50 protein-coding genes and 2 tRNA genes are annotated in these 57671 nt (G+C 49.7%); 18 read left to right on the plus strand and 34 right to left on the minus strand.

What is annotated here, in order from left to right; all coding sequences use genetic code 11:
* Nucleotides 1-47: 47 nt before the first annotated feature.
* From H6G50_RS04500 to H6G50_RS04525, 6 genes are all read right to left on the minus strand, one after another.
* A complete protein-coding gene (locus H6G50_RS04500) occupies nucleotides 48-173 on the minus strand; it encodes an element excision factor XisI family protein (protein WP_242032710.1) in 126 nt (41 codons plus the stop codon).
* Nucleotides 174-444: 271 nt separating this feature from the next.
* A complete protein-coding gene (locus tag H6G50_RS04505; protein ID WP_190713708.1) occupies nucleotides 445-1029 on the minus strand; it encodes a Uma2 family endonuclease in 585 nt (194 codons plus the stop codon).
* 244 nt (nucleotides 1030-1273) lie between these two features.
* Entirely contained in the window at nucleotides 1274-2176 is a 903-nt protein-coding gene (locus tag H6G50_RS04510) for an inositol monophosphatase family protein (protein ID WP_190713709.1), read from the minus strand.
* Between the two features lie 27 nt (nucleotides 2177-2203).
* Nucleotides 2204-3682 (minus strand): glycogen synthase GlgA, encoded by a 1479-nt coding sequence (glgA, locus tag H6G50_RS04515; RefSeq protein WP_190713710.1) that lies wholly within the window; start codon nucleotides 3680-3682, stop codon nucleotides 2204-2206.
* Between the two features lie 172 nt (nucleotides 3683-3854).
* Nucleotides 3855-4676, minus strand: a complete 822-nt coding sequence (locus H6G50_RS04520; protein ID WP_190713712.1) for a carbonic anhydrase — start codon at nucleotides 4674-4676, stop codon at nucleotides 3855-3857.
* Between the two features lie 304 nt (nucleotides 4677-4980).
* Nucleotides 4981-6696, minus strand: a complete 1716-nt coding sequence (locus tag H6G50_RS04525) for an alpha/beta hydrolase (RefSeq protein WP_190713714.1) — start codon at nucleotides 6694-6696, stop codon at nucleotides 4981-4983.
* Nucleotides 6697-6861: 165 nt separating this feature from the next.
* Here H6G50_RS04525 and H6G50_RS04530 point away from each other — a divergent pair, with 165 nt between their 5' ends.
* On the plus strand, nucleotides 6862-7635 hold the full coding sequence (locus H6G50_RS04530; RefSeq protein WP_190713716.1) for an ABC transporter permease: 774 nt from the start codon (nucleotides 6862-6864) through the stop codon (nucleotides 7633-7635).
* A 250-nt stretch (nucleotides 7636-7885) separates the two neighbouring features.
* Nucleotides 7886-8293 (plus strand): ADP-ribosylation/crystallin J1, encoded by a 408-nt coding sequence (locus H6G50_RS04535; RefSeq protein ID WP_190713718.1) that lies wholly within the window; start codon nucleotides 7886-7888, stop codon nucleotides 8291-8293.
* Between the two features lie 4 nt (nucleotides 8294-8297).
* Here H6G50_RS04535 and H6G50_RS04540 read toward each other — a convergent pair whose 3' ends face one another.
* Complete coding sequence (locus H6G50_RS04540; protein WP_242032711.1) at nucleotides 8298-8756, minus strand: MgtC/SapB family protein; 459 nt, start codon at nucleotides 8754-8756, stop codon at nucleotides 8298-8300.
* Nucleotides 8757-9092: 336 nt separating this feature from the next.
* Here H6G50_RS04540 and H6G50_RS04545 point away from each other — a divergent pair, with 336 nt between their 5' ends.
* Nucleotides 9093-10043, plus strand: coding sequence for a LysR family transcriptional regulator (locus tag H6G50_RS04545; protein WP_190713719.1), 951 nt, complete (start codon nucleotides 9093-9095; stop codon nucleotides 10041-10043).
* Here the strand turns inward: H6G50_RS04545 and pyrE are convergent.
* Nucleotides 10013-10609: an orotate phosphoribosyltransferase gene (gene pyrE, locus H6G50_RS04550; RefSeq protein WP_190713722.1), complete on the minus strand. Its 597-nt coding sequence runs from the start codon at nucleotides 10607-10609 to the stop codon at nucleotides 10013-10015. The two genes, H6G50_RS04545 and pyrE, sit on opposite strands and share 31 nt — an antisense overlap.
* 85 nt (nucleotides 10610-10694) lie before the next feature.
* On the opposite strand from pyrE, the gene H6G50_RS04555 reads away from it, so the two are divergent.
* The gene (locus tag H6G50_RS04555) at nucleotides 10695-11129 is read left to right on the plus strand and encodes a hypothetical protein (RefSeq protein WP_190713725.1); all 435 of its coding nucleotides are present in this window, start codon (nucleotides 10695-10697) and stop codon (nucleotides 11127-11129) included.
* 271 nt (nucleotides 11130-11400) lie between these two features.
* Entirely contained in the window at nucleotides 11401-11769 is a 369-nt protein-coding gene (locus H6G50_RS04560) for a hypothetical protein (protein WP_190713727.1), read from the plus strand.
* 394 nt (nucleotides 11770-12163) lie between these two features.
* On the opposite strand, the gene H6G50_RS04565 is transcribed toward H6G50_RS04560, so the two are convergent.
* Nucleotides 12164-12236, minus strand: a tRNA-Ile gene (locus H6G50_RS04565).
* Nucleotides 12237-12333: 97 nt separating this feature from the next.
* On the opposite strand from H6G50_RS04565, the gene H6G50_RS04570 reads away from it, so the two are divergent.
* Nucleotides 12334-13041, plus strand: a complete 708-nt coding sequence (locus H6G50_RS04570) for a hypothetical protein (protein ID WP_190713728.1) — start codon at nucleotides 12334-12336, stop codon at nucleotides 13039-13041.
* Nucleotides 13042-14532, plus strand: a complete 1491-nt coding sequence (locus tag H6G50_RS04575) for a hemolysin family protein (RefSeq protein WP_190713730.1) — start codon at nucleotides 13042-13044, stop codon at nucleotides 14530-14532.
* Between the two features lie 53 nt (nucleotides 14533-14585).
* On the opposite strand, the gene H6G50_RS04580 is transcribed toward H6G50_RS04575, so the two are convergent.
* The 7 genes from H6G50_RS04580 to H6G50_RS24035 all read right to left on the minus strand — a co-directional run bounded on the left by H6G50_RS04580 (nucleotide 14586) and on the right by H6G50_RS24035 (nucleotide 23796).
* Complete coding sequence (locus tag H6G50_RS04580) at nucleotides 14586-14966, minus strand: hypothetical protein (RefSeq protein WP_190713731.1); 381 nt, start codon at nucleotides 14964-14966, stop codon at nucleotides 14586-14588.
* A gap of 27 nt (nucleotides 14967-14993) precedes the next feature.
* On the minus strand, nucleotides 14994-15467 hold the full coding sequence (aroQ, locus tag H6G50_RS04585) for a type II 3-dehydroquinate dehydratase (RefSeq protein WP_190713733.1): 474 nt from the start codon (nucleotides 15465-15467) through the stop codon (nucleotides 14994-14996).
* 15 nt (nucleotides 15468-15482) lie between these two features.
* Nucleotides 15483-15626, minus strand: a complete 144-nt coding sequence (locus H6G50_RS04590) for a hypothetical protein (RefSeq protein ID WP_190713735.1) — start codon at nucleotides 15624-15626, stop codon at nucleotides 15483-15485.
* 262 nt (nucleotides 15627-15888) lie between these two features.
* Nucleotides 15889-17136, minus strand: coding sequence for a competence/damage-inducible protein A (locus H6G50_RS04595; RefSeq protein WP_190713737.1), 1248 nt, complete (start codon nucleotides 17134-17136; stop codon nucleotides 15889-15891).
* 82 nt (nucleotides 17137-17218) lie between these two features.
* Nucleotides 17219-18280 (minus strand): MraY family glycosyltransferase, encoded by a 1062-nt coding sequence (locus H6G50_RS04600; RefSeq protein ID WP_190713740.1) that lies wholly within the window; start codon nucleotides 18278-18280, stop codon nucleotides 17219-17221.
* Nucleotides 18281-18463: 183 nt separating this feature from the next.
* Complete coding sequence (locus H6G50_RS04605; protein WP_190713742.1) at nucleotides 18464-19003, minus strand: outer membrane beta-barrel protein; 540 nt, start codon at nucleotides 19001-19003, stop codon at nucleotides 18464-18466.
* Nucleotides 19004-19398: 395 nt separating this feature from the next.
* On the minus strand, nucleotides 19399-23796 hold the full coding sequence (locus H6G50_RS24035) for a GAF domain-containing protein (protein ID WP_190713744.1): 4398 nt from the start codon (nucleotides 23794-23796) through the stop codon (nucleotides 19399-19401).
* Between the two features lie 228 nt (nucleotides 23797-24024).
* Between H6G50_RS24035 and H6G50_RS04615 the strand changes: the two genes are divergently transcribed.
* The gene (locus H6G50_RS04615) at nucleotides 24025-25137 is read left to right on the plus strand and encodes an EAL domain-containing protein (RefSeq protein WP_190713746.1); all 1113 of its coding nucleotides are present in this window, start codon (nucleotides 24025-24027) and stop codon (nucleotides 25135-25137) included.
* A gap of 138 nt (nucleotides 25138-25275) precedes the next feature.
* Here H6G50_RS04615 and H6G50_RS04620 read toward each other — a convergent pair whose 3' ends face one another.
* From H6G50_RS04620 to H6G50_RS04640, 5 genes are all read right to left on the minus strand, one after another.
* The gene (locus H6G50_RS04620; protein ID WP_190713748.1) at nucleotides 25276-27717 is read right to left on the minus strand and encodes a response regulator; all 2442 of its coding nucleotides are present in this window, start codon (nucleotides 27715-27717) and stop codon (nucleotides 25276-25278) included.
* Nucleotides 27718-27955: 238 nt separating this feature from the next.
* Nucleotides 27956-29899, minus strand: coding sequence for a response regulator (locus H6G50_RS04625; RefSeq protein WP_190713750.1), 1944 nt, complete (start codon nucleotides 29897-29899; stop codon nucleotides 27956-27958).
* Nucleotides 29892-30293 (minus strand): response regulator, encoded by a 402-nt coding sequence (locus tag H6G50_RS04630; protein ID WP_190713751.1) that lies wholly within the window; start codon nucleotides 30291-30293, stop codon nucleotides 29892-29894. Before H6G50_RS04630 ends, H6G50_RS04625 begins: the two co-directional genes overlap by 8 nt.
* A gap of 72 nt (nucleotides 30294-30365) precedes the next feature.
* Complete coding sequence (locus H6G50_RS04635; protein ID WP_190713753.1) at nucleotides 30366-31838, minus strand: response regulator; 1473 nt, start codon at nucleotides 31836-31838, stop codon at nucleotides 30366-30368.
* Between the two features lie 60 nt (nucleotides 31839-31898).
* A complete protein-coding gene (locus tag H6G50_RS04640) occupies nucleotides 31899-34733 on the minus strand; it encodes a response regulator (protein ID WP_199302705.1) in 2835 nt (944 codons plus the stop codon).
* A 148-nt stretch (nucleotides 34734-34881) separates the two neighbouring features.
* Between H6G50_RS04640 and H6G50_RS24365 the strand changes: the two genes are divergently transcribed.
* On the plus strand, nucleotides 34882-35004 hold the full coding sequence (locus H6G50_RS24365) for a hypothetical protein (RefSeq protein WP_277882661.1): 123 nt from the start codon (nucleotides 34882-34884) through the stop codon (nucleotides 35002-35004).
* Nucleotides 35005-35183: 179 nt separating this feature from the next.
* On the opposite strand, the gene H6G50_RS04645 is transcribed toward H6G50_RS24365, so the two are convergent.
* On the minus strand, nucleotides 35184-36008 hold the full coding sequence (locus tag H6G50_RS04645) for a fatty acid desaturase (RefSeq protein ID WP_190713756.1): 825 nt from the start codon (nucleotides 36006-36008) through the stop codon (nucleotides 35184-35186).
* Nucleotides 36009-36157: 149 nt separating this feature from the next.
* Here H6G50_RS04645 and H6G50_RS04650 point away from each other — a divergent pair, with 149 nt between their 5' ends.
* Both H6G50_RS04650 and H6G50_RS04655 read left to right on the plus strand, forming a co-directional pair.
* Nucleotides 36158-37387, plus strand: a complete 1230-nt coding sequence (locus tag H6G50_RS04650; protein WP_190713758.1) for a TetR family transcriptional regulator — start codon at nucleotides 36158-36160, stop codon at nucleotides 37385-37387.
* A gap of 266 nt (nucleotides 37388-37653) precedes the next feature.
* On the plus strand, nucleotides 37654-38733 hold the full coding sequence (locus H6G50_RS04655) for a two-component regulator propeller domain-containing protein (RefSeq protein ID WP_190713760.1): 1080 nt from the start codon (nucleotides 37654-37656) through the stop codon (nucleotides 38731-38733).
* Nucleotides 38734-38740: 7 nt separating this feature from the next.
* On the opposite strand, the gene nusB is transcribed toward H6G50_RS04655, so the two are convergent.
* The 10 genes from nusB to H6G50_RS04705 all read right to left on the minus strand — a co-directional run bounded on the left by nusB (nucleotide 38741) and on the right by H6G50_RS04705 (nucleotide 48378).
* Nucleotides 38741-39376 carry a transcription antitermination factor NusB gene (gene nusB, locus H6G50_RS04660; protein WP_190713762.1) on the minus strand — a complete coding sequence of 212 codons (636 nt, stop codon included), beginning with the start codon at nucleotides 39374-39376 and terminating at the stop codon, nucleotides 38741-38743.
* A gap of 168 nt (nucleotides 39377-39544) precedes the next feature.
* Complete coding sequence (locus tag H6G50_RS04665) at nucleotides 39545-40612, minus strand: LOG family protein (protein WP_190713763.1); 1068 nt, start codon at nucleotides 40610-40612, stop codon at nucleotides 39545-39547.
* Between the two features lie 170 nt (nucleotides 40613-40782).
* Nucleotides 40783-41100 carry a thioredoxin gene (gene trxA, locus H6G50_RS04670; RefSeq protein WP_190713764.1) on the minus strand — a complete coding sequence of 106 codons (318 nt, stop codon included), beginning with the start codon at nucleotides 41098-41100 and terminating at the stop codon, nucleotides 40783-40785.
* Nucleotides 41101-41348: 248 nt separating this feature from the next.
* Nucleotides 41349-42053 (minus strand): hypothetical protein, encoded by a 705-nt coding sequence (locus H6G50_RS04675; RefSeq protein ID WP_190713765.1) that lies wholly within the window; start codon nucleotides 42051-42053, stop codon nucleotides 41349-41351.
* 168 nt (nucleotides 42054-42221) lie between these two features.
* Nucleotides 42222-43562, minus strand: coding sequence for a TrkH family potassium uptake protein (locus H6G50_RS04680; RefSeq protein ID WP_190713766.1), 1341 nt, complete (start codon nucleotides 43560-43562; stop codon nucleotides 42222-42224).
* A gap of 307 nt (nucleotides 43563-43869) precedes the next feature.
* Nucleotides 43870-44859, minus strand: coding sequence for a 30S ribosomal protein S1 (locus H6G50_RS04685; protein WP_190713767.1), 990 nt, complete (start codon nucleotides 44857-44859; stop codon nucleotides 43870-43872).
* A gap of 199 nt (nucleotides 44860-45058) precedes the next feature.
* Complete coding sequence (gene nrdR, locus H6G50_RS04690) at nucleotides 45059-45613, minus strand: transcriptional regulator NrdR (protein ID WP_190713769.1); 555 nt, start codon at nucleotides 45611-45613, stop codon at nucleotides 45059-45061.
* Nucleotides 45614-45795: 182 nt separating this feature from the next.
* Nucleotides 45796-45894, minus strand: a complete 99-nt coding sequence (locus H6G50_RS04695) for a photosystem II reaction center protein T (RefSeq protein WP_190713771.1) — start codon at nucleotides 45892-45894, stop codon at nucleotides 45796-45798.
* A gap of 300 nt (nucleotides 45895-46194) precedes the next feature.
* Complete coding sequence (gene psbB, locus H6G50_RS04700) at nucleotides 46195-47718, minus strand: photosystem II chlorophyll-binding protein CP47 (protein ID WP_190713773.1); 1524 nt, start codon at nucleotides 47716-47718, stop codon at nucleotides 46195-46197.
* 348 nt (nucleotides 47719-48066) lie between these two features.
* On the minus strand, nucleotides 48067-48378 hold the full coding sequence (locus H6G50_RS04705; protein WP_190713775.1) for a hypothetical protein: 312 nt from the start codon (nucleotides 48376-48378) through the stop codon (nucleotides 48067-48069).
* Nucleotides 48379-48480: 102 nt separating this feature from the next.
* On the opposite strand from H6G50_RS04705, the gene H6G50_RS04710 reads away from it, so the two are divergent.
* Nucleotides 48481-49734 carry an inorganic phosphate transporter gene (locus H6G50_RS04710; protein ID WP_190713777.1) on the plus strand — a complete coding sequence of 418 codons (1254 nt, stop codon included), beginning with the start codon at nucleotides 48481-48483 and terminating at the stop codon, nucleotides 49732-49734.
* A gap of 266 nt (nucleotides 49735-50000) precedes the next feature.
* Complete coding sequence (locus H6G50_RS04715) at nucleotides 50001-51686, plus strand: DMT family transporter (RefSeq protein WP_190713778.1); 1686 nt, start codon at nucleotides 50001-50003, stop codon at nucleotides 51684-51686.
* Between the two features lie 63 nt (nucleotides 51687-51749).
* On the opposite strand, the gene H6G50_RS04720 is transcribed toward H6G50_RS04715, so the two are convergent.
* Nucleotides 51750-51836, minus strand: a tRNA-Ser gene (locus H6G50_RS04720).
* Between the two features lie 88 nt (nucleotides 51837-51924).
* Between H6G50_RS04720 and H6G50_RS04725 the strand changes: the two genes are divergently transcribed.
* The 5 genes from H6G50_RS04725 to H6G50_RS04745 all read left to right on the plus strand — a co-directional run bounded on the left by H6G50_RS04725 (nucleotide 51925) and on the right by H6G50_RS04745 (nucleotide 56088).
* Complete coding sequence (locus tag H6G50_RS04725; protein WP_190713781.1) at nucleotides 51925-52293, plus strand: 2Fe-2S iron-sulfur cluster-binding protein; 369 nt, start codon at nucleotides 51925-51927, stop codon at nucleotides 52291-52293.
* Nucleotides 52283-52864, plus strand: coding sequence for a thermonuclease family protein (locus H6G50_RS04730; protein ID WP_190714128.1), 582 nt, complete (start codon nucleotides 52283-52285; stop codon nucleotides 52862-52864). The genes H6G50_RS04725 and H6G50_RS04730 overlap by 11 nt, the downstream gene beginning before the upstream one ends.
* Entirely contained in the window at nucleotides 52861-53688 is an 828-nt protein-coding gene (locus tag H6G50_RS04735; RefSeq protein ID WP_190713783.1) for an inositol monophosphatase family protein, read from the plus strand. The genes H6G50_RS04730 and H6G50_RS04735 overlap by 4 nt, the downstream gene beginning before the upstream one ends.
* A gap of 95 nt (nucleotides 53689-53783) precedes the next feature.
* Entirely contained in the window at nucleotides 53784-54743 is a 960-nt protein-coding gene (locus H6G50_RS04740; protein ID WP_190713785.1) for a J domain-containing protein, read from the plus strand.
* A gap of 133 nt (nucleotides 54744-54876) precedes the next feature.
* Entirely contained in the window at nucleotides 54877-56088 is a 1212-nt protein-coding gene (locus H6G50_RS04745) for an ATP phosphoribosyltransferase regulatory subunit (protein WP_190713787.1), read from the plus strand.
* 381 nt (nucleotides 56089-56469) lie between these two features.
* On the opposite strand, the gene H6G50_RS04750 is transcribed toward H6G50_RS04745, so the two are convergent.
* Nucleotides 56470-57639, minus strand: coding sequence for a WYL domain-containing protein (locus tag H6G50_RS04750; RefSeq protein ID WP_199302706.1), 1170 nt, complete (start codon nucleotides 57637-57639; stop codon nucleotides 56470-56472).
* Nucleotides 57640-57671 lie beyond the last annotated feature (32 nt).

Raw genomic sequence — 57671 nt, forward strand, 5'->3', positions numbered from 1 at the left:
TGTAGCGGCGGTGAAATGAACAACCCCATTGTTCGAGAAAAGTCACTTTAGCTTGCTGCCGGTTCTCCCGTACCAAGCTCTGTATACTGCCGAACTTCCGGCTCGTGAAATGCCAAAATAATATCTTGTTTCGGAACGCCCATTTCTACCAGTCGATGGAAAGAAAGTTGCATAAATCGACTGACGCACGGCTAAATAAAGTTCGCGATCGGGTTCTATTTTTTTCAGTGCATCCCGATAGTTAAGGCATTGTCCTAAGAGACTATTTGTAAACCTTTTTTAATCAGATCTGTAGAGACGTTGTATACAACATCTCTACAGTCCAACCATAGGGTAGGTAGTCGCAGATGTAATATTCTCACCCGTTTTTTTCTAACACAGTTCTTACGACATCATGAAAGCGATCTTTTCCCATGTAAAAGTTTCCTCGCAATTTCTAAAAAATTAGACTTTACCGGCTTCTAATACTTGTGCTGCGGTGAGTTTTAAGCCTGGAAAAGTCGTAGAAGCGATCGCGTCGTTGCCCTGAAACGCCGTTTCTTCGTAGAATCCATCCACTAAAATCAAGACTGTCACTTTAGCGCGATGGGGGTCAACAATCCAGTATTCAGGGATTCCTCGTGCGGCATATTCCGATCGCTTGTAGCGGTAGTCCCGATCCTCGTTCGCTTTACCGGGAGAAACAACTTCAACCACTAAAGCTGGCGGTGGCATATCCGAAGTAATGGTTGCGCGTTTGCCATCAATCGCGGCGAAAAGTTCCTCGGTTAAAAGCATTAAATCGGGCAGTCGAACGCGGGAACGATTGCCACTGACGACAATTTCTGTATCTTTGCAACAAATCAAATAAATAGGAACGAGTTTGAGGAATTCTGAGAGGAGATAAATTGCAATCCGGTTATTTAAATTGGATTCTGGAGGTATTGGTACTAACTCTCCATCGATAAGTTCGTAGGGGGTATCCGTACCGTCGTCATAAGCGAGGTATTCTTCTAAGGTGAACCTTTTTGTTACGGTTGTGGCTGTCATCGCGATCGCCCCTTAAAACGACTGTAGACTCAATTATATCGTCCAGTCTCGTCCCTCATTTTTTGTGGACTGTAGAGACGTTGTATACAACGTCCTTGCGGTTGCTAGCGTTTCACACCCACGACAACCGCATTACATTCCCAAAATCCGGTGTTATACTTGCGCTAATTTACAAAAAGAGCAATGGGTCATTACTAACGACCCTCTAAAGTTTAAGTTTGGTAGCATCAACTTTAGGGACGACTTACGCTGACGTTGCGTCAATTTCGCTCAAAAGTTGAGTTGCGAGCGCGTATAATTCTTCATGGCAGCGCCCGTTACTCGCCATCAAACCTCCCCATTGCGACGCATCGCCGCTGTTATAAATTAAGTCTTCTCCCTCGAAGCTGGTAAATTTTCCGCCTGCTTCAGTGAGAATAAGTTCGGGGGCGGCAAAGTCCCAATCTTTGGGTGCAGTTTTACCGGAAAGGGAGATATAAACGTCGCAGTTGCCATCAACAATGGTAGAAATTTTACCGCCAACGCTGCCCATAAAATGTCGTTCTTTAAAGGGCATTCGTTCGAGCATTGTATTCAGGCGTTTGTCGCGGTGGCTGCGACTGGCTATCATTGAGAGATATTCAATTTTAGCGCGATCGCTAACCGATATCTGCTTTGGGCTGCCGTCCCGCATTTCGACATAACTCCCTTGTCCTTTGGTGGCAAAATAGAGTTTATCCGCTTCGGGAATGCCGACAATCGCAACCATCGGTCTTCCCTGATAGGCAAGGGCAATATGAAGGGCATATTCGCCCGTTTTATCGATAAAATCCCGCGTACCGTCGAGAGGATCGATAATCCAAACCCAATCTTTTTCAATCGCACCTTTTTGATAGGTTTCCTCGCTAAGATAGCCGAAATCGACTTCTTTAAAGGCAGCTTGTAACTGCTCGAGGATGTAATGGTTGGCAGCGAGATCTGCTGCGGTGACGGGGCCGTCTTTTTTATCTTTGACCTCTAGGGATGGCGAACCCGCTTCGCCCCGATAGTAGGCCCGAAGAATATCGATCGCGCCCCAACCGATTTTACGCGCGATCGCGGTAATCTCGGTTAGAGCTTCCGGTTGATTTTCGTTTAAAGATTCGATTCTCAATTGTCCATTATCCATTGTCAATTATCAATTATCAATTACCAATCATTCTTTGTGTCGAATTCGCTCGTACAACTCATCGTACTCATCGCCGGGATTCGTCCAAGAATAATCGCATTGCATCCCTTGAATCGCTAAATTTCGGAACAATTGCGGATTTTGATAATACAAATCGAAAGCCCGTCCTAATGCCGATTCTAAGGCGTAACTATCGTTTTCGTAAAAGACAAAACCATTCCGTTTCTCGACGGGGTGTTCTTGGTCGTAATCCCAGTCAAAAATCGTGTTCAACAACCCGCCAACCCCGCGCACCACAGGAACCATACCGTAGCGCAAACCAATCGTTTGCGTCAGCCCGCAAGGTTCGTAATTACTGGGAACAACAATCATATCCGCCCCGGCATAAATCAGGTGCGAAAGTTCTTCATTGAAGCCCAATTCGATATGACAATCGGGATTACTATTCAAGAACTCTTTTTCGTGGCGGAACCAACTATCAATTCCCGGTTCGGTTGCCGACCCCAACAGCACGAACTGCGCCCCCCTCTCAAGGGCGTAATACATCGCATGATGAACTAAATGTACGCCTTTTTGATGGTCGAGACGACCGATAAAAGCAACGAGGGGTTTTTCGGGGGCATCGCGTAGCAATAACCGTTCGCGCAGGGCTTTTTTGTTGAGAGACTTGCTATCGAAATCATCATAGCTGTATGGGTGAGGCACGTAGCGATCGCTCTCCGGATTCCAGACCTCATAATCAATCCCGTTGAGAATGCCGCTAAACTTGTAGTGGTGCAGCCCCAAAGTCGGTTGCAGCCCGCACCCCACCGAAGTAAAGCGCGCCTCCCACGCATGATGCGGCGAAACCGTATTGACGTGGTTGGAATAAACAATGCCGCCCTTCATGAAATTAATGGCATTGTGGTTATTATCCCGCAAGCGTTCCGGGCTGTAATAATAGGCATCGTTATTTAACCCCGTTGCCCGCAAGGTTTGTTCGCTCCATACGCCCTGATGTCCGAAATTGTGAATCGTGTAGCAAATCCGTTGATTCGCCATTCCGTGCCACTTATAAATCTCATACAGCAGCACCGGGATTAACCCCGTTTGCCAATCGTGACAGTGAATGATATCCGGGCGTTTATTGCTGGCGTGCAAAAACTCAATCGCCGCCCTGCTAAAAAAGGCGAAGCGGATTTGGTCGTCGTTCTCGCCGTAGTAACGACCGCGATTAAAGAAATTATCTTGGGAGTGGGGTTGAATGAAGAAACACAACCGTCCGTGAACCCAACCGCAGTATACCGAGCAGTGAACCGCGCTATCGTACCAAGGAACCCACAAATTTAGGTAGGCATCGTGCAACCCCCAGATATGGTCGTACCTCATGCAATCGTACATGGGCAGGATCAATTCAACGCAATGACCCCGGCTTTCCATTTCACGACTCAATCCGTAAACCACGTCGCCTAACCCGCCAGCTTTGATAACGGGGGCGCATTCCGATGCAATTTGTACGATGTACATAAATTTTTTGAGTCAAACAACAAACTGACTTTTCTTAAGCGCTTTGCTCGAGCAAATTTTGATAATTAAGGGAGCATTATCGCGCTATCGGGGTCAAATTGTAAAGAGATGTTAACTCTGTCGAGCCGCAACGCGCTTGCGGGCGAGGTTCGGGGTTAGCTCTCAGACGAATTTAGCACGAGCCTCGATAAATCCGCTCGGCTTGCTCGGCAGATAGCCACGTCCCCGCCGAAGAACCATTGTTGGGCGATCGCGACGATTCCGATGGCATGGGACAAGCAGCCGCCTTCGGTTTATAATGCTCGGGTATTGGTTCGAGGGAACTCAGTTGGGCGCGATCGCTTAATAACGCTTCTGGGTCGAGCGCTTCTAAGGGACTCGAAGGCGCAGTGTAAGCATGGCGCACTGGGTCATAGGCATAAACCGACCCAGTATTAATGTGGTAAACCCAAGCGTGCAGCGAAAGTTTGGCTTGGCGAATGCGCGAGTGAACGATGGGATAAGTCCGCAAATTTTCAATTTGAGTGAGAACGTTTTCTGCGGTGGTAATATCGAGCAGTTCGTCCCCTTCGACGGTTGAATAATTTTCCTTAATGAGGCGGCGAGTCGCTTCGCCTTGCTTTAGCCACTCGTAGACTAAAGGCATTTTTTCTTCTAACTCGTTCAACTTCAACAGACCTTTCATCGCCCCGCAGTTTGAGTGACCGCAAACAATAATCTGTTGGATGTTCAGTGCTTGCAGGGCGTATTCGAGCGCCGCCCCTTCGCCGCCGTTGGTTGCGCCATAAGGCGGAATCATATTGCCCGCATTGCGAATGACGAAAAGTTCGCCCACTTCAGCATTGACAATCAGGTTAGGATCGACGCGAGAGTCAGAGCAAGTAATGAAGAGAACCCGAGGACTTTGCCCTTGAGCGAGTTGACCGAATAGTTCTTGGTGGCTGCAAAAATAACTGGTTTGGAACTTACGCAAGCCTTTGATTAACTTTTCCATAAGACTGGGGGGTGTCTGAGAAATGCTTCGCAACATCTAATCATATCAAGTCCTGTTGCTTAACATGAGGCGATGTCAGCGGTTGGTGAAAACGGAGTACGATCTAAAATCCGGTTGAATGACCTAAGTTAAGGCTGACGGAGGGACGGCGCTTCGACTTCGCTCAGCGTAACAGGGGACTGGGTGACGGGGAGATGTTTTTAAGTAATAGGCGATTTTGCGGATATTATATGACGGGATCGAAAATCCGATAGTGTCGTGGCAAGGCTCGATATTTAGGTTTTACATCGAACTCGCATCGGTCTTATTTTCCTTCTTCTAAAGAATTGGTTCTGCCCCCCAACTTCTCGATCTCTGCTTGCACTTCTGGGGGCAATTCTCGCACGAGGCGAAACTCAAAACGTTTTGTCGAGACACTTTCGGCATATTCTGGCGTAAGGAAGATTGCTGAGTTGTCTGCTTCGTCGGTTAACTGTGCAACCATCCCCAGCGCGATCGCTTTGAGATAGTTGCGAACGTCGTAGGCGGCAAAACCGACGACTTCTCCGCCGGAATAGGGCGTTTCGGGTTGACCGGCTTGGTCGGTGGTCGTAATCGGATCCTTGACGCTGAGGTGCGTCCCGCCGAGAGCGCCTACCAACCATTTTGGGGCATTGAGATGGGTGAAGGGGATAATTTGCTCGGCTAGCGCGGGCGTGGTTTTATCGGCGGATTCCGCCCAGAGTAAGGTCGGAATTTTGATTTGCGCCAGTCCGGTGTCGCCAAACAGGAGTGAAGCGCTCGGAGAGAGGGCGATAACGGCTTTGACGCGATCGTCTCGCAGTTGGTAGCGGTTTTGGGGTAAGTCTCGAACGACGCACTGGGCAGCAATTCCTAAGTTACCGGCTAAGAGGTTTTGGTCTTGGCAGCGCTGTTTGAGGGTTTCGAGTTGCAGTTCGCCCCCAGCAATCGAAAGAGCGGTTGCACCGCCCAAGGAGTAACCGACGACTAAGACGTTTTGGGTGTTGAGTTTGCCGTTCAAGGTTTCTGAGTTTTGGTTGAGGCGCGCGAGTTCGTCGAGGACAAAACTGAGATCGCGCGGACGCTCTAAGAGTTCTTCCCCCGATAGAAGTTTGCCTTCCTGCATGAGGGAGGCGAGACGAGCGAGGTAAGCGGGATCGGTATCGAACAGGGAACCGCTGGGTTTGTTGAGAACTTGGCGCAGGTGGGCTTCGTTGCTACCGGGATGTTCGGGGACGGCGACGACGTAACCGTGGGAGGCGAGGTGTTCGGCGAGGTAGGTGAGTTCGCGTTCGACGGAGAAGAGTCCGTGGGTGAAGAGGATGAGGGGTTTGCGATCGCTGGCGGCGGCGGGAAGGTAGAGTTTGAGGGGGATATCGCGATCGCGCTTTGCGTCGTAGAGTTGCAGGTTTTGGGTAGTGACTTGCTCGGTTCCGCGCTGGGTGGGATCGAAGGGGAGGTCTAAGTCGGGGCGATTGGGCGAGCGTTGGGGAGAGATGGAGAGTAAAAAGGCCTGCGTTTGCCAAAAGGGAGCGTTGAAGATTTGGAGGGTGTTAAAGGCGAGATCGAGGTCGAGAACGAGGTCTTCTTGGGGGTAGGCTTCGAGAAAGCCGACGATGGAGAGATCGGCGTTGCGAACGGCGGAAATTAGGATTCTTTTGAAGAAGAAGTATTCGATCGCGCCGTCTTTTTCGGCAACTTTCGCGATCGCTTTTACCACTCGTTCGCCGAGATCGGTTTCTAGGAAGTCTGCCATGCGATCGGGCGAAATCGGCAATTTGGCACGTAGGGCGGCTAAGGCGCGATCGCGTTGCTGCGGCGATAACCCTCCCGCAATCCGCTCCAAACTCGGAGACAATTCCCCGCTTTGAGCTAAATCGGCAATTTCCTTGACTTTAACGACTTCTTGTGAATCTCCCCGACGCAGAACGATTTGTTCCGCCGCCCGCACGGGTGAGTTGCTCAAACTGAAGGCGGTTAATGCGCCCAGAATCCAGAGATGACGATGTTGCTTTGGCATTTGCTTTGCTTCTCCCTCAATCCACCGCGCCTTTATTGTGGCACGTCCGCGCGATCGAATCTATTAAATTAAAGCTTAAAACCTCACAAACGGGGCTTCTCCCTAGCCATTCTCGTTCTCTTCTCGATAAACTTATAAAATTCGCTCAACCCTTATTTTTTTGAGATGAAATATTGGAACGAAACTCTTGCCGTCGCTCAACGCATTCTCATCGAACTTCTGCGTCGCCGTCGCAGTTTGGTATTTTGGGGGATTTTTCCGATTTTTCTGTTGTTAATTAATGGCTATATCGTGGCGGAACGGGCTAAACTTTCTCTCGCCAATGCGATGACGATCGCGGCTCCTTCCACTTTAATTTGCGCTGCTCTATTTTTTAGCTGTTTGGGGGGAAGTGTTTCTACAGTGGTTGCAGAACGAGAGCAACAAACTCTCAAACGCTTATTTATTTCGCCGCTGAGCGGAACTTCTTATTTTTTAGGGATTTTTCTCGCTCATGCTTGCATCGGCATCGTTCAATCTTTATTAGTTTACGTGCTTTCGGCTGCTTTCGGGGCAAAGTTCAACGGCTCGATTTTTTTAGGTATCTTAATTATTTTGCTGGGCATCGCTAGTTATGTCGGCGTGGGATTTATTTTAGGCACTCAATTGGCTCGAAGAACGGAAGATGTAAATGCTTTAATTGCAGCATTTGGCGTTCCTTTATTGATTTTGGGGGGAGCATTCTTACCGACTTTTTTATTCCCCGATAAGCTGTTGAAGATTGCACGATTTAATCCGATTTATCACATGAACGAGTCGCTGGTTGGCGTTTGGACGGATGGATCGTTGATTTCCGAACTCAGCCCGCACTTTGAGTTTCTTTGCATTTTTGCAGCAGCAATGGTGGCAGGAGGATGGTTATCCTATTGGCGAATGTTGCGGGTAGAACGGCGATTGTAAGGGGATAGCTCGATCTTTAACTTTAAGGTATTGCTCTGATGAGGAGTAGAGATAGGGATTTTTTTAAAAGGGCTTGATTTTCGGCTTGATTTTGGGTATATTTATTGGATAATGGAAATCTGTGCAAAAATTTTAAAAACGAAACTATTCCCATTATCTAAATAATACCCCTAAAGAGCAAGAAAAACAAGCTTAAAATTCCCCAAAAAATATTTTTCGCGATCGCGCTTCTTCCTCATCCAACTTTTTCATGTTTCTCTACCGTCCCGTCGGCTTACACGAACTCGAATTAATTGCCCGTTCGGGGTTTACTGCCTTTCCGCCACGCTTGCCAGAACAGCCGATCTTCTACCCAGTCTTAAACTTTGAATACGCGGAAAAGATTGCGCGGGAGTGGAACACCCGAAGTAATTCTTTTGCCGGGTTTGTCCTGCAATTTGAAGTCGCGGATGATTATCTTCAAAAATTCACAGTGCAAACGGTTGGAAGCTCAATCTGTCAGGAACTCTGGATTCCCGCAGAAGAATTAAAAGAGTTTAACAGCCACATCCAGGGCAAAATTCAGATTAAAGCAGCATTCTACGGCGAACAATTCGAGGGAGAAGTAAATCCCGAAACAAATTTACCGATCGCGCTGGAAAATTGGATAAGTTCGTAAATAGTCAAATGAAACGTTCCAATTTTTTAACTAATCTTAAAACGACTAAGGATAAGACCGCTCCGATGAAAGCGAGAGACCACAAACCGCAAGCCGCAGCAACCCCAAGCGCGGCAGAAACCCAAATTGCCGTTGCAGAGGTAAGTCCGATAACTTTCAATTCTCCCTTTTGCTCCCGACTCTGGTGAAAAATTTCCCCAGCCCCTACAAACCCAATGCCAGTAGCAATACCTTGAACGACGCGAGAAAGAGCATCGGGACTGCGTTCTGCCTCCCCCGTCAAAATAGGAATGAGGGTAAAAGTCGCCGCTCCGAGACTGACTAAAATATGTGTTCTCAGTCCGCCCGCTTTGTTATCGACTTGCCGTTCCATACCCAGGGCAGCGCCCACTATCATCGCGCCGCCGAGTCGAAGAGCGACACCCAACCAGTCGTGGTGAGAAAGAGCGTAATAAGCTGACAATGTTAGGCGCGATCGCGTGACTTAAACGCCCTATTGTAGCGCATTCAAGCGCTCTCGTTGCGATCTGAGCGACCAACCGCCTAACGATAATCACCCAGCTAAGGAGAAGGAGAATGCCCGTTAATACGAGGGAACCTCGTTCCGCCTCGCTGATGTCGGCGGCGGTTGCCAGTCGGATTTAAGGATGTAGAACAACAGAGAAGGGACGAACCAAAGAACATGAGCCAATCCTGACAAAATTGACTATACTCTATGCTCATTGGTTGTCTAATAGAAATACATCTATGGTAAAATAATGGGGAAGGGAAATTTATTGGCATTAAGGAGAGATTTCGGATGCAGGCAACCCTCCATCAGTTAAAAGTATTTGAGACCGTAGCGCGCTACGGCAGCTTTACAAAGGCGGCAGAGGCGCTATATATTACGCAGCCAACCGTTTCCAGTCAAATCAAGCAATTGGCTGGAACAGTCGGGTTGCCGTTGTTCGAGCAGATTGGCAAACAGCTTTACTTAACCGAAGCCGGACAAGAACTGCTGACTACTTGTCGGGAGGTGTTCGAGCAGTTGGACAACTTCGATATGAAGGTGTCCGACTTAAAAGGCACGAAGCAAGGATGTTTGCGTTTGGGGGCGATTACGACGGCAAAATACTTTGTCCCGCGACTATTGGGGTCATTTTGCCAGCACTATCCAACGATTGATATTTCGCTGCAAGTCACCAACCATCAAAATTTGACGCAGCGGATGCTAGAAAACAAGGACGATCTTTACGTTCTCAGCCAACGGCCGCAAGATGTCGAGCTTTGGAGTCAAGCATTTTTAGAGAATCCTTTAGTGGTGGTAGCGCGATCCGACCATCCTTTGGCGGGGAAACGCAATATCGCGATCGCGCGACTCAATGGCGAACCGTTCATCATGCGCGAGTCAGGTTCTGGAACTCGCCAAGCGGTAGAGGAACTATTCGAGCAGCAGGGCGTTTCGGTGAAGGTACGATTGGAACTAGGGAGCAATGAGGCCATTAAACACGCGATCGCGGGCGGTTTGGGTATTTCTGTTCTCTCCCGACACTCTCTAATCCCCTCGATGTCTTCTGGGGAACTGACGGTGTTAGATGTCGAACATTTCCCGATCCCGCGTCAGTGGTACGTGGCCTATTTAGGAGGGAAACAGTTATCTCCCATCGCCGAAACTTTCCTGCAACATTTGCTGGTCGAAAGCGCCAAATATTCGGCAGAACAGCCCGAATTTCTACATGACTATACCGCCTTATCCCGGAAGCGCGCCTGAAGATCCGCGATCGTAAAAATCGCTTGGAATTGAATTCCTTGGGATTGATAAAATTCAGCGCCGCCCTGTTCGCGATCGACCAAAGCCAAGATGAGATCGACTTCGTAACCCGCATCTCGCAAGCGTTCCACAGCTTGCATTGCCGATCGCCCCGTCGTGACGACATCTTCTAAAACAACGACTTTCGCCCCAGCCTCCAAAGTCGGCCCTTCAATATAGGCCATCGTCCCGTGACCTTTCGCCTCTTTACGAACGATGAGGGCGGGAATCGGATGGCCTTCTAGGGCGGAAATGAGACTAACGGCAGTGACGAGGGGATCGGCACCGAGGGTGAGTCCGGCGACGGCGCGCGCGTCTTCTGGTAATAGCGAGAAGAACAAGCGCCCGATCGCTTCGGCCCCTTCCGCGCGCAAGGTGACTTGTTTGCCGTTAATGTAGTAGCTGCTGCGCCCGCCGGAGGAGAGCAGAAAATCGCCTTCGCGGTAGGCTTGGGTTACTAAAAGCTCGAGCAGGGATTGACGCAGCGCGTCTAAATGGGGGGGGGATGTTAAGGAATTTTGGTTCATTGGAAGGAAAACTTGACCGATCGCTAGGGATGGGCAAAGATTTAAGTACAATTAGAATGCCAATTTGTGGGGAGATGTCATGCTCATGCCATTCAAGAATTTAGTTGCTCTGCTGGCGATCGCGATTCCTAGTGTATTCTCTTCTGCGGCGATCGCTCAAACATATATCAACCCCGAACAGTTTGAACTGATCGACTTCGAGTCGATTCCCGATGCCTTCGACTATTCGATAACGTCGCATTCCGGCGATAGCTTTAACCGCAGTCGCCTCTATAGCCCGGTGCAAACGATGTTTGGTATGCCTTATTTCCTCGATAACGCGATCGCGCGCGATGCTGAAGACGCACATAAACTCTACCGCGAACTCTACTACCTGCAAACCATGAGCGGCCCCGTCATCCGCACCGTCGATATCGCCAATCCCTTCAATACCTCTCTCCGTCTCAATCCCAGTTTTGCAGGACCGCAGGCTCCCGTCCGGGGTAGCGAGTTTCTTTTCGAGGTTGCCCCGCCCCGCTAAAACACACGATCGCGCTTTTAGAGTATGCCATTCCTGAAGCCAGAAGTCGGACTCGATTTTAAGCCTTTCAATTGGGAATCTTCATCGATCGCCCGCTAGAGTGCCTTGCCCGTCCTGACGATGGTAAATATACCTAAAATCATGGCAAAATGAGTTCGTATTGAGCCTCAAACTGCCCCTCGAGATCGAGTATTTGCACTGATGACGCTTTCTAAAAGCATCGGATACTTTTGAATTAGGAAAGCTCAATCAACAATTATACGGGGTCATAATGGGTCAATTAACCGCTTTTCGTAACTTAGTGGGTCATTCGCTAACGGCCGCCGCACTGTCCACTTCAGTTTTGGCATTTGCTCCTAACCGCGTCTCCGCTCAAACAGAGTCTGTTACTTTTAAGTTAGTTAATAATACCGATTTGATTTTAAATGAGTTTTATGCTTCCCCGCCGAGTACGGATGAGTGGGAAGAAGATATTTTAGGAGTCGATACATTAGATTCGTCTAGCTCTGTTCCTATTACAATCAATGACGGCAGAGAGGACTGTTTGTATGACTTTAAAAGCGTCTTTGAAGACGGTCAGGTCGTCGTCAGCGAGAATGTTTATGTCTGCAATGGCGGTCAATATGAGCTAGTAAATTGATAACTTCTGGTACATAACAATTCAAGCCCAGAACATTGGATTTTCCCTTGAAAAAAGTTTTGAGAATAGGTTGCGATCGCGTTAATTCATGAAGCGATCGCTATTTTTTTTGTAGCGGGACTAAGCCCAAATCCGAGCAAAACTGGCTTTATACCAATTAAAAATTAAAAATTAAAAATTAAAAAACTTAGATATATTAGGGATTTCAGCCTCAATATCTGTCGTCCGAACTTGGAGAATTGGTATTAGAACCTGCCCGACTCGATAATATGTGGAAGTAGCGGGACTTAAATACTAATCGTCACGAGATCCCGGCGCTGCGATGGGAAAGACTTGCGATTGGGCGATTTCTCGCGATCGAACTATCTACAAGGAAGGCGGGTTCGATCGACAATCCAGGGTGCAGGAGTTGAACCTGCCTGGGGCGAATTATGAGTTCGCTGCCTAAACCGCTCGGCCAACCCTGGGCAAATCTAAAATTCAAAGTTTGCGATCGAAAATGGAACTTTCGATCTATAATATCATACTCGATCCTCGTAACTATCGAGTAGCGAACCCACCCTCATGAAATTCAACTCAACCGTAGCATTGACATTTGTTTTGCTGATTTTGATGGTCGCTGCGGGCGCAGTCAGCAGTTTGTGGGGCTATGCAATGGGGTACGAAGCCCTCAAAGGCGTAACTCAACCCGATACCAGTCCATCGCGAAAGCTGATTGGTGACAAGCAAGAAACGATGGATCGCAAAGAACTCAAAATTTTACTCAAAGAGCAAGATATTCTCAAAGACGTGAAAGCAGCGATCCGTCGCGGCAACCAAAGTATTAAGGACGGGAAGAAGCGAGACGACGAGCAGGATTCGAGCAAGGACGACAATGAAAATTCTGCCTCAAAAGACGCTGAGGACAAAGCCAACCAGAAAGCCGCTAAGCTCCCAATCGCCGATCGCCAGCAAGATGTAACGATGGAAGTCACTAGCGCTACCGAAGATGGGGGTTCTCTATTGCTCGATGTCAAACTCAAAAATGAAAGCTCCCAACCCGTGCGCTTTCTCTATAGCTTCCTAGAAGTGAAAGACGACCAAGGACGGGTCTTAAGCGCTGTTACCGATGGTTTGCCGGGAGAATTACCCCCGAAGAGCGAACAGTATTCCGGTACGGTAAAAGTACCTACTGCTCTGCTCGAAGGAGCGGAAAAAGTTTCCTTATCTCTGTCGGACTATCCCGATCGCAAATTGCAATTAAACCTTGCCGGTATACCCATTAAGGACTAAATGCTGGTTGCTGGGGATTGGGTGCTTTCTACTGTGACGTTAGAAACCGAACTGACACTTCAACACATTGCCTTCCGGTTATTGGCAGTGTTACTGTTGATTGCGATTAACGCCTTCTTTGTTACTGCCGAATTTTCAATCGTATCGGTACGGCGATCGCGGATCGCTCAATTAGTCGCCGCTGGGGATGTCCCCGCACAAACCGTTCAGTCGCTCCAGCGTAGCATCGAGCGCCTGCTTTCTACCACGCAACTCGGAATTACCCTTTCGAGTCTCGCCTTGGGCTGGATTGGCGAGAGTACGATGGCTAATTCAGTCGTCGAACTCCTCGAACGTTTGCCTCTCCCCGCCGGAATCGAACAGAAGCTTGCCCACTCTGTGGCGATTCCCGCTGCTTTCTTTCTGATTGCTTACCTTCAAATCGTCCTCGGCGAACTCTGCCCGAAATCCGTTGCTTTACTCTATTCCGAGCAACTCGCGCGTTTATTCGGCCCTCCCAGTTTAGCGATCGCGCGTATTTTTAATCCTTTCATCTGGATTCTCAATCAATCTACCCGCTGTCTATTGCGCTTGCTCGGCATTCAGTATACAGGGCAAGAATGGAACAATCGTATCACCCCGGAAGAACTGCAACTGATCGTCGCCACCGAAGGCGAATCGAGCGGACTGGAAGCCGAAGAACGAGAACTGCTCAGCAATGTGTTTGAATTTGGCGAAGTGATTGCTGCTGAAGTCATGGTTCCGCGTACTCGTTTGTGCGCGATCGAACAAAGGGCAACCTTTGAAAGTTTGCTCGAAGAAGTCGTCAGCACCGGACATTCTCGTTTTCCCGTAACGGGAGAATCCCTCGACGACATTCTCGGAATCATTGACTTCAAAGAACTCGCCGAACCCCTCGCTCGCGGTCAACTAACGCCGCAAACGCCTATTCAAGGCTGGATTAAGCCCGCTCGCTTTATCCTGGAAGTTACCCCCTTAAGCGAACTGCTGCCGTTAATGCAGCGATCGCGTTTAGAAATGGTTGTTGTGGTCGATGAATTCGGAGGCACTGCGGGATTGGTCACGCTGCACGATGTCATCGACGAGATCGTCGGGCTGGAAATGCCCCTAGAAGACTCCGAAGAAGTCGCCCTGCAAATGCTAGACGAGCGCACTTACCTCGTGAAAGCGCAGATGGATTTAGAAGAGGTCAACGAACTGTTAGATTTCGATCTACCACTCTCCGATGAGTATCAAACCCTAGGCGGTTTTTTGTTGTATCAGTTCCAAAAAATCCCTACTTTAGGCGAAACGCTCCAGTATGAAAACCTTGACTTAACCGTTGCTGCGGCAGAAGGACCGCGCCTCGACCAAATTCGCATCCATCGTCGCGAACCGGAAATCTTAACCGAAGACAGCGAAGTTTTCCTCTCGGAATTGCCGGAAAGCGATCGCGAGAAAAATGCGGTTGAATTGGGCATCGATCGCTTAGATCGACTGGAAGAATCATAGTATAAAGTCACCCGGTCAGGGCGAGGTCTTAAACCCAGTTTTTTTTGATATATTTAACCGAAACCTTTCTTTTTCTCGCTTCTCTTTGCCAATCGCTTAGCGCGCCCTAATTTTCCCTGCTCGATCGCTAATTTCCTAACTCGCTTACGCTGATAAGCTCGAATTTCTTCTGCAAGGTCGCACTCATTTGAAAATCTTAAGTGCGTAATTGAAATAGAATAGGCTCTATCATTTCCGGGATCTATCCCGCAGATAATCCCACCCATATCCCCAATATAGTGGACATTATCGATTAAAAATTCTTGACTTTTAGGATACTTTTCACCCTGATTTTCTAAATGTTCTAGCAACTCTGGGGTAGCTCGCACGGGAATAGGCAAACGAGCTTCCATTTTTTCCAGTAATGCGATTGCTTGTTCGTAATTGTCAATCATCGCCTTTTTTTATAGGCTAAGAAGATTTTATGAATTTGAGTCACTCTGCTGCAAATAATGAATAAGTGCAATCAGTCCGAGGCGATAACTTGCAGCCCCAAAACCGCTAATCTGTCCGATCGCGATTGGTGCAATATAAGAGTGATGGCGAAAATCTTCCCGCTTGTAAATATTACTGAGGTGAACTTCTACCGTCGGAATCGCCACCCCCGCTAGCGCATCTCGAATCGCAACGCTCGTATGCGTATAAGCGCCTGCATTAATCAAAATACCGCTCTCTTTCCCCCAAGCGGCATGAATCGCATCGACCAATGCACCCTCATGATTGGATTGAAAACAAGAGACATTGACCCCCAGCACTTCTCCTTCGCTACGAAGCTGGGCATTAATTTCCTCTAAAGTGATGCGGCCGTAAATATCTGGCTCTCGCAGACCTAACAGGTTTAGGTTAGGGCCGTGAAGAACCAGAATGCTGAAAGATTGCCCAGCCTCAGCGTTCATCGGTTAGGCTTCAATCTAGTTGCGTCGGGGACGCTGTGGATCGTTGACGGGTATGGGGATTAGCTCTGCTTCGGGTTCCGCCTCTGGCCCTAGTAGAGCTTCGATTAAGCGGCGGCCCCACTCTTTTAGCTTTTCCAACACCGTGTCTATGTAATCCATGCGAACAAAAGGCTCCTGTTCAGACTTACTTTTATTGTACCCAGCAATCTAATATCATCGATTGTTGAGAGTGGCACTCTTTGCAGATTCAATCGACTTGATTGTTAAAACCGCTAGCACTTTAGGGGCAAAGCATTTCAAAAGAGCAATGCTTTAATGTTTTGCCTCGAAACTCTGGATTGTTTAGTCTACCATAACACACTTTTTTATGAAGTGTTACAGATTTCAAGCTGGCATCGCACCCGATTCCACCTGCTAGAGCTTAAGCTAAAAGACGGCGGCGCAGTCTGTCTAGGGCATGACCGGTACTCAAAGAACGGATCGCCGCACGCTCTTTTTCCGTTCCAAAACGGAACTCAAAGACTTCTACTGTTTTATCGGGTGCGGCTAAGGCAATGTAAACTAATCCCACCGGTTTTTCGTCGCTACCGCCTCCGGGACCGGCTACACCGGTAATGCTTAAACCCCAGTCAGAATTGAGGCAAGCTTTGACTCCGAGGGCCATTTCCCGGGCAACGGTTTCGCTGACGGCCCCGTATTGCTGCAAACTTTCAGGGCGAACTCCGAGGGCAGAGATTTTCACATCATTGCTGTAGGAAATAATCCCACCGAGAAAATAGTCCGAACTGCCGGGGATGTCGGTTAACATTGCACCTAAAGCGCCGCCCGTACAGGATTCTGCTACGCTGAGGGTTTCGCCGCTCTCTCGCAATAAAGTTCCGACTATCGAGGCTAAAGTCTCTTCATCGCATCCAAAATAATCTTCACCGGCGATCTCTTGTAATTGTCGCGCGATCGGTTCGATGAGGGCAATGGCTGTTGCTTCCGACTCCGCTTTCGCCGAAACGCGCAATTTGACCAAACCGTAGCTGGCATAAGGGGCAACGGTGGGATTTGTCAAGTCAAAAAAGGGAGCAACTTTCGCCGCGAGCGCCGATTCGCCAATGCCCCAAAATTTCAGCGTGCGACTGTAGATGATATGTTTACCCCAACCCTGCTGTTTGAGCGCGGGAACGGCGGTTTCTTTCCACATGGGCTTCATTTCTGAGGGAACGCCGGGAAAGGTCAAAATCAGCAAATTTTCTCGCGGCTGCCAAACGATTCCGGGTGCAGTTCCCCTGGGATTGGGAAGGATGTCTGCACCGGCGGGAAGCTGGGCTTGTTTGAGGTTATTGGGAGTCATGGTTCGCCCGCGCTGGGCAAACTTTTCGCTGATATCGCGCACGATTTCCGGACGTTCTGTCAGGGGAGTCTCGAAGAAGGATGCGATCGCGTCGTGGGTTAAATCGTCGGGGGTCGGCCCCAAACCGCCAGTAAAAATCAGGATTGTGGAACGGTTGCAGGCGACTTGAATTGCTTGATGGATGCGATCGCAATTATCCCCTACCGTCGTTTGATAGTAGTGCGGAATCCCTAAATCCGCCAGTTCTCGCGCTAAATATTGGGCGTTCGTGTTTGTAATATCGCCCAAAAGGATTTCCGTTCCAACACAAATAATTTCTGCACTCATAAAAATATTAGATTGCGGGCTTTCCCCTCGCATCGCTTACCCCGATCGAAAAATGGAATTAAACAAGGTGGGGGGATTAACGTTAATTCCGTCGCACCTGCATATTGCGCCGCACTTGCCAGCCGACGTAGCACAGCAGCAGCGTTGCACCGAACGCATAAGCCTCGCCGCTAGGAATGCCAGAGAACGCCATCGCTAAACTTCCTACCCACAGCGTCAAAGCATAAATAAACAAAACTGTCAAGCGGTGAGAAATGCCCGCGTTAATTAAGCGGTGGTGTAAGTGGCGCTTATCAGCAAGGAAGGGAGAACGCCCGTTACTGAGGCGCAAAACAATCACTGAGGACATATCGACGATGGGAACCGCCAGGATGAGGTAGGGCAAAATGACAGCAGTAATCGCCGTGCTTTTAACTAAACCAATCGCCCCGACACCAGCTAGGGTAAAGCCCATAAAATAAGCCCCCCCATCGCCCATAAAAATCTCGGCCGGGTTGAAGTTGTAGCGCAGGAAGCCCAAAGCACCACCCGCAAGCGCTGCTACGATTAAGGCGGCTGCGGGTTGATCCATAAATAAACTGACGACTAGCATAACGACGGCGGCAATACCGGATACGCCAGCCGCTAAACCGTCCAACCCATCAATCCAATTAATGGCATTGGCCATGCCCACCAACCAGACAATCGTGACCAAAAGGCTTAAACTCCCATTGATATCTACAAGATTGCCAAAGGGAATAGAAAGGAAGTCAATACTAACGCCCATATTCCAAGCCCCGGCTGCAACAACGGTTTGCATGGCTAGGCGGGAGAGGGGACGAAGGTTGAAAAGATCGTCAGCTAAACCAATACAAAAAAAGCCCGTTCCTCCCAACATTACGCCGAGAATTTCGCTTTTGCGATCGGGAGTTAATCCTGTAAAAGCCCCCAAAAACCAAACCGTAAAGAGGGCTGCAATCGTTCCTACAAAAATAGACACGCCGCCAATGCGGACCATCGGTTTTTGGTGCATTTTACGCTCGTTGGGGCGATCGACGTGACCGCTTTTAAGTCCGAGGGTTTTGACGACAGGGGTGCACCAAAGAACGATGGTGGAGGCGGCAAGGAAGGCGATAAAATGATAAAGGTATTGATGGGCAGGCATTAGGCTTGTAGACCTACAGGGATTCGCACAAAGTCTACATCACTTTGCACCGTTTCGCCTACCCATCCGTACAATTTTTCGGGAATTTTAGAAATAGAGTAGGGGCATAGCAGTGCTATGCCCTCTTCACATAGCACTGCTATGCCCTAAGTTCGGATTGGATTGCCGTGCTAGTGAGTCGAATTAGTTGAAACGATAGCCAACACCGGCTTGTAAGCTAACTGCATCAGCAGGGCTATTTTCATAGGCATTAATGCCCCATTTTGCATCGCCGTAGACCATGACACCATTTAACACTTCGGCTTCGCCACCGGCCACAATCACGGGAGCGTTATCATTGCCGAGGGGAGTCGGTTTGCCGTTGGCTTCGACGAAGGAGTAACCCGCACCGACATAAACGTTGGCGTTCTTAGCAATCGGTTGGTCGTAAGAAACCATCGGGATAATCGCGCTGGTTTCGTCACTGAACAGAACTGCACCGCGAACGGAAACGGGGGCATTGGGGACGGCGACGCGACCTTGAATGTTACCGCCGAAGGTTGCTGCATCGCCGGTTTGTCCGCCGTTGGTTACGCCTGCGGCAATCCCCGCACCGACGTAACTCGCATCGGTTCCGGGTTTATCGACTTCTACTCTATAGGGCTGTGCGGAGGCGATTCCTGCCGAGAGAATGGTTGCAGAGAGAGCGGACAGCGCGATCGCGGATTTCAGAATAGCTTTCATTGTTTTCTTCCTTCACTCAGTCGTGTTTTTTCAGGTCGTTGACTTCATTTTCTATGTCGTTTATCTACCTCAAAAAGTTCCCTGGCTTTCGCTATTAATCGGCAGATTTTTGACAGCAATTCCAGTAAACATAGAGTGGATTGATTGTTATTGAGGGAGCGAAATGCCTCTCAAATCTAACTTTTTCATTGCTGACAATTCCAATGACCGACCCGCCCGACTAAAGTTTCCGTTTCCCGGCGCTAAGTGGACTGTTTTTCAACTGGCACTCATTCCACAAATTTTGAATAAGCTAAGGCGCATTTAAATTGGGTAAACTCAATCTCCCCCTCTCCCCCTCTCCCTCTCTCCTTGTCAGTCCCAGATCGCAATTTAAATGACGAACAGCTTAGGTCTTATTCATTTTCCTGGCGATTGGGCAGTCGCACAAAAAAGGTACTGCCTTCGCCGACAACGCTTTCTACCCAAATTCGACCGCCGTGCTGCTTGATAATTTCTCGACAAATAGCAAGTCCTAAACCCGTACCGCCTTTCTCTCGCGAATCGGAAGCATCGACTTGTTGGAAGCGCCCGAACACTTTTTCGAGTTTATCGGTGGGAATACCGCGTCCTTGGTCTCTAACATAAAAAAGCACCGAGTTTGGCTCGGAGATAACCCCAATCCAAATACTTTTTCCGGGGGTAGAAAACTTAATGCTATTACTGATTAAATTTGTCAGAGTTTGCAATATCTGGTCAGGATCTGCCCATAGGGGGACGGAATCGGGTTCTGCCGAACGCCGCGAAGCGGATGCTAGGAGCGCGCTGCCGTTTACTTCAAGTTGCAGCATTACACCGGCTTCGTCGGCCATCGATTGCATCGATTCGGCTGCTTGGACGATCAGGGGTACTGCATTACAATCTTGCTGCACCATCTTGACTTTTCCGGATTCCATGCGCTCGAGATCGAGAATGTCGTTGAGCAAGCGTCCGAGGCGCTCGGTATTCTTAACGGCAATATCGAGCATTCGCTGACCCTTTTCGCTGAGGGAACCCAAACGTCCGGTAGCCAGTAGTCCGAGGGAACCGCGAATCGAGGTGAGGGGGGTACGCAGTTCGTGACTGGCGATAGAGAGAAATTCGTCTTTCATCCGCTCGACGGCTTTGCGTTCGGTAATATCCATCATCGAAATTAAGTTGGCTGTTTCGCCTTCCCAATTAATCTCTACCGATCGCATCTCGACAACCACGCGGTCTCCTTGGGGGCGATAAATCGGGAGTTCGTTAGCTTCGCTATCGGGTAGCGGCATTCCCAACTCAACTCCGAGCAGTTCGGTTGCAGAACGACCAAAAATTAATTCGGCGGCCGGATTAATAAAGCGTACAAAGCCCTCACCCGTACAAACGATAACTCCGTAAGCATTGTTATTAATGACGCGGCGCAGTTGCTCTTCGCTTTCGCGCAGGGCGAGTTCGGCGCGAGTGCGTTCGGCAATTTCTTGGCTTAGCTGACGGTTGGCGGTTTGCAGTTCGGCGGTTCGTTCTTGGACTCGTTCTTCGAGGCGGTCGAGCAGTTGCGCTTGGGAGAGGGCGATCCCAATTTGGTCGGCGAGTTGTTGGAGGAGTTCGATTTCGTCGTTATGCCATTTACGCGGGCGATCGCATTGATGGACAATCAGGCAGCCCCACAAGCTCTCTTGAGTAAAAATCGGGACAATCAGTTTAGCTCTAACTTGAAAGCGCTGTAAGATCGGCTGTTCTGCTGCCGGTAATTCTGCCGAGATTACGTCATCAAAAATGACTGCTTTCCCTTCTAAAAATTTTTCTTGGTAGTCGGCGCAGAAGCAGGGAAAGAGGAGGTTAGCGGTTTGAACCGACGCTCGATTGGGGAGGGCTGCTTCTTTAACGACTTTCCCAGCTTGTTCGCTCAGGCGTTCGACAATGAAGACGCGATCGGCATTAAGCAGGGTTTGAATCTCGGAAACGGTAGTCTGAAGAATCTCTGCAATATCGAGGGAACGACGAATTTTGAAGGCGAGTTCGGAGAGGAGTTGCAAGCGTTGGTAAGCGCGTTGGAGTTGCAGTTCGGTCTGAACGCGCGCGGTGATATCGATCCCGACTGAAACCGCAGCGGTATCGTGCTGGTATTTTTGAGCGACGATCAGGTAGTTGCTTGGCGAGTCTTCGCTACCAAAGTTGATGGTTTCTGAGGTGGAGGAGGCAGAGGTTTGAAAAAAGTGTTCGATGGAGCGGGTGAAGGGAGAGTTGGGGGTGATAAACCCGATGGGTTGACCGACAAAATCTTCGGGGGAGAGATTGAGGGAGTTGGCGAGTTTGCGGTTTACGCCGAGATAGTGAAGCGATAAACCCTCGCCGTTGTCGTCTTCTCCGATTGTAATCCAAGAAATAAAGCCAGGAACGGCATCTAATACGGCTTGTAGCTGTTCTTTGGCTTCTTGGAGCGCTTGTTCGGCTTGCTTGCGTTCGGTAATGTCGTGGGCGATGCTCAAAAGCTGATAGATTTCGCCTTTGCGATCGATGAGGGGAACGTAGGTGAGAACGAAGGTTCGCCTGCCGAAGTGGGGAAGGGAAACGGTGCATTCTCCGGTTTGAGGCTTCCGGGTCGCGATCGCGCTTTCGAGTAAGGGTTGCAGAATCGAACTGACTTCGCGTGGAAAGATTTCGGCATCGGTACGACCGAGCAAATCTTCGACCGGTTTATTGAAAATCCGAATTCCTTCAGTATTCACGAACTGATAGCGTCGATCGCGATCGTAGATGGCAAAGATATCCGGAATATTATCGACGGCAGAGCGAAATCTTGCTTCCGATTTGGCGAGTTCCGATTGGGCGGTGATGCGCTCGCTAATTTCTTGGCGCAGGATTTGGTTGGCATCTCGCAGTTGGGCGGTGCGCTCGTAGACGCGATATTCGAGTTCGGAGGCTAAAGTCTGCAATTCCGATTGCACTTTGATGCGATCGCTAATATCCCGAGCGACGATTAATACTGTATTGGCTGAGAGGGGAGAGAAGCGTCCGTCCAACCAAATCTCTCGTTCCTCAATCTTCATGCAATACTCGACGTGGGTTGTCTGGTACTCGTCGAGTGTTTGCGCGATCGCTGTCAGTAAGCGATCGGCTGTCTGCTGCGGTAGCACTTCGTGCAGCGTCGTCCCTACCTTTTCCCGGAAGGGTTTGGTTGGGGATGTCGCGTTGGTCGGTGCAACCTTCAGACAGCGCCCCTGGCGATCGCGGATCAGTACCAGGTCGTCCATTGCCGCAAATAGCGCTCGCAGTTCGGCTTCCGCTTGCTTTTGTTGCATCACCGTTCCTAACTGCGTCGCCACTGAAGCGACTAATTCAGCTAAGCGCTCGTCTTCTTGGCGTGCATCAGAAGTTGAATGCTCGAAATGGAGAAACACTAGCACTGCAAGAACCCGTCCCGCCAACCCTTGTTCTGGGATGGGCGCAACCACAATTGGCACCGACAAACCGACGCTTAAGCCACAGGCAACCGCTAATTTCACGCGATCGCCCAAACCCTTTACTGACAACGTTAAATCTTGTAAATATTCGGGCTGTCCTTGTTCCCAAGCCCGTCCGGGTATGCCTTCGCCGGGAGCAAACGTTAACTGTTCGCTGTAAGAGCGGAAACGCTGGACGGCGGCATCGCTGTCTCCCCTCAGTCCGTTCGCGTACCAAGCCGGACTGCATTCTAACACCGTCCCATCAACGCTTGGAATCCAAGCTTCGCCATAGCTCCAGCCGCTAGCCTCGCAAACCTGTTGGAGCGCCCGTGCTAAAGCACTATCGAAGTCGGGGGCTTGACTGATAGCTTGAGTCACGCTTAACAGCAGTTGAGTTTCTTCTTTGGCTTTCTGGCGTTGCTGTTCGATGCGATGCCCTGCCACGAATTTCCCTAAGCTTTGGGCCATCAATTCAATAATTTCTCGTTCGTGGGAGTGAAACTCTTGCGATCGTATATTTAGGTCGGCAAAACACAGAGTTCCATAAAATTCGCCATCCACCCAAATTGGCGTTCCTAAATAAGATTCAAAGCTCAATCCCCGTTGGTAGGCGGGATGGCGGCTTAAGGTGTCGCTTTGACCGATGTGGGCGCAGGCAATCGTCTGTCGCAGGCGCGCGACTTCCCCGCAGTAAGTTTCTTGCATTGCAACTTCTGCCTTCACTTCGAGGTGTTTGATGTTGGAGCGAACTGCCTCGATCCGGTAGGTATTTTCTTGAAAACTGCTGACGATTCCCGTGGAAAATCCTAAGATTTGACAGCCCGTTTGCAAATAATCTTCGGCTAACGCTTCAAAAGTGTCATAGGTGGTGGTGTTGAGGCGATGAAGCTGCTTGAGGTTAGTGCTAAAGGTTTCGAGTTGGTCGTTTTTTAAGCGCAGTTGCTCGCGGGCGAAGCGCAGGCGCAGTTGATTTTCGACTCGGGCGAGAACTTCTTCTTTACGAAAGGGTTTGGAGATATAATCAACCCCCCCAACCCGAAAGGCTCGCACTTTATCGACGGTTTCATCAAGGGCGCTAATAAAAATGACGGGAATGTCTCGGGTGCGCTCGTCGGCTTTTAGCTGAGTACAGACTTCATAGCCGTCCATGTCCGGCATCATGATATCGAGCAGGATCAAGTCCGGAGGCATGGTTTGCGCGCCGGAAAGGGCAAGTTTACCGTTGATGGCGGGCCGCGCTTCGTGTCCCCGCTGCGTTAACATTCCGACTAATAAGCGCAGGTTAGCCGGCGTGTCGTCAACAACGAGGATACTGCCTTTGACTGAGTGATTTTCCTGATTCTCCATTCTGCACTTCTGCTGACCCTTTACCAATTGTTAAGAATTGTTGAGTTCGCTATTCGATCCCAAGTAATGTACGGTAACGATCGCGATCGCGTTTTTCTCCTCGCTCGTAAAAAAAACTCGCCATTCACGGAGTTTTCACGTTTTAACTCTAGACTAGAGCTAATTTGAGTCAACTTAACTCTAATCAATTAATCCGCCAGAGAGCAACTTTTACAGGAAATTATAGCCATGAGAGCGATCGGGGATGTAACAGGTGCAAGGAGCAAACAAAAATCTTATCGGCCTTTAGAGGGTCAACCGAGCGCTGCTACTCCTGCAACAATCAGCTACGAACTGCGAACCCCGCTTACCTCAATTCAGGGTGCTTTGGGCCTGCTTCTCAGCGGCAAGATCGATATCAACTCCGAAAAAAGTCAGCGCTTGTTGGCCATTGCAGCGAATAATGTCGATCGCTTGTTGCGCTTGCTCGCAGCGCTGGAGAAGGATAAGTGTACGGCAATGCCAGTGCTATCGGTTGCCGATCTCGAGCGCCTGCGATTGGCTGCTGATTTCTACTCGGCTTTAGAACGCAACGAATTTCAACTCTACTATCAACCCGTTGTTTGCGCGAAGGCCGGACGCATTATGGGGTTTGAAGCCCTCCTGCGCTGGTATAATCCCAGACGCGGCTTTATTTCGCCTCAAGAGTTTATACCCATTGCCGAAGAAACCCGCGCGATTGACCGTTTGGGACTTTGGGTTCTTCGCCAAGCGTGCCGCCAGTTGCGCCAATGGCAAGATGAATTTCCGGGCTATCCTCCCCTTACGGTCAGCGTCAATCTTTCTCCGGTTCAATTGTTACAACCGAATTTAAGCCAGCAGATTCAACGAGTTTGTCAGGAAACGGGTATTGCGCCGGGAAGTTTGCGCATTGAAGTAACCGAAAGCGTCTTGATTGAAAATTCAGAAGCAGCGATCGCGCGCTTGCGGGAGTTGAAAGCAACGGGCATTCAATTATACTTAGATGATTTCGGCACTGGCTACTCCTCGCTATCGAGGCTCTACGAACTCTCCATCGACGTTCTCAAAATCGATCGCTCTTTCGTGCGCGGCAAACAATGGGGTATGATTCGAGGCATCATTCACCTCGCTTCGGGGATGGGTTTGGGAGTGATTGCTGAAGGCGTTGAAACGATCGAGGAGTTAGCTCAACTGAAAGCTTTGGGTTGCAATCTTCTGCAAGGGTATCTGTTCTCGAAGCCCGTTGATGCCAAACGCGCGGGCGATTTAATTGCTAGAGGCTGCGAAGCTGTTTCTAGGGAGCGCGACTGGCTGCCCTATGCGCTTCCTGTGGCAGGGTGACAATTGACAATTGACTATTGATAACGTTTAACAACCTCGAGCCATTGAGAGGTTGATAGGTTTGCCCACCCTCGTAATTTTGCCCGTGACCGAGTAGTTGACCGACTCTATAGAAATGGGCTCCGCACCGGAAAGATATTAATGGGAAGAAAAGCCAATAATGCGATTGCGTCCTGCCTTCTTAGCTTGGTAGAGCGCAGCATCGGCGGAAAGATATAACTTTTGTAAATCGATACCGTGTTTGGGATATTCAGCTACGCCGCCGCTAAAAGTTACGCGCAAAGGTTCCTGTTCGGCGACCAAAAATATTTCGGCACGCATCGCCACCAATAAAGCATCTAAGCGCTGAATGCCTTCCGGTTGAGTCAGCCCGTACATCCCGACAATAAATTCTTCGCCCCCCCAGCGCGAGACAATATCCTCGCTTTTAAAAGTCAGGCGTAATAACTGCCCGAGGCGTTGCAAGACGCGATCGCCAGTCGCATGACCGTAGCGATCGTTAATGTTCTTAAAATGGTCTAAATCGATCGCTGCCAATGTCAGGGGTTGGTTGTAGCGGCGAGCAAGGCGCAGATAGCGGTTAAACTCTTGCTGAGAGCGATAGCGGTTAGCCACCCCCGTCAGCGTATCGGTTTCGGCAATATTGCGCAGCAACCGCGTCCGTTCGAGGCGGTTGACAATGCGCGTCACCAGTTCCGGTTCGGTAACGGGTTTCGGCACGTAATCATCCGCGCCAGCCTCGTAAATTCGCTGAATCGTGCGCGGGTCCCGCCGAGCGGTTAAGAAAATAATCGGCAGTCCTTGCCAGGTGCGATCGTTGCGAACGACCTGACAGAGTTCGATGCCGTTAATTTCCGGCATATCGACATCCAAAATCAATAAATCCGGTGCGGTTGCTTCCAGCGTTTCCCAAAACAGGCGCGGATCCGAGAGAGTATGCAGTTCGATCCCCCAAGGATCCAGAAATTGTTCGATCGCAGCCAGCAAAATCGGGTCGTCATCGGTGGCTAACACCTTCGCTTCCGGCGTGCGAGTGCGTTTCATCACATCGATCGCCGTCTCGAACACTTGAGAAGGCGAAACCGGCTTCGCCAAAAAAGCCCGCCCGCCCAAACGCGCCACAGAAACGCGATCGTCAAATCCATCGCGCCGCGTGAAGACGATAACTGGAAGATTGGGCTGATGTTCGGAAAGTTCCTCAAGCAACTCCAATCCTTCGCTGTGAGCTTCGGGGAAGGCTAAATCCAAAAGAATAGCATCGGGGCGCTGTCGCGCGATCGCGGCTCGCGCGTGCGGAATATCCGCAGCCACTTGGACTTGCACGTCCCAATGCAGGCTTTCCTGTTCGAGTTGATCGGTCAGGGAAGGATCGTCATCGACCACTAATAATAAAGGAGCGTTGGCGGTCGGCATAAGTTTAAAGGGGGCATTCGTCTGGACTGAGGGCAAAGTCCGAACCTCCAATTCCGAACTAGCTGCCTCTGGCACTTGGGGCGACTGTTCGAGTTCGTGGCGCAGTTGCGCGGCTAACGCTTTTAAGTTAGAAGCCAAGGATGTCGAAACTGGCTCCCGAACCGATAATCCCTCCAGCGCTTGTTCGATCTCTCGGGCGAGGTGAGACCCTTCGTTAAACCCGTACATTCCCAAAGAACCTGCTAATTTATGGGCTTGCTGCTCGGCCTTCGCTCTTAATTCCTCGCTTAAAGTTCCCGATTGCAGCGCTGCAATCGCTTCGTCAACGGCTGCAATTCGCTCCATAATCGGTCCTCTAAACCGCTCCCAAACTTTGCGTACTGCTGCAAGTGTCCGTTCGCGAGCCGCATCCTCTGCCCGATTAGAAGCGGCTCGTTCGCGAGTAACCTCTTCTGGCGAAGGTCTGTCTGGCTGGGCAACAGGAGTCTGTTTTTCAGGCGACGGTTTGAGACGATAGCCGATCCCGTAAACTGTTTCAATTGCCTCTTCTGCTCCTACTTGTTTCAGCTTGCGACGCAAACCCTTAATATGAGCGCGAATCGTTTCTTCGCTGGGAGGGTCGTCAAACGACCAAAGATGTTCCAGAATCGCTTGCTTGCTAAAAACGCGCCGGGGATTCCGTAAAAACAGTTCCAGCAAACTGTATTCTTTTGGGGATAGGGATAGGAGTTGCTCTTCCCACATAACTTCGTGGGCGACTGGATCTAAGCGCAGCGCGTCCCACTCGAGTACGGGCGCGCCCGAGGCGCTGCGTCGGCGTAAGAGGGCGCGCAGACGAGCAAACAATTCGCTAACGGTACAAGGCTTGACCATGTAATCGTCCGCGCCTGCATCCAACCCAGCAATTTTATCTTCGCTAGAGTCTTTAGCAGTTAGTAGAAGAATCGGGTTGTTATAGTCTTGCTTGCGCAGTCGCCGACAGAGGGCGATTCCATCCAATCGCGGCAGGCTGACATCGAGCAGAATCAAGTCGTAGGTGAAAGCTTGGGCAAAATTCCAGCCTTCTTCACCATCAACCGCGACATCAACAACATAATTTTGTGCGCTCAGAGCAGTGCTGAGAGTTTGGGCAAGTAATTCGTCATCTTCTACCAGTAAGAGTCTCATCGCGATCGCAGAACGGATTAAATTTCAATGCCCATACCCTATTTTCGATCTCCGGCGCGCAGCACGATTGAGAAGGGTTTTTAATTGAAGTCGAGCTAACCGAGTTTAGGTAGCTTATTTTGGCTCTGAGTTTCGACTGCTGCCATAACCTGTAAGTCAAACTCCATTTTAGAGGAAACGGGACGAGGAGAGAGAAGAGATTCTCTTTTCTTCTTGCTTCGCCGCGTGCCTTTACTCGTTAAGAGTAAGGAGTTTGCATTTTCCAAACGGATTGAATCAATTCTAAAAGTGTATCGAGGCGATAATCATCGACTAATAGGGTTAATGTATGAGCGAGGAGGGGATTATCGGTAGCGATAGCAGAGATTGAAGCGTTAATTTTTTCATAGTTAATTTCTAAGGCGGCTTGATGCAGTTCTGCTAGTGCTTCGAGAGAGAGTTGAGAAAGGGCTTGCTCTGTTTGTTCTTTAGACAGTTCTTCGCAGGTGGGGGGCGGTTGTTCCTCGGAGTAGAGATAGCGAACGCCGAGATATTGTTCCAGTTTCTGCCAGAGTAGATTTTCTTGGAGAGGTTTAACCAGAATATCGACGCATCCGGCGGCGAAAATTGCTTGCCGATCTTCTTCAAAGGCGCTGGCTGTCAGAGCGATGACGATCGGGGAAGCGCTGGTAGCGCGGGCGTATTCTCCAATCGTTCGGGTGGCTTGGTAGCCATCGACGGCGGGCATTCGCATATCCATGAGAATCAGATGCGGTTGCCAACTCCGCCAGAGTGCGATCGCCTCGCGACCGTTTTCTGCTTCTTTGACTTTAAATCCCAACGGTTCTAGCATCCGCACCAGCATTTTCCGATTTCCTTCTACATCTTCGGCGATGAGGATACGATAGGGGTCTGAGGGCGATGCTAAGGCAATCGGTCGCTGGCGATGGGGTTTGCTTTCTACTTCTGCCGCGCTGCACGCTTTCACGCGGATAGCAAAGCTGAAGATCGAGCCGAGTCCGACCGTGCTGCGCACGGTAATTTCTCCGCCCATAATACGAACGAACTCCCGACTGATGGGCAATCCCAAACCCGTTCCTTCCATTGATGCGTAACCCGTCCGCGTTTGGACAAATGGCTCGAAGAGTCGGTCGAGTTCTTCTGGGGCGATGCCTACCCCAGTATCTTCAACCTCAAAATGTAAAAAAATGGGTTCGTCTTCGCTTTGCGATCGCGTTTCCTGTCCGAGGGAAGCTCGTAAAATCGCTTTCCCTCGAGAAGTAAATTTGATGGCGTTTCCCAGGAGATTGATTAAGACTTGACGGAGTTTGCTTTCGTCGGTTTGGATATGTTGGGGGAGGTTGTCGGCGCGATCGAAGACCAATTGCAAATCTTTTGCTTTTGCTCGCAAATTCAGCATTTGATACAGTTCTTCGAGCAATTCGTGTAGGTTAAAACAATTTTCGTACAGCACCGTGCGACCGGCTTCAATTTTAGAAATGGAGAGAATATCGTTGATGAGTGTGAGGAGATGTTCGCCGCTGCGGTTGATGATTTCGACGTTTTCCCGCTGTTGGCTGCTTAGGGAGTTTTCGTTAGCGAGAATTTGACTGAATCCGAGAATTGCGTTGAGGGGGGTTCGCAACTCATGACTCATGTTAGCAATGAATTGACTTTTGGTTCGATTGGCAGCTTCGGCCGCTTTTTGGGCATTTTCAAGCTGGGCAGTGCGCTCGATAACTTTTTGTTCGAGGGAGGCATTTAATTGCTTTAAGGCTTCGTTTTTCTGCGCGAGTTCTTGTTCTTGTTCGTAACGCCTTAATGCCTCCGTTACAGTTAAAATTAAGTCGGTTTCATCCCAGGGTTTGGCAATATATCGATAGAGATTGGCTTGATTGACGGCATTCCCGACGACATCCGCACTCGCTCGTCCTGTTAGTAAAATTTTCAGGGTATTGGGAGAACGCTCGTGAATCTTAATAAGAATTTCATCGCCTTTCATATCGGGCATATGCGCGTCGGAAATAGCGAGCGAAATTTCGATGCCTTCGGCGGTGAGTTCCTCAAAGATTTCGAGAGCTTCTAACCCGTCGCCCGCAACTTCGATATAATATTTTTTACCGAAGTGCCGTTTGAGTTGCTCTTTTAAACTATCGAGAACAACCAGTTCGTCATCGATGCAGAGAATTGCGAATTTACTCATCGAGCATCTCCAATCCAGACAAGATCGACTCTGCTAACTCATTTTCATCCCAGGGCTTGCGAAGGCAATAATGAAGATTGGCTTGTTCTTTTGCTCGTGCAATTGCCTCTTCATCAGCTTGCCCAGTGAGCATGATTTTAATGACTTTAGGAAATTTACGGTGAACCTCGATTAAAAATTCGTCTCCTTTCATTCCTGGCATCAGCCAATCCGAAATTGCCAGCAGAATGGGTATGCCGTCATTATCGAGTTCTTCGAGAATTTCCAGGGCTTCGGCGGCGCTTTGGGCTGTTTCATAGGAATAGCGGCGACCAAATCTTCTTTTGAGTTGTTCTTTTAGGCTTTCAAGAACAACAGTGTCGTCATCAACACATAAGATTGCAGGCTTGGGCATAACGCTTAAAGTAAAAAACGCCAGTTGAATCGAAGGATGGATAGTTGCATTGGGCGAGCCAGCGGAGGAAAATTAATTCTCCGAGCGGGGCAAAGAATCAGAACTCGATGGCTCGCTCGCGAATTTGAGCGGTAGAGCAATGGTAAAGGTAGTGCATCCCGGCTGACTTTTTACCTGTATTTTACCTTCATGTTTTTCAATGATTTTCCGAACGATATCTAAACCTAAACCGCTGCCTTCTCCTAGAGGTTTAGTCGTGAAGAAAGGTTCAAAGATTTTCTGTTGAAGGTGGGGTGCGATTCCACAACCCGAGTCGGTAAATTTCACGATCGCTTCATTGCCGATGCGATCGACGGCGATGGCGATGCGCCCTTCACCGTTCATTGCATAAATAGCATTGTGCAATAAATTCGTCCAGACTTGGTTGAGTTCGTCAGGATAGACCATGATGCTCGGAAGGGGCTGGTAAGCGCGCTCCACCTCAATTTTATGCTTGAGTTGGTTGCGATACAATTCTAGGACAGTTTCAATGCCGTCTGCGACTCTAACCGATTGTTTTTCTCCGCTCGGATTTTGGTAGGCATAGGTTTTTAGCGCAAAGACGACTTTTGAGGCGCGCTCGACGGCGGAAAGAATCGTTTTGTTGCTACTCTGCAAGCGGACTAAGTTGTAAGCTAACTGCAAAATCCAGTCGGCTTCAGGCGATTGCAGTAAGGGAAGATACGGCTCGATGCGATCGCAAATTCCCATATCGAGCAAGGTATCTGCCACATCTCGAGCTTCCTCAATCCCGCTATCTTGGAGTTGTTGCGTGAGGGCGCGTCGAAGCGAGCGCGTTTCTTCGGAGGACAGGAAAACGCGAGAGTTTAAGGCTTGTTCGACTAGCTCGAAAAATTCGCGCTGTTGTCGATTTGATAGTTTTTCAAATAATGCGGGTAATTGGCTAGCAGATTCTTTTAAGGCTTTGGTACTGTTGCTTGCTGAGGCTTGAATGGCTCCGAGCGGTGTATTAATTTCATGGGCAATTCCGGCAATTAACTGTCCGAGAGACACCATTTTTTCGGATTGAACTAATTGAGCTTGAGCCATTTTTAGCGACTCTAGTGTTTCGGTTAATTCTCGGTTTTTTTGCTCGTAGCTTTGTTGAAGGAATCGTTTTTCGAGATGCGTTCTGACGCGGCTTAAAACTTCTTCGGCTTGAAAAGGTTTGGTAATATAATCTGCTGCTCCTAATTCAAAAGCTTTCACTTTATCAAAAACTTCATTCAAGGCACTGATAAAAATAATTGGGATATCTCGATATCTCTCCTCTAATCTCAACTTTTCGCAAACTTCATATCCGTTCATTTCCGGCATCATGATATCGAGCAGAATAAGGTCTGGAGGAGATATTTTTATGCCTTCAAGAGCAATTTTTCCATTTGGAGATGCTCGTATTTTATACCCTTCTTCTTTAAGAACATTTGCGAGAAGCTTTAAGTTAGCGGGCGTATCGTCAACGATTAGAATATTCACGCGCTCGTTTTTATTGTCAGTATAGTTCACAGTCTCTAACACCAAATAATTTGTCAATAAGTAGATATTACTAAGGAAACACTTTTATTTTTAAGGTTGATTTTCCTGGCGGTTGGTAATCAGGTTCAAGAGCTTCTCATACTCAAAATTATCGAGAGATTGCGCGATCGCGCGTTCTAAGGTAGGGTTGCGATCGCGCAACGCTTCGAGTAAGGGTGGGAAAAGGTCGGAGTCGCCAGCCAAAAGCGCATACTTGAAATCCTCAATCCAGGCAGTAGGAAGAGCATCTATCTCATGCGCTGTCGGTTGAGACACATCGATTTGCAAGAAGTTCGATTCATCTTTATCATAAAGATAACGCACGCCAATATGCTTATTAATCGCCGCAAAAATTTCGGACTCGCGAAATGGCTTGTGCAAAAAATCGTCGCACCCTACAGAAATCGTCACCGCGCGTTCCTCCTCCAAAACGCTTGCTGTCAAGGCAATAATCGCTGTGGCATTTCCTTTTACAGTTCGTTTAATCTGCTGAGTTGCTTCGTAACCATCCATTACCGGCATTCTCATATCCATAAAAATTAAATGAGGTTCCCAAGCATCCCAAACTTCAATCGCTTCTCGACCATTAGCTGCTTCATTCACCGCAAAACCGAGCGGCTCGAGCAACTTAACGAGTAATTGGCGATTTAAAGCTTTATCATCCACCACTAAGATGCGATAGTTCGGTTGGTTGGGGGCGAGGGCGGTAACGCGGCGCTGGGGCTGTTGGCTGGGGATATCGCTAGCACTCACAACCAATGCTTGAATCGTAAATTCAAAGATCGTATCTTGCGCCCGGTTTGCTGTTGCTGCTGGTTCGAGCGCGAGAACTTGACCTGTAGGCTGTAGGACATAACCCTGACTACTCGCGGTTATCTCTCCACCCATCATTTGCACGAATTTACGACTGATAGGCAGCCCTAATCCCGTTCCTTCTTGCGCTTGCTGCCCCGTTTCTGTCTGTATGAAGGCTTCAAACAGTTGCTCCATTTCTGCTGGCGCAATCCCCGAACCCGTATCTCGAACTGCAAAATGGAAGGTAGTTTTTGGATTTTCATCGGCGAGGGAGGGGGACGAAGGCAGAGTAGAAACGTATAGGGATACGCCGCCTTCTTGCGTAAATTTGAGCGCGTTGTTCAGCAAATTGATTAAAATCTGCCGCAGTTTCATGGAATCGGCGTACAGATAGCGGGGGAGGTCGGGAGATAGCTCAAAAATGAGTTGCAGCCCTTTCTCATTCGCTTTCAGATGGAACATTTCTTCGAGGGTCTCGAGCAATTCGTAGAGGTCAAAGTTGACTTCATTCAAGGTAGTCCGTCCGGCTTCGATTTTGGAGAGATCCAAAACTTGATTGATCAGCGCGAGGAGATGTTCGCCGCTGCGATAGACAATTTGAAGATGTTCGCGCTGTTCGGCGGCAAAATTGCCGTTACGAACCAGCAGTTGAGTGAAACCGAGAATTGCGTTGAGGGGGGTACGCAATTCATGACTCATGTTTGCAAGGAAAGAACTTTTGGCTTGATTGGCAACTTCGGCTTTTTCCTTGGCTTCGGCAAGTTGAGCCGTGCGTTCGTCAACGCGCTGTTCTAAGGTGTGAAAAGATTCTTGAAGTTGTTCGGCCATGCTGTTGAAGGATTGGGCTAATTGTCCCACTTCGTCGGCGCGATCGGCTCGCACTTTATTGTCCCATCGACCTTTAGCAATTTCTTTGGCGGCATCATTCAACCGTCGAATCGGTCGGATAATCCAGCTAGAAGTTATTAGCCCGAGTAATAAGGCGAATAGAGCGGCAGCAATACACAAAAGCAAGGTATGAGCGTTATTTTTTTCGATCTGTCCCATAAAGCTGGCTTCCGGCACGACCATAACAATCAGCCAGTCGAGACCATATTCGTCTTTCCAGGGCTGTACTCTGACGTATTGGGTTTTGCCCTGATAATCGAATTTTGAAAGGCCGGAGGTTTCAATCTCGTCGAAGTTACCGTTTTTGGCGAGCAAATACTGGGTTGCGGCGCGCAGCAGGGGATCTTCACTGTCGATTGCTTTCAGCGGGCTGGGGTTATTTTGATGAGATGGATAGAGTTTTTCATCGCGCGAGGAAGCGATGAGGATGCCGTTGCGATCGACAATAACGATTTTGTAGGTGTCTTTGAAGTCGATTTGTTGTAAGAAATCATCAAGGGTTGAGGTTGCGATACTAACGCCGATTTCGCCTATCGATTTATCACTTCTGTTTTGGAGGGGACGAAGGGCGGTTAGGGAGAGGATTCCTTCTCCTTTACTGTAACTTAGATAAATGTTGCTCCAAATTGGTTTGTTGGCGGTGATGGCTTGTCGATACCAAACTTCACTGCGAGGATTGCGCGAGTAGACAGAGGAATCGAGCTTGCTCTGACGGTCTTGGGAGTCTCGGATAAAGTTACGCTGTTGCCAGTTAGTACGAGAGGAAATTTCGCTGATGGAGAGTCGTTTGTTTTGGAGGTCTTCTTTACTGTTGTACCCCACGCCGATATATTCTCCGGTTTCGAGTCCGTAGTTAATGTAGCTGACGGTGGACTCTTTGGCGGAGTACCAAAGAAAATGTTCGATCGCATCTAAGTCTGTGGCTTCTATGAACTCGAAATTAATGAGGTTTGCGATATCATGCGCAATGTGATGCGGCTCGGTCAGATGGTTGGTGAGGTGGTCTTCGACACGCTTGCTCGATTCTTCTAGCAAGCGGTTAGCGAGACTGTTAACGGCTTGCTGGCTGTTTCTAAATGAGAGATAGCTGACTAAACCAACGGCAGTGATGATTTGAAGGACGAAGGGGATAATGAGAACGGTGCGGAGAGGAACTCGCTTGAGGATTGAAGTTGCAATGCGAGCGATCGCTGTGAGAGGCATGGGATCGTTGTGCTGTTCTTAATATTTCTACTATCACCGAGAATTTGACTTCTGACACCGCTTAATATCACCAATTTTGTAAGACGCAGGAACAGTGTTAAGTAGATTTGCGTAGATGTCCCAGTTTTAAAGGGTCGGCGCGCTTGCCTTGATTTTACTGCTGGCTCCCGGTTGTCCGAGAGATGCGATCGCGGTTCCTCATGTTTTAAGCGGCTCGGTGAACCAAGAATCCCCTCTCCGACTGGCTGGGGAGTATCAATATAAACGTTGAAGGGTTCTAGAAACGAAAAATCTCCGCACTTCTAGCGCGGAGAGTCTCAACTTGATATATCACTTCTGACTGGGGAATATAAATTTCTAAACGCACAAAAGTCTGGGTTGGTGGATGCTGCCCGCTCTGCCGAATTGGCTACTGGAAGAGCGATGCCAACTGCGGTTCTAAAAATACGTTTAAAGAACGACTTTTTTCGCTAAACCTAGGGCGCGCAAGACTTGAATCGACCACCAAGTTATGTCGATTTCCCACCATTGTTGTCCGGCTTTGGCAACGCGAGGATGGGCATGATGGTTGTTATGCCAACCTTCGCCATAAGTAAGCAGCGCTGCCCACCAGAGGTTGCGAGAACCGTCTTCAACTTCAAAGGTGCGATAGCCTCGCATATGCGTTGCGGAGTTAATCAGCCAGGTGCTATGCCAGAGAACGACGGCGCGCACGAACATTCCGTAGACGACAAAAGGCCAGCCGCCGATCGCGTAGAGTAGTATCCCTAGCGGGAGTTGCAGCCAGAAAAAGTTACGATTGAGCCAGCGATAGTAAGGATCTCGGTCTAAATCGGGCGCATATTTTTTGTAGAATTCATAGTTGAAGAATTCATCGCGCGGGTAAAGCATCCAGAGCATATGGCTCCACCAAAAACCTTTACTGGCGGCGTAGGGATCTTTTTCGGCATCTTCGGTATGGGCGTGATGCAAGCGGTGTCCGGCAACCCAAAAGATCGGTCCGCCTTGTAGGGCCATCGCGCCAATCGTCGTAATAACGTACTCTAAGGGTTTGGGAACTTGAAAGCTGCGATGGCTGAGCAATCGGTGATAGCCCAAACAGATGCCAATGCTACCGAGAAACCAGTGAAGCAAGAGCGCCACTCCTAGCGCTTTCCAGGTAAAGAAGAAGGGCGCAAGACCGAACGCTAAGAGGTGGATGGCAGCAAAAAATATCAAACTGATCCAGGAAAGCTTCAAGGGTTGGCTCTCGGACGCGATCGCGGGTGATGTCATGTTCGCTAAATGAGATATCTGTTTGTTCGCGGGCTGCCAACGATAAAGGGCTTTGAATCGTCGTTGCCCGTTTGTGCAAGTAACACTTACATTTTTTACAATAGCAGAGAAGCAAACGGCAATGCAAGTAACGCTTGCATGGGGAAATTATGCCAAATCGACAAAAATCAACCCGAATTCGCCTGATTCAGGCAGCTTTAGAATTATTTGCTTCCAAGGGAATTACAGAGACGACGACGAAGGCGGTGGCAGAGCGAGCGCAGGTGAATGAAGTCACGCTGTTTCGTCATTTTGGGAATAAGCAGGGCTTACTGTTAGCGGTGTTGGAAGAGACGGAGGCACTAGCGCGTTCGGACGAACCGGCGTACCGAGAAGCGGCTCGCGAGCGGGGCAGTTTGGCTGAGGCTTTTGAAGAGATGGCAGAGTTTCGCTTGCAGAGTTTGGAGCGCGTTCCGGAGTTGGTGCGATCGCTGATTGGGGAAGCCGGACAGTCGCCGGAGGAAACCCGGCAAGCATTAGGGCGGCGCTTGACGGAGGGGAACCGTTATGTGGCGAACTATTTCGCGAGCGTCTTGGAGCGAGTGGATTGTGCGAATACGCTGCCGTTAGAAACGCTGGCGAGTTTATTCAATACGGTGTTGTTGGGATATTTTTTAGTCGAGTCTACGAGCGAAGGACATCAATTGTGGCGGGGACGAGAGGAGGCGATCGCGAGTATCGTGCAATTATTCTTACACGGTGCGATCGCATCGCGATCGCGCCACGACTTGGAGCGGACTTCCAAACCCTCTGCCCTAACAACCGTCTCGGAATTGCCAAGCACTTTAGTCCATACCCTACTGCAACGAGCCAGAAAGCGATCGCGCAACGATTATGCTTGGATGTACGTGCTGTTTGCTGCCGGACTCTCGCCGGAAGAAATCGCCAGTTTGACGCGCTCGCACTTAATCCGCGAACCGCACCAATGCGTGTTACAAGTTAACCTCAAGCGCCCGCGCCAAGTTCCCCTCGATCGCGGAATTCTCGGCAAACGCTACGGTTCCAACGCCAACAATCCCTTAACCCAGTGGCTCAAAAGCCGCAAAGATAGCGAAACCGCTCTCTTTCTCAATGAAGCGGGACAACCGCTCTCAGCCGTTGAATTGCGTCACAAATGGCAAGTTCTCACCTCAGAATTGCTCGCTCCTGACGGTTATCCGCCGAGAATAGAACAAGCGCGACAAACTTGGTGTCTCGATATGCTCGCCAAAGGAATCGATTTAGAAGATTTGAGTATCTTAAGCGGACTTACCCTCGAGCAATTGCAACCCTATCTACGGCGGGCCAGAGAAAAAGCTGCAATTGAGCGTGCCAGTCGTTTGGGACGATCGGAAATTTGAATGATGAATTATGAATGACGAATTCCGAACGCTAAGCGATCGATTAAGCTTGAGATCGATCGCAATTCGCTAAGATTGGTGCTTGGAACTCAAAACTGCACTCTATAAATTTTCAAGTTATAGCGTTACCTGTCCAATAATGAGCAGCACTAAAAGCTGAAAGTCTTGATTGGTGGGCGCTACCCACCCTACCGAACGTCCTAACTTATGGGTAGTGCTATATATTTCATTATCAATTATCAATTGTCAATTATCAATTATTTCCCATGATTTCCCTGACAACGCGCCTCGGTTTAATCTTCTGCACTGCCCTACTGGGTTGGATTGCGCCGCAGCCCCAACTTTCCGCCCAAGAGTTACCCGAACCGGGAGAATACGCTCCTCGCTTCCCTAACGACGCACCGCCGCCGCCTAACACCCCGCTTCCCCCCGAACGCCGCCTTAACGACAACCTCGCTCCAGAAAAAGATTTCCGCGTTACCGCGCTGCAAAGAGATTATCAACAGGCGCTTTGGGTGGGTTCTTGGCTGGGACTCACGCGCATCGATCCCAACACGGGTAAGATTTTAGCCCGGGTTGCGCTGCCGAACTATACGATTGGCGCGATCGCAGAAGATAAAGTCGGGCGAATTTGGGTGGGGACTTATGAAGGAATTGTCCGCGTCGATCCTCGCAGCAATGAAGTAACGGCGCAAAATTTTGCTTTACCCTCGAATCGGATTCTGTCGTTAGCGATCGATCGCCGGGGTTATTTATGGGTGGGAACCGATCGCGGTTTATCGTTAATCAGTCCCGATGAAGGCTTGTTAATGACTACGGTGCAAGCGCTTCCCGGTATCAGCGCTAACGCTTTAACCCTTGACAAAGACGGTCAGTTATGGGTGGGAACGCTGCAAGGATTGGCGCGCATCGATACGGCGAGCGCTTACCCCATCGGGCGCATTAGCGAGGTTCCGGGCGGAGTCGTCCAAACCCTTACTGTCGCGCCGGACGGTCAATTATGGGTGGGAACGCCGAATAGTTTGCTCGTTATCGATCCCGACACGCGAGAAATTTTGCGATCGGTTACGCCGATGCGCGGTTTGAATGTCACTTCCGTGCGCTTTGCGGAAGATAAGACGGTTTGGGTGGGAACGACGAACGGACTGTGGCAGTTGCGTGCGGAAACCGGAGCGGTTCTGGGGGAAGTTCCCAATTTACCTTCGAGCGAAATCCTCTCGCTTTCCCCGGATACGGGCAATAAACTGTGGGTGGGAACAAAAGAAGGATTGGCGTGGGTGAGTTTAACTTCGGGGCGCGTTCGTCCGCATTTTGCCTTTACGCGCAGCGGACCAACCGATTTTTAAAAGGTTTTCAAGAAGCTTCTTCTTTTAAGATATTGCTGACTCGCCGCAATACGCCGTTAATAAAGCGATGTCCTTCTTCGTCGGAATATCGTTTGGCGAGTTCGACGGCTTCGTTAATGGCGACTTGTTCGGGCAGTTCAAAAAACCAGATTTCGGCAACCGCAATCGAAAGGATATCGCGATCGATGCGCGATAGGCGATCGAACTGCCAGTCTACTAATGCTTTGCCGAGGAGTTCTTCGATTTCGCCTTTGCGACGACTAATGGCACCAATGAGATCGAGCGCGTATTTCCGAACTTCTTGGCGCTCTGCAAGTTGAATGAATTCGGGCAATTCAACGGTAGTCCCCAAGCGGTTGATAGCGGTTTGCGTCAGTTCGATCGCTTCTTTCACCATTGCTTTAGCGCTTTGCAAGTCGCTGGCGCGGGTTTCGCTGGCAAGGATGCGATCGCTACTGCGTCGAACTTCGGCTGCTGCTGTTTCCAATACGTCGTTAATTTCTGTCGTCAACGTTCTAATCGCAGCGACGACGAGATCGTTCAATTGCTGGTGTTGCAATTGCTCGGAACTTCCTTTGATTTGGCTTAAACTCAGCAAAGCGAGTTCGCGGGAGATGCGGCGGGGTTGTTTGCGGGGCGGCATGGACAGTTTACAGTTATGAGTTTATTAGCAAGCGGGGTCAGTTATCAGTTATCGAATGACATCAGCTATTCATTTATTTATATATTTTATTGATATATTTATCTCTCATAACTCCTCATTCATAACTCATAACTCCTCATTCATAATTCATAACTCATAATTCATAACTCACTTCCGTTCTGGGTGTTCGGCTTCGGGGGGAACCGTTCCGAGTTGGTTGATGCGGCGAATCATTTGGGTGAGGCGAGCCGCATTTCGTTGATTGTACTCGAAGGCGAGACGCGGTAGGGCGAGCGTTTCGTCGTGCTTTTCTTGAGGGAAGGCTTGCGTTTTCTCGATTTTGCCGCGCCGCAGAATATCGCTAAATTCCTCATTTAACTGAGCGATCGCGCGATCGCTCAGTTCGTAGTTCAAACGAATAACGTACTGTTCGCCCACATAGCGACTCGAATGATAGACGCGGTAGAAGTCACCGATGATTTGACAGGCAACATCGAGATCGTGAGTAATCGCATACAAGCTGCGATCGTCTGGACTGACTAACCCTCGCTTCACTAAATGGCCGTGGATATATTCGTCCCACTCTTCCCAATAGCCCGTATCCGGTGCGGCAATTAAAACGACCGGAACCGGCCCGTAACGCCCGGTTTGGCAGAGTGTCAGCGCTTCAAACACTTCGTCAAGCGTGCCGAACCCGCCCGGAAAAACCGCGATCGCATCGCTCTCCCGCAGGAAAAACAACTTCCTCGTAAAGAAATATTTAAAATTAATCAGTTTTGGATCGTTTACGATGTGGGGATTGGCTCCTTGCTCAAAGGGCAGTTGAATATTAAGACCGAAAGACTGTTCTCGTCCCGCGCCTTGATTAGCTGCTTCCATAATGCCGCCGCCCGCCCCCGTAATCGCCATAAAGCCGTGTTGAACGACGCACCGAGCAAAAGCGGTGGCAAGTTGATACTCCGAATCGTGAGACGGCGTGCGCGCCGAGCCAAAAATCGTTACTTTGCGGATGTGGCGGTAGGAATAAAAAACTTTAAACGCACCCTCTAAATCTTCCATCGCCGCCGTCAAAATTTTCCAATCGAGGCGATCGACTTCTTCCCCCATTAAGCGGACTAAAACCGCGAGCGCCCGTTCGATTAAATTATTATGGACGTGCGCGGGCAAGCCTTGGCTCAGTTGGGCTAATTTGCTGGCAAGCGATTGAATTTCCGGTTCGGCAGGAAATGATGGCATAAAATTCTCTTTCTGACGACTGCTTCTCTACTCGTGAACCAAAGGCGCGATATTTTAAAGCGAGTTTGTATTAAGATCTATAGAAGAATTGAGCGGAGTCAACAAAAGTGCCTTGGCTCTAACAGCCAAGGCATCTGAACGTCGTTTCTTCATTGAAGAAACCGCCGAACCTATAGATATTTTTCTAACGTATTTGCCAAAGTGGTTTTAGGAACAGCCCCAACCACCATATCAACGCGCTGTCCGCCTTTAAAAATCATCAGCGTTGGAATGCTGCGAATCCCGTACTGGGTAGCTACAGTCGGGTTATCGTCCGTATTCAGTTTCACGACTTTAACGCGACCTTCATATTGCTGAGAAATTTCGTCAACAACAGGAGCGACCATCCGACAAGGACCGCACCAAGGGGCCCAAAAGTCAACTAAAACGGGTACATCGCTTTCTAGAACGTCTTCTTTAAAACTTGCATCTGTAACGCTAGCTGCCATATTTAATGAATCCTTACCTACTATTGTCCGAACTTATTGATGGAATTCTACCATAGCAAAAAGGCGCTCCCCTTTTGTAGTTAAGCTACAATCGGACATATTTAAAGTTGCTATTGCCTCAATAAGGAACCGCCCGAGCGAAGTCGGGCGGGTTGTGGTGTGAGGAGTGAACGGAAACGTTTGTCTCCGCTTCTTCTATTGTAAGGGACTCCTCTAGATTTCGCATTTTTTCTGTGAAAGGAAAGTTATTATGACCGATTGAGGATGCGACGGTCCAGCTTTTCAGCAAAATTACGCACCGCTAATGACTCTCCATCTTTAGCATAAAACACAGCAGCGACGGCTCCCACCTCGTCGCGACGGAACGGTATTAAATCGACGCGGAAGCTCTGACCTTGAAGCTTAAGTTCTAGCGTTACGCCCGTCGAGGCATTCGCGAGATTATTTTGCTCGGGCAGCACGGCTAAGTTACTGATTTCCAGGTCGCCGAGCGGAAAGGAGGCGAGCTTTTGCTGAATTGTTGCTAAAACCAGCTTTCGGACTTCAGGATTTTCAAGTTTTTTGAGGTTGGCATCGAATTCAGCTTGGGCGGTTGGAGTTTCAAGTTTGCTGGTGAACCCCATGACGATTTGAAAGTCCCTCGGGTTGACGAAAACCGCGAGGTTGTCGGGATTGAGATCTGCACCCCCCAGTTGTTGGCTAATGGCGCGCATTTGAGTGGCTAGTTGCGCGCGGAGGGCAGGCGGGAGTTCGGTAAAATTGTCAGGAACATCCTCTTCCATTAAGGTTAAGCTACTCGCCGTATTTTCACTCGCAAGCAGTTGGACTCGAGTGGCGGGCGCAACTTCCGCATGGACGGATTGCGCTAGTGACAGCGAGGAGAACAGGCTACTACTCAAAAGGCAAGCCGTTAAGAAGGAGAAAGAACGAGGGAGCAAAAGCTGTATTTTCATAACATTCGGATGAGTTGATGTGCGGAGTGAACCGAGAAGAAGGAGCAAGCGCTCGTACCTCGTCGATTGCATTTAATGACTTTATTAGAGGCGGAAGGATTTTAGCTCTACCGTCTGGGATAGTAGAAGGAATTTACTGTGCTGTGGTTCCCCCTCCTTCTTTTTGTTCTAGCCGACTAAAAGATTTTCTTCCGGATAGCGCAGCATTGTCGGACGCGGATCGCCTAAAATTGCAGACATTAGTAGCAATATGCCAACTCTGCCGACATACATTACACCTACTAAGGTCAGTTTTGCTCCAGCCGACAGCGCTGCGGTAATTCCTGTTGAGAGTCCAACCGTTCCAAAAGCAGAAACGACTTCAAAAAAGAGTTGCACGAACTCAAATTTATCTTCGGGTTCGGATAAAGATAGGGAAATTGTAGCGAGGACAATGACGACTGCCGAGCCAAAAACGACAGAAATTGCTTTTAAGATCAGCAGGTTCGGAACAGTACGACCATAAATTGTGACTTCATCTTTCCCTTGAAGGATTGAAGAAGTACAGTTGCCGATAATCCTAAATGTTGTGGTTTTAATGCCGCCGCCCGTACCGCTTGGACTCGCACCGATAAACATTAACGCGATCGTGATAAAGAGTCCGGCATAAGTCATCTTTCCGATATCAATCGTATTAAATCCCGCCGTTCTGCTGGTTACGGATTGAAACCAGGCTGCCATAATCTTGTCGAAGTTACTCAGGGGTTGGAGCGTTTCTGGGTTTTTCAATTCTGTAAAGAAAATCAGAATCGTTCCGACAATTAATAATAAGATGGTCGTACTCGTCGCAACTTTAAAGTTTAGAGAAAAAATATATTTTGCTTTCTTGCGTTTAAAAAAGGTGACTAACCAAACATAAAATTCAATAATAACCTGGTAGCCTATGCCGCCAAATATAATTAGTCCTGTAATTGTTAGGTTCACAATTACAGACGACCGATATTGAACTAAGTTATCGGACAATAAACCGAATCCGGCGTTATTCCAAGCACTAACGCTGTGAAATACGGACATCCACAATCCCTGATAAAAACCAAAATCTTTGACAAAAACGGTCATCAATAAGAAGATGCCAGTAAGTTCAAAGAGGAGGGTTGTGGCAATAACCGAGCGGATAATATTTCGACTGCCTTGAAGTAAGGGGCGATCGAAGGAATCTTGGATGGCAAGTTTATGTCTTAAGTCGAATTTACGACCGATCAGTAAAATTAAGAAGGTGGTCGTTGTCATGTATCCTAAACCGCCGATTTGAGCGAGTAGGGCAATAAATAATTGTCCCCAAAAGGAAAAATCTTTTCCCGTATCGACGACTGCTAATCCGGTGACGCAAACGGCAGAAGTTGAGGTAAATAAGGCGACGATTGGATCGTTCCATTCTCCCGTGCTGGTGGAAAAAGGCATCATTAACAGCAGCGCGCCTGTAAAAATGACCGCAATAAAACCCAAGCAAATTGTACGAGAGAGCGTCATGTCGCTTGGCTCCAATTCGTAATTGTTAATTCGTAATTTGTAATTAATACCCCCTGAATAAATTCAGGAGATTGGAATACAATGGTACGCATTTATGTATTTTCCATAACTGAAGTTAGTTGCTCTGAAACTCGAATGAATTAATTGTTAATTTTGTCCGTAATGCCGAATTAATCTATTTAATTAAATTCCGATAAAAAAACCTACGCATTCTAAATCTTTTGCGTAGGTTTTTTAAGAGATTAGCACTCAATCGATGCTTTTGTTGTTCGCGATCGCGAGTTAAGGGGCTAATCCCCTATTGACGTTATTCGTCTTCCGCCGTTGCATCGGGAATATCTTCCACTTCTTCTTCGGCGGTTTCAGAGAATCCGACCGGCTCAGCTTCGCCCTGCGCCTGTTGCAGGAGCTTTTGGCGATAGCGTTCTGCCATCTCTTCGGCTCTATCAAAAACCGTCGCCCGATTTTTAAGCATATCGCCAGCTTCAGGTTCGAGTTGCTTGGTAGACAGCGAAATCCGACCTCGTTCTGCGTCGAGATCGATAATCATCACCTTCAGTTCGTCGTTAACATTAAAGACGCTGTGAGGCGTATCGATATGATCGTGGGAAATTTCAGAGATGTGAAGCAATCCGCTCACGCCGCCAATATCGATGAATGCGCCGTAGGGTTTGATTCCTCGAACCATCCCGGTGACGACTTCGCCGACTTGCAGTCCATTCATCTTGCGCTCGACTAAGGCGCGACGATGGCTCAAAACGAGGCGGTTGCGATCTTCGTCTACTTCCAGGAATTTCAGCGGCAAATCTTGACCGACTAAATCTTCTTTCGCCTGACGGGTGCTGATATGGGAACCGGGGATAAAACCTCGTAATCCTTCGATCCGAACTAGCGCGCCGCCTCGGTTGGTAGCAAAGACGTTAGAACGCACCGTTGCATCTTCAGCCTGCAACTGACGAACTCTTTCCCAGGCCCGCAGATATTCGATGCGGCGGATAGAGAGCGTTAACTGTCCGTCTTCATTTTCGTCGGTCAGAATGAAAAATTCCCGCGTTTCTCCGGCTTGCAATACCTCGCTGGGATCGTCCACTCGGTTGATGGACATTTCTTGAATGGGGATGTAAGCAGCGGTTTTAGCGCCGATATCAATCAAGGCCCCTCGGGGTTCCATATTGAAAACGGTTCCCGGTACAATATCTCCCGGACTGAAATGATAGTCGTATTTATCTAGGAGTGCGGCGAAATCTTCGTGAGTAAAGCCAATGTTTCTAGTAGCGGTGGTGTTCTGACCGATCATGTGCGATAAATTTCCTATGTTTTATCTCCTTACTGAAGTTCTATAAGTTTAGGCTCACTGACCGGGTGTTCGAGCCAAGCGCAGTATCCCCATTTATAGAAAGCTTTCCCATTATACACGCTGGAGGAAAAGTCCACGATCGATTTAGCGGCTTGCCGGGAGGGGACAGGTCGCTGGGGAAGGGGCGCGCGATCGCGACCTAAAAGCCGATGGAGGAAGAAGGAATCGGCGAGGTTAGCGGTTCCGAGGCAAGCGATTCGGCGACAGGAGCATACCAATTACCGCTCATTTCAGCGCGATCGAGGCGATTTTGCAACTCTTCGAGGGTCTCGATAAAGTCTTTGATGCTCTGAAACTGCCGATAGACGGAGGCAAAGCGCACGTAGGCGACTTCGCTCCTACCGCGCAGCGCTTCAAGGACTAACTCGCCAATTTCTTGGGTCATTACTTCTCGTCCGACTTGCTGTTGGAGTTGAACCTCAATTTCGTCTACCAAGCTTTCGATCTGTTGGTGGGAGATTCCGGTTTTTTCGCAGGCCCGGACGATTCCTCGCAAGAGTTTGGAGCGATCGAAGGACTCCCGGCGATTGTCCCGTTTGATGACGGTAATGGGAACAAATTCAATGCGTTCGTAAGTTGTAAACCGATGCTTGCACTGCAAACATTCCCTGCGCCGTCGAATGCTCTGTCCGCCCTCAGTGGGGCGCGATTCTAGGACTCGGCTTTCCTTATGCTGGCATGAAGGACACTGCATGATAGTTCTTTGGCGAAGGCCCGGTTAGACGAGGGAGTAGCCTCGCTACAAAACAGCCTGAAAATCGAAAAGAAGCTCGAGCCGTTTTTGGGGCGCTTCTCGTGGAGAGAAAGCAAGCCCAAAAGACGACTCAGGCTTTTATTAAAGGCTTTAAATTAACGTTTTCGAGCTAAATTAAAGTTTTATTTTTTCTCGATGCGGGGGGGTTCGCGGAAGGCGATCGCAAAAAATAGCACGCCTAAAGCGCCAGCGATAACTAAAATGTAAGCAACACTTTCCATGTTTTAATTCCCTAATACTTTAATACTCTCTCTTCAAATTTTCCCGACGCACTTGGCTTAGCAACCGAGCGCCGGATAGGCTAGCCTCACGACTCAATTTGATTATACAGCAGTTTTGAGTGCGGCCTCGCTCCCAAACCGTTCTGACAGAATCAAAAATTAACATAAAGAAGCGATCGCTAAACTTCTACCCCCACAAAAAAGCCTTCGGACAAGGCAGAAGCAGCCGTTACAGCATCCCCTACTCATCCGAAGGCTAGATTATCCACGAACGGGTAATCTCTTTAAAGTCAAGCCAGCTTAAGCTTTGACGCGAGTGGTTTTGTCGCCGAGTTTAGCAAACAAACCCCATTCCACTTGTTCGTCGAGATCTTCAGGAACCCCAGCAAATACATCGCGGAAGAGGGTGCGCGTGCCGTGCCAGATATGTCCGAAGAAGAACAGCAGTGCAAAAACTGCGTGTCCGAAGGTGAACCAACCGCGAGGCGAGGTGCGGAATACCCCGTCAGCATTGGTGGTTGCGGTGTCGAACTCAAAGGGTTCGCCGAGTTGAGCTTGACGGGCGAATTTCTTCACCGTCGGCGCATCTTTAAAGGTTTGACCGTCTAATGCGCCACCGTAGAAGCTTACGGTTACGCCAGTTTGCTCGATACTGTATTTCGATTCAGCGCGTCGGAAGGGAATATCAGCGCGCACGACTCCTTCAGCATCGGTCATAACGACGGGGAAGGTTTCAAAGAAGTTGGGGATTCGACGGACGGTTAATTCGCGACCTTCTTTGTCTTTGAAAACCGGGTGTCCTTCCCAACCTTGAGGAATACCGTCGCCGTTAATCATCGGACCGACGCGGAATAAACCACCTTTGGCAGGGCTGTTACCCACGTAGTCGTAGAAAGCGAGTTTATCGGGAATATTCGACCAAGCTTGCGATGGCGTGCTGCCCGAAGCGATATCGGCTCGGACGCGACGCTGAATCTCTTGCTGGTAGTAGCCTTGATCCCACTGATAGCGGGTGGGGCCGAATAATTCAACGGGGGTGGCAGCGTTACCGTACCACATCGTGCCAGCGACAACGAAAGCTGCAAAGAAGACAGCCGCGATACTGCTAGCGAGAACGGTTTCAATATTCCCCATCCGCAGCGCGCGATACAGCCGTTCGGGAGGACGAACGGTGAGGTGGAATAAACCGGCGATAATGCCGACGATTCCGGCGGCGATGTGGTGCGCGACGATACCGCCCGGATTAAAGGGGTTAAACCCATCCGGGCCCCAAGCGGGCGCAACGGCTTCGACGTGACCGGTTAGCCCGTAAGCATCTGAAACCCACATCCCAGGTCCCCAAAGACCGGTGAGGTGGAAGGCTCCAAAGCCGAAACAGAGAAGACCGGATAAGAACAGGTGAATCCCAAACATTTTGGGCAGGTCGAGGGCGGGTTCGCCCGTGCGGGGGTCTCTGAAGAGCTCTAAATCCCAGTAAACCCAGTGCCAAACCGAGGCTAAGAATAAAAGACCGGCGAGGACGATATGGGCGATGGCAACGCCTTCAAATGACCAGTAACCCGGGTTGTTGTAAGGTTCGCCAGTGACGTTCCAACCGTTCCAAGAAGAGGTTACTCCCAAGCGAGCCATGAAGGGAAGAACGAACATCCCTTGCCGCCACATGGGATTGAGTACGGAATCGCTAGGGTTGAAGATTGCGAGTTCGTAAAGAGCCATCGAACCCGCCCAACCCGCAACGAGGCCGGTATGCATTAAGTGGACTGAAATCAGGCGACCTGGGTCATTCAGGACGACTGTATGGACTCTGTACCAAGGTAGTCCCATCGACTACGCTCCTCCTATCGAGAATTAATTTTTTACTAGGCGTTTTTTTTATCGCTCGGCTTGACTCTATCGCTCGCGCTCCGGGGATTTCCCGATGGAGTCGGCTCGAGCTTGCCCGAGTCGAGGATACTTTCAAACGATTAGATATTGAAGAAGTTTGACGATTCTCGCGGCTTAATGCCGGAGAATTGTGCTTCTGTTGAATTCCGCAACTTATCGAAGATAAGTCGATCGCGTTTCTTGCTTGGTTTATCCTACCACAAGCAAGCTCGACCTGAAGATCGCGTTTGATTCCCTTTGTGGCGGGAGTTGGGAGGGCGATTTTGGCTCGATCGCTCCCTTAACTTTTTACAGCGCGGGGGGACGAACGAGGGTTTCGGAACCGGCGATGCGAGCGATCGCGGCTTCAGCCACAATCAAGCGCTTGAGGACGACTTGACCGAAGGTATTTTCAGCCGCGCCGCCGAGGGGCGGTTTGACCTCGAGCATGAGAATGTTATCTTCAACTTGATACAGCCAAAGCGTTTCGCCTTGTTCGACAATGCCGACGTTGAGTTTCTGAATTTCCGGTCTGCGCCGCCAAACGCTTTCGTTCCAGAGTCCGCCGAATTCCCAGACTCGACCGACCGTCCAGCCATCGGATAAGAAAAAATATTTCACTCGAGTTGTTGGATCGATGTTAGTTTGAATGGATTCGCTCGCTCGTTGCTGTATTTTTGTTCTGTTTGCCGTTTGCGTCCCTGTTGCGAATCCCTGAATATTATGCCTGAGTTTCAATTAATTTTCGTCTCGATTTTGGCGCTCTTTGTAGCTTGGAATTTAGGAGCGAATGATGTTGCCAACTCGATGGGGACTTCGGTGGGGTCGAAGGCGCTGACGCTGCGGCAAGCGCTGACGCTGGCGGGGATTCTGGAGTTAACGGGCGCGATCGCGTTTGGGCAGGCGGTTTCGTCGGCTTTAGCGACAGAAATTGTCAATCCGGCGCTGTTTGAGGATTCCCCCCAAACGCTGTTGCTGGGGATGGTAGCGGTGATGATCTCCTGTGGAATTTGGTTGCAGGTGGCGACGCTACTGGGCTTGCCGGTGGCTTCGTCTCATGCGGTGGTTGGCGCGATCGCGGGGTTTAGTTGGGTGGCTGCCGGCCCGGGGGCAGTCCATTGGGGCGAGTTGGGACAAATTGCCTTGGGTTGGCTGCTGACTCCGATCGCAAGCGGTGCGGTGGCAGCATTGTTTTACGCGATCGCTCGCCGCTGGATTCTCGAGAGCGATCGCCCCCTCATTCAACTTCAAGAGTGGATTCCTTGGTTGAGTGCAATTTTATTTGCGATTTTTGGGGTCATTGTTTTTCCGACTCTCTTGACAAAAGCACCATTTTCTGAAATTGCTCTCCCGTCGCATTCCTTAGCTTTAGGCTTAGGAGGGATAGCGGCGGTGAGTTTTGCGGCGTTTAACTGGCGCGGGCTGCGTAAAGCAGCGGCAACCGGCGCAGAATCGGGAGAGGGAAACATCTTGGAAAAATCGTTTGGACGCTTTCAGGTGATGAGCGCTTGCTTTGTGGCCTTTGCCCACGGTTCTAACGATGTGGGAAATGCGATCGCGCCCCTAGCGGCGATCGCGTACATCTTACAAACGCAATCCGTCCCTCACCCGCCTCTTTCCATACCCTTATGGATTTTAGTTTTAGGCGGAATGGGTTTGGTGGCGGGTTTAGCCGTCCAAGGGAAGTCGGTGATCGCAACTGTGGGCGAACAAATTATCGCCCTGCAACCCAGCAGCGGCTTTTGTGCGGAACTAGCCACCGCAACCATTATTTTGCTGGCTTCGCGTTCGGCTTTACCCGTTTCCACCTCTCATGCCTTAGTCGGTGCGGTTGTGGGGATTGGCTTGCTGCGCGATCGCAAATCGGTACGTTTTTCGACCTTAAAATCGATCGCGCTGGCTTGGGCAATCACCTTGCCCGTTGCTGTAGGATTGAGCGCGATCGGCTTTATCGGACTGCGTGGGTTATTTTTATAAGCGATCGGCGTTGGCGATCGCGATAAAAGAGCGAACAAAGATTGTATGCTTTCAGCAGAGAACCCGGAAACCTCGAAGCATCTCCAAACGCGATTCGAGATTGTGTCTGATGGAATTCCTTAGCGCGATCTTAGAAGTACACCTTTCTTAAACAGGAAATTGACACATCCTACCCAACTCAGTTAGTAAAATTCCACGGATACTCCTAAAGAAAGTCGCACGGGAGTTAAGGCTTCGGTTAACTGGCAATCCTAAGTAGTAAGGCAATGGAGCAATTGGACAACCAACCGGAAAACAGTAATTCTAGCGATCGCGCGGCGGCAGAAAGCTTGCAAGACGTGGTTCGGGAGATGGAAAATCTCAAGACAACAGTCATTGCTCAACTCGCTCGGGAAATCGAGCAACTGCAAGCCAAAAAAGACCGCTTGCTTTCCGAAACCGAACAACTAGAAGCCAAGCGAGTCCAGCAACTCGAATGGCAGCAACAACTCGCCAGTCAAATTGCACCTGCGATCGCAGATCGCTTGCAAGATGCCTTGCGGCAACAACTCGATACAACATCGTCTCAGCATCGCGAACCCTTGCCCGCACTGCCGCCACTCGATGAATATAACGAAAATGCTTATCGCGCGATCGCGTCCCTCGACTCGACTTTAAGAGCCACCTTTCAAACCTTACAACAAGACTTAAGCAGTTACCAAAGCTACCTCGCCCAACAACTCGGTCAGATGCACAGCCTCGAGCAGCAGGGAACCACAATTCTCGAAGCGTTAGTCGAACGCTTGCGGCAAGAATTAGAAGCGAAAATGAGCGAACTGACTGCGGTTGCTCCCAATCCTACCCCGCTGCCTTTACCGCCTCCGCGTCCCCGCCCCGCGCTGCCGCCCGAAAACCTTACTCCCTCGGAACCACTTAGCCCGCCCGAACCCGTTCCCCAGCCGCCCGCCCCGATTCAAGTCTCCCGGGCGCAAGTCAGACAGGGATTGATTTTAATGGCGATCTCCTCGCTGGCTTTCTCGCTTCAAAATATAGTAGCGCGTACTATTTTTAAAGCCGAACCGTCCGAGATTTTGGGCGGGATACTGAAGTGGGGAAGTTACCTTTCGCCGACGGTGGGCAATGCCGTTTGGCTGCTGTTTGTGCGAATGTTTTTTGTGATGCTGGGAATGCTGTTTTTAGCAAGCGCTCTGTATCCCAAAACTTGGGCGGATCTCAAGCGTTTTTTGCAATCTAGCGATCGCAAAGTACAACTGCAAGTTTTTGGGAGCGGATTTTTGATATTCGTATCCCAGGTTTTAATTTACCTCGCTTTCGGTCGCCTAACGGCAGGCGTTACCGTCAGCATCTTCTTTATTTTTCCCATCCTTGTCCTCTTACTCCGGTGGCTATTTTTTAGAGAGCGACTTCGATTAATTCCCACTTGGGCAGCCGTAGGAGTATTAGCGGGAGTTGCGTTAATCGCCGCTGTCGGTTCGAGTTTCGGAGCGAGCGCCATCTCACTTTACGGTTTTTTAGCGGCTGCTGGTTCGGGAATCGCTTTTGCACTCTACGTTTTGCTGGTTCAAGCCAGCGCGAAACAACTCCATCCCATCCCGCTGAGCGCGCTCAATTTCTTAACCATCTTGATTTTTTCAGCGATAAGTTTACCTTTCGTACAGGGGAGCATGAATGGCGCGCCGCAAAAGCAGCCGGAAGTATGGATTGGGGCGTTAATTTTGGCGGGGCTAAGTCTGTTGAGCTACTTGGTTAATAATCTTGGGATTCCGTTGCTGGGTGCGGCGCGGGCTTCGACGTTTGACGCGCTAGTACCATTGTTAACCGCCGTTTTAGGAGGGTTGACAATGGGGGAAGGGGTGAGCCTACCGGAAGTATTGGGAATTGCGCTCGTGACGGCGGGCGTTGCGGCGGTACGGGCGGAGCGTTGGCTTTTTAAGCCCAAGTATCCCCGATAGGACGATACGGCGATCGTTAAGTATTAGGGAAGGGACGTTATCGATAACGTCCCTTCTTTGAAACGGAGAGGGAGGGATTCGAACCCTCGTTAAAGTTACCCCTAAACAGCATTTCCAGTGCTGCGCCTTCAACCGCTCGGCCACCTCTCCAGGTGTCGCGATTTACTATTATAGCAAACTTCGGACAGTTTTGTTCGCCTCTGACGAAAAATTGTCGGAACTGCCCTAAAATTAAGGTATGAAAACCTCTTACACGATAAAAATCCACGATCGCGCCCTGGGGGTAGAACATACCCTCGAAGTCGAACGCGATCGCTATATCCTCGCCTCGGCAGAAGACCAAGGCTACAAACTTCCCTTTTTGTGTCGCAATGGCGCTTGTACGACCTGTGCGGTGCGAGTGCTGAGCGGCGAAATCTACCAGCCGGAAGCGATGGGGCTTTCTGTCGAACTGCAACGACAAGGCTACGCCCTGCTGTGCGTGAGCTATCCGCGATCGGATCTCGTGGTCGAAACTCAAGATGAAGATGAAGTTTACGAGCTTCAGTTCGGGCGCTATTTCGGAAAAGGCAGAGTGCGCGTCGGTTTGCCCCTGGATGAAGATTGAGCGATCGCGACAACGGTTCTGCGGGCAACTCGCGATCGGGATTCTCATTATCATATTTATTGCATCTTGTCAAGCAAGTCCTCCCTCGCTCGGCACGCCCGTTACAATACAGCGCGTCGTCAGCGGGCAAACCGTAGAAGTAACCGCGAGCGGAAAGCAACCCGCCTTTCTCGAGCCAATTCGACTGGCTGGAATTTCTGCCCCCGACTTAGGGCAAAAACCGTGGGGAACGGAAGCACGAGAAGCTCTCAAAACCTGGCTTGGCGATCGCGCGACGGTAAAACTCGAAATTGTGGGAACCGATGCCTACAATCGGCGCTTAGCCTACGTCTGGCAGGACGGAAAATTGCTTAACGAAATCTTAGTCGAGCGGGGATATGCTTTAGCGCGAGGGCAAGATCGCTCTCAGTACCGCGATCGCCTAGAGCGCGCCCAAGACTATGCTAGAGTCATGGGTTACGGAATCTGGAACCCTGCCCAACCCCTGCGTCAAACCCCCGACGAATTTCGCAAGCTCAAAGCGCCCTCCCCACCCCGAACTGCAAAACCTCCCCAGAAACCCTTGCAATGACTCAAGAGCCGCAACAACTCCAAACCTTTCTCGAAATTGCCACCATCGCCGCCCAAGCTGCCGGAGCAGTCTTGCGAGACTGTCGGGGCAAACTGCAAAACATAGAAGAAAAGGGCGGCGGCGGCGATCTCGTCACCGAAGCCGACAAACAATCCGAAGCCGCCATTTTGCAAGTTTTAGGGCGGCACGTTCCCGAACACCGCATTCTCGCCGAAGAATCGGGAAAATTAGGCAACATTGACAGCGATTACCTGTGGGCGATCGATCCCCTCGACGGAACCACCAACTACGCTCACAACTACCCCGTTGCCTGCGTTTCCATCGCCCTACTCATTGCCGGAGAACCGCAAATCGGTGTCATTTACGATCCCTTCGCCGACGAGCTTTTTCAAGCCGCAACCGGATTAGGGGCAACCCTCAACCGCCGCCCGATCCGCGTTTCCCAAACTCAGAGCTTAGAAAAAAGTTTGCTCGCCAGCGGCTTTGCTTACGATCGCCGCGAAACCTCCGATAATAACTATGCCGAATTCTGCTATCTTACCCACTTAACCCAAGGCGTGCGGCGCGCCGGTTCTGCGGCGCTGGATCTAGCGGCTGTCGCTTGCGGGCGCTACGACGGGTATTGGGAACGAGGGATTAAAGCTTGGGATATTGCCGCCGGAGTCGTTTTAGTGCGAGAAGCGGGCGGCAAAGTTACCGCTTACGATGAAAGTCCTTTAAATATCGACTCCGGGCGGGTTCTGGCAACAAATGGCGGGATTCATTCTGCCCTTTCGCGCGCTCTAGCCGAAACTCCCGCGATCGCGCAATGGAGTAAACCTTAATTGGCCTATGAAAGTAGGAGCATTCCCGCTCGATCTAGGACATACTTATATTAATTAGCCTTAGCCTGCGATTACCACCATCAGACATTACCCCCATGTCTTTTTCTATCAAGCACGGACTATTTAAATACGATCTCATCGATCACTATGCCATTTTGGGAATGCCCATCGATTCGGATCCCAAACAAGTCAGAAAACAGTATCTCAAAATTGCTCGTAACTTGCATCCCGATACCCTAAAAGGGAAAAACGATGCGGAAAAGAAACAGGCGAGCGAATTTTTATCTAAACTCGTTAACCCCGCTTACGAACTGCTATCAAAACCCGCCACGGCGAGCGAGTACGAACTGGTTTTGAAGCAAACCGGAAAGCGCCTTGCCGGAGAATCGGGAAAAGTTGCCCTCGAGAGCGATATCGCCAAACAACTTGCAAAAACGCCGCCCGCAAGTCTCGATGCTTCCTATAAAAGTGCGATCAAACAAATCGCTTCGTCGCAGTACGAAAGTTTGGCTCATTGCATTGAAGCAACCGGGCAGTTAAGCGAACTCAATATGGTGTATTTGATTCGCAAACAAGGACAAGTTGCTCGCACGCCCGTCGGTTCAGTTGGGGCGGGCAATTCGAGTCAAGGCAGCAAAAAACCAGCCGATGCGCCGCCCCCGCCTCCGCCGAAGCAATCCTCTCCAGCAGAAGCTTATATCCGGCGCGCTCAAGAATATATTGAGAAGAAAAATTATGCCAAAGCACTATTAGAATTGCGGGATGGCATCAAACTCGAACCGAACAACAGCGCCGGTCATGCTTTACTAGGTTTGTGCTATCTCAAACAGAATCAAGCGACAATGGCTAAGATTCATATTAATAAAGCGCTGGCAGCCGATCCGAATAATCCCTTAGCCCTTCAAGGAAAACAAGCCTTAGATCGGCTTACGGGGGGGAATACAGCGGCGGCTCCGAAAACGCCTCCGAAAGCTCAAGAGAAACCGGCGGAAACGAAGGGTAAACAGCAGAGCGGCTTGTTTGGCGGGCTTTTTCGAGGCGATAAGAAAAAATAACGCCGCAGCGGACTTCCTCAAGCTGTAAAAAACGGGATAAAGGGGTAAAGGGGGCGAGAAGAAAAAAATTTCGTCCCCAGTAACGAATAACCCGCGATCGATCGTCAACAATTCATCACTAAGTAAGTTAAAAATGAGTCATCAACCTCCGGCAGGAGCCAGAGATTTACTACCGCTTGAAGTCGTACAAAAACGCTGGATTGCCGATCGCTTGCAACAAGTTTTTCATCGCTGGGGCTATCGGCGTATCGTCACTTCAACGTTAGAATCGATGGAAACGCTGATGGCGGGAGGGGCAATTCAACGTTCGACGGTGCTGCAACTCGAAGATAGTTCGGAAGGGACGTTGGGCTTGCGTCCGGAATTGACAGCTTCTATCGCGCGGGCGGCGGTAACGCGCATGGCGGATGAAGGCTTTCCGCAGCGACTTTATTACAACGCGAATGTGTTTCGGCGGCAACCCGAAGCGCGCGGGCAACAGATCGAGTTTTATCAGTCTGGGGTGGAACTGCTATTCGCGGGGGGCGTGCTAGCGGATGCAGAAATCTTGCTGTTGCTGGCTGAATGCTTGCAAAATTTGGGCTTGCAGGATTGGCATTTGATCTTAGGGGAAGCGGAGTTAACGCGATCGCTCTTGGGGACTTTTCCGATCGCGGTACAAGGTAAAATCCGCTATTGTTTGGCCAATCTCGATCGCATTGCCCTCGAGAAACTGCCCCTATCGGCAGAACTCCGCGATCGCGCCCTGATGCTATTTGACTTGCGCGGCGAACCGATGGCAGTCCTGCAAAAAGTTGCCAGTCTCGGACTCGATCCCGCCGGACAAGAAATCGTCAGCAAGCTCAAATCCGCGATCGACTTACTACAAAATGGCAGCGCCGTACCCATTTCAGTAACGCTCGACTTAAGCTTAATTCAAACCCTCGACTATTACACCGGCATCGTTTTTGAGGTGATTAACACCGAAAATCGGCGAATTCTCGGCAACGGCGGCCGCTACGATCGCTTATTAGGACTCTACAATCCCCGAGGCGAAAGTTCTCCTGGGATTGGTTTCGCCCTCAACCTCGAAGACTTGCACGCCTGCTTACTCTCATCGCCCGAACTCCCCCAACAACCGCCGCGCATCGATTGGCTGGTAATACCCGAAGTTCCTCAAGCCGCCACCGCAGCCTTCGCTTACGCCCAAAAGCTTCGTCGAGACTCCGAGCGTTTGGTACGGGTGGAACTCGACTTAGGCGGGCGAGAACCCGAAGCAATTCGCAGCTACGCACGCGCCTGCCAAATCGGTTGTTTGGCGTGGGTGAAAGGAGACGGAACGCCCGTTATTGAAGCCCTCAACTAGCGCGGACATATAGAATCAAAAGTAGGGTGTGTTAGCGAAGCGTAACGCACCATCTCACCCCAAATTAACCCGAACTGACGTTGTGTTAGCGAAGCGTAACGCACCATCTCATCCAAAATTGAGCCGAGTTGACGAAAATAACCTTAACTTGAAGAGGGCGGGTTTTGACTGCTGAATTCACCTCATAGTAAGGGTTTTAGCTAAACCTGCCCCTACAAATCCGATCGCACTTTTTTTACACCCTCCTACTTATCGCAATTTATCATTCACCATTCATAATTCACCATTCACCCTTCACAATTCATCATTCATCATTCACAATTCACCCTTCACAATTCACTATTCATCATTCACAATTCACTATTCATAATTCATCACTCATCATTCATAATTCTCCTGATAGCGTCGCAACAAAGCCCGCGCCGACTCGCAGTGCTGCTCGATTAATTCCGGTGGCGAAATAACTTGTACGTTTTCCATGTAACGTTGCAGCCAATTGCCGAACTCTTTGATAGAACGTTGCGGCAGCGCGATCGCATAATCCAAATATTCCAACTGACCCTCCTTATTCTTCGGGCCGCGTCGCAATTGTTGGCGGGGATGGCGCAATTCTCCCTCAGAAATAAACTCACTCGCTGGCGGAAAAAAACGCACTTTAATCTCAATCAAAGGCAGCTTTCCCTGTAGCTCTAACTCCTGTTCTTCTACTTTGCCAAAATCCAAACCCCACCCATTTTCTAACAGCTTGTGTGCGCGATCGAGACTTTGTTTTTGGGCTTCGATGCCGCGTCCGGCTTGCGTCAGCACCTCGCAGCGGTCTTGGTAGCGCACGATTTTTCCGGTAAATATCTTTCCATTGCTGCAATTTTCTAACAATAAATACCAACTGGTGTTGTAAAAAAATAATTGCAACGGCCACACCGATTGCGGCCCTAAATGTTTATTACTGTGGGGGCTGCTGTGGCGAAACAATTCCACCGCTTGACCTTGAATAATTGCGGTTTCGAGCGTATCGATGCAGTGAAATAAAGTTTTTCGATAGGCTTTTTGTTCCATCATTTCGACGGGATCGGTGCGATCGACAGCCCGATTGAGATTTTGTCGAACTGGATAGAAAAAATCGCCCTCATTGCCAAATTCAAAACCGCGCAAGCGCCGTTCTAAACGTTGATAAATTCGTCGAACTTGCGGATCGGCTTGATATTTAGCTAGGGATTCGAGGGCGTTGAACGCTACCTTAAATTCAGCTTTTGTCATCGCCCCCGTACCGAGATAGTAGCCCCAACGGTACATCCGGCGATCGAGAATTCCCCAATCGCGCAGCATTTCTAAATCTTTTCGCAGCGTCGGGGTAGCGGGATAATCGGAAGGCCAATTGAGATGCAAAGATGTCGCAACGACTCGCATCTGTTCGGCGAGAAGTTCTAAGGCATTGTGGTGCTGGGGGTTGTCGCCCCGGGACGCGAGAGGATCGATGCTACCGATACCGGGATATTGAATTAAAGTAGCGATTAGCACCATCACGCGATCGCTCGTTTTCGGTTTGGACATGGGCGCGGGGGGAATTCGTAGTTCGTAATTCG

The sequence above is a fragment of the Oscillatoria sp. FACHB-1406 genome, from assembly GCF_014698145.1.
Taxonomy (GTDB): domain Bacteria; phylum Cyanobacteriota; class Cyanobacteriia; order Cyanobacteriales; family Spirulinaceae; genus FACHB-1406.

Excerpts from the sequence above, each read along its gene's own strand:
- H6G50_RS04500 (WP_242032710.1), bottom strand. The coding sequence starts at position 173 with ATGCAACTTTCTTTCCATCGACTGGTAGAAATGGGCGTTCCGAAACAA.
- H6G50_RS04505 (WP_190713708.1), bottom strand. The coding sequence starts at position 1,029 with ATGACAGCCACAACCGTAACAAAAAGGTTCACCTTAGAAGAATACCTC.
- H6G50_RS04510 (WP_190713709.1), bottom strand. The coding sequence starts at position 2,176 with ATGGATAATGGACAATTGAGAATCGAATCTTTAAACGAAAATCAACCG.
- glgA (WP_190713710.1), bottom strand. The coding sequence starts at position 3,682 with ATGTACATCGTACAAATTGCATCGGAATGCGCCCCCGTTATCAAAGCT.
- H6G50_RS04520 (WP_190713712.1), bottom strand. The coding sequence starts at position 4,676 with ATGGAAAAGTTAATCAAAGGCTTGCGTAAGTTCCAAACCAGTTATTTT.
- H6G50_RS04525 (WP_190713714.1), bottom strand. The coding sequence starts at position 6,696 with ATGCCAAAGCAACATCGTCATCTCTGGATTCTGGGCGCATTAACCGCC.
- H6G50_RS04530 (WP_190713716.1), top strand. The coding sequence starts at position 6,862 with ATGAAATATTGGAACGAAACTCTTGCCGTCGCTCAACGCATTCTCATC.
- H6G50_RS04535 (WP_190713718.1), top strand. The coding sequence starts at position 7,886 with ATGTTTCTCTACCGTCCCGTCGGCTTACACGAACTCGAATTAATTGCC.
- H6G50_RS04545 (WP_190713719.1), top strand. The coding sequence starts at position 9,093 with ATGCAGGCAACCCTCCATCAGTTAAAAGTATTTGAGACCGTAGCGCGC.
- pyrE (WP_190713722.1), bottom strand. The coding sequence starts at position 10,609 with ATGAACCAAAATTCCTTAACATCCCCCCCCCATTTAGACGCGCTGCGT.
- H6G50_RS04555 (WP_190713725.1), top strand. The coding sequence starts at position 10,695 with ATGCCATTCAAGAATTTAGTTGCTCTGCTGGCGATCGCGATTCCTAGT.
- H6G50_RS04560 (WP_190713727.1), top strand. The coding sequence starts at position 11,401 with ATGGGTCAATTAACCGCTTTTCGTAACTTAGTGGGTCATTCGCTAACG.
- H6G50_RS04570 (WP_190713728.1), top strand. The coding sequence starts at position 12,334 with ATGAAATTCAACTCAACCGTAGCATTGACATTTGTTTTGCTGATTTTG.
- H6G50_RS04575 (WP_190713730.1), top strand. The coding sequence starts at position 13,042 with ATGCTGGTTGCTGGGGATTGGGTGCTTTCTACTGTGACGTTAGAAACC.
- H6G50_RS04580 (WP_190713731.1), bottom strand. The coding sequence starts at position 14,966 with ATGATTGACAATTACGAACAAGCAATCGCATTACTGGAAAAAATGGAA.
- aroQ (WP_190713733.1), bottom strand. The coding sequence starts at position 15,467 with ATGAACGCTGAGGCTGGGCAATCTTTCAGCATTCTGGTTCTTCACGGC.
- H6G50_RS04590 (WP_190713735.1), bottom strand. The coding sequence starts at position 15,626 with ATGGATTACATAGACACGGTGTTGGAAAAGCTAAAAGAGTGGGGCCGC.
- H6G50_RS04595 (WP_190713737.1), bottom strand. The coding sequence starts at position 17,136 with ATGAGTGCAGAAATTATTTGTGTTGGAACGGAAATCCTTTTGGGCGAT.
- H6G50_RS04600 (WP_190713740.1), bottom strand. The coding sequence starts at position 18,280 with ATGCCTGCCCATCAATACCTTTATCATTTTATCGCCTTCCTTGCCGCC.
- H6G50_RS04605 (WP_190713742.1), bottom strand. The coding sequence starts at position 19,003 with ATGAAAGCTATTCTGAAATCCGCGATCGCGCTGTCCGCTCTCTCTGCA.
- H6G50_RS24035 (WP_190713744.1), bottom strand. The coding sequence starts at position 23,796 with ATGGAGAATCAGGAAAATCACTCAGTCAAAGGCAGTATCCTCGTTGTT.
- H6G50_RS04615 (WP_190713746.1), top strand. The coding sequence starts at position 24,025 with ATGAGAGCGATCGGGGATGTAACAGGTGCAAGGAGCAAACAAAAATCT.
- H6G50_RS04620 (WP_190713748.1), bottom strand. The coding sequence starts at position 27,717 with ATGAGACTCTTACTGGTAGAAGATGACGAATTACTTGCCCAAACTCTC.
- H6G50_RS04625 (WP_190713750.1), bottom strand. The coding sequence starts at position 29,899 with ATGAGTAAATTCGCAATTCTCTGCATCGATGACGAACTGGTTGTTCTC.
- H6G50_RS04630 (WP_190713751.1), bottom strand. The coding sequence starts at position 30,293 with ATGCCCAAGCCTGCAATCTTATGTGTTGATGACGACACTGTTGTTCTT.
- H6G50_RS04640 (WP_199302705.1), bottom strand. The coding sequence starts at position 34,733 with ATGCCTCTCACAGCGATCGCTCGCATTGCAACTTCAATCCTCAAGCGA.
- H6G50_RS04645 (WP_190713756.1), bottom strand. The coding sequence starts at position 36,008 with ATGACATCACCCGCGATCGCGTCCGAGAGCCAACCCTTGAAGCTTTCC.
- H6G50_RS04650 (WP_190713758.1), top strand. The coding sequence starts at position 36,158 with ATGCCAAATCGACAAAAATCAACCCGAATTCGCCTGATTCAGGCAGCT.
- H6G50_RS04655 (WP_190713760.1), top strand. The coding sequence starts at position 37,654 with ATGATTTCCCTGACAACGCGCCTCGGTTTAATCTTCTGCACTGCCCTA.
- nusB (WP_190713762.1), bottom strand. The coding sequence starts at position 39,376 with ATGCCGCCCCGCAAACAACCCCGCCGCATCTCCCGCGAACTCGCTTTG.
- H6G50_RS04665 (WP_190713763.1), bottom strand. The coding sequence starts at position 40,612 with ATGCCATCATTTCCTGCCGAACCGGAAATTCAATCGCTTGCCAGCAAA.
- trxA (WP_190713764.1), bottom strand. The coding sequence starts at position 41,100 with ATGGCAGCTAGCGTTACAGATGCAAGTTTTAAAGAAGACGTTCTAGAA.
- H6G50_RS04675 (WP_190713765.1), bottom strand. The coding sequence starts at position 42,053 with ATGAAAATACAGCTTTTGCTCCCTCGTTCTTTCTCCTTCTTAACGGCT.
- H6G50_RS04680 (WP_190713766.1), bottom strand. The coding sequence starts at position 43,562 with ATGACGCTCTCTCGTACAATTTGCTTGGGTTTTATTGCGGTCATTTTT.
- H6G50_RS04685 (WP_190713767.1), bottom strand. The coding sequence starts at position 44,859 with ATGATCGGTCAGAACACCACCGCTACTAGAAACATTGGCTTTACTCAC.
- nrdR (WP_190713769.1), bottom strand. The coding sequence starts at position 45,613 with ATGCAGTGTCCTTCATGCCAGCATAAGGAAAGCCGAGTCCTAGAATCG.
- H6G50_RS04695 (WP_190713771.1), bottom strand. The coding sequence starts at position 45,894 with ATGGAAAGTGTTGCTTACATTTTAGTTATCGCTGGCGCTTTAGGCGTG.
- psbB (WP_190713773.1), bottom strand. The coding sequence starts at position 47,718 with ATGGGACTACCTTGGTACAGAGTCCATACAGTCGTCCTGAATGACCCA.
- H6G50_RS04710 (WP_190713777.1), top strand. The coding sequence starts at position 48,481 with ATGCCTGAGTTTCAATTAATTTTCGTCTCGATTTTGGCGCTCTTTGTA.
- H6G50_RS04715 (WP_190713778.1), top strand. The coding sequence starts at position 50,001 with ATGGAGCAATTGGACAACCAACCGGAAAACAGTAATTCTAGCGATCGC.
- H6G50_RS04725 (WP_190713781.1), top strand. The coding sequence starts at position 51,925 with ATGAAAACCTCTTACACGATAAAAATCCACGATCGCGCCCTGGGGGTA.
- H6G50_RS04730 (WP_190714128.1), top strand. The coding sequence starts at position 52,283 with ATGAAGATTGAGCGATCGCGACAACGGTTCTGCGGGCAACTCGCGATC.
- H6G50_RS04735 (WP_190713783.1), top strand. The coding sequence starts at position 52,861 with ATGACTCAAGAGCCGCAACAACTCCAAACCTTTCTCGAAATTGCCACC.
- H6G50_RS04740 (WP_190713785.1), top strand. The coding sequence starts at position 53,784 with ATGTCTTTTTCTATCAAGCACGGACTATTTAAATACGATCTCATCGAT.
- H6G50_RS04745 (WP_190713787.1), top strand. The coding sequence starts at position 54,877 with ATGAGTCATCAACCTCCGGCAGGAGCCAGAGATTTACTACCGCTTGAA.
- H6G50_RS04750 (WP_199302706.1), bottom strand. The coding sequence starts at position 57,639 with ATGTCCAAACCGAAAACGAGCGATCGCGTGATGGTGCTAATCGCTACT.